Source organism: Paenibacillus sp. OK060, assembly GCF_900101205.1.
Classification (GTDB): Bacteria; Bacillota; Bacilli; order Paenibacillales; family Paenibacillaceae; genus Paenibacillus; species Paenibacillus marchantiae.
The window spans coordinates 115,343-171,608 of sequence record NZ_FNFR01000011.1 but is presented as its reverse complement, the minus strand read 5'-3'; the positions used below and the strand labels follow the sequence as shown (position 1 = coordinate 171,608).

At 44.9% G+C, this 56,266-nt stretch carries 48 protein-coding genes, 1 rRNA gene and 2 pseudogenes (1 of these 51 only partly in view); 17 read left to right on the top strand and 34 right to left on the bottom strand.

Going from position 1 to position 56,266, the window contains the following annotated elements; all coding sequences use genetic code 11:
* Nucleotides 1-188 (bottom strand): 16S ribosomal RNA (locus tag BLS14_RS29250); the annotation flags it as partial.
* 1,137 nt (nt 189-1,325) lie between these two features.
* Here BLS14_RS29250 and BLS14_RS29245 point away from each other — a divergent pair.
* The gene (locus BLS14_RS29245) at nt 1,326-3,017 is read left to right on the top strand and encodes a methyl-accepting chemotaxis protein (RefSeq protein ID WP_256336741.1); all 1,692 of its coding nucleotides are present in this window, start codon (nt 1,326-1,328) and stop codon (nt 3,015-3,017) included.
* Between the two features lie 310 nt (nt 3,018-3,327).
* On the opposite strand, the gene BLS14_RS29240 is transcribed toward BLS14_RS29245, so the two are convergent.
* Nucleotides 3,328-4,410, bottom strand: coding sequence for a hypothetical protein (locus tag BLS14_RS29240; RefSeq protein ID WP_090811863.1), 1,083 nt, complete (start codon nt 4,408-4,410; stop codon nt 3,328-3,330).
* A gap of 186 nt (nt 4,411-4,596) precedes the next feature.
* Nucleotides 4,597-4,764, bottom strand: a complete 168-nt coding sequence (locus BLS14_RS29235; protein WP_064506465.1) for a DUF3934 family protein — start codon at nt 4,762-4,764, stop codon at nt 4,597-4,599.
* A gap of 311 nt (nt 4,765-5,075) precedes the next feature.
* Here BLS14_RS29235 and licT point away from each other — a divergent pair, with 311 nt between their 5' ends.
* The 3 genes from licT (at nt 5,076) to BLS14_RS29220 (ending at nt 9,482) form a co-directional block, all read left to right on the top strand.
* Entirely contained in the window at nt 5,076-5,936 is an 861-nt protein-coding gene (licT, locus tag BLS14_RS29230; RefSeq protein ID WP_063568380.1) for a BglG family transcription antiterminator LicT, read from the top strand.
* Nucleotides 5,937-6,120: 184 nt separating this feature from the next.
* Nucleotides 6,121-8,019: a beta-glucoside-specific PTS transporter subunit IIABC gene (locus BLS14_RS29225; protein ID WP_090955297.1), complete on the top strand. Its 1,899-nt coding sequence runs from the start codon at nt 6,121-6,123 to the stop codon at nt 8,017-8,019.
* A 53-nt stretch (nt 8,020-8,072) separates the two neighbouring features.
* The gene (locus BLS14_RS29220) at nt 8,073-9,482 is read left to right on the top strand and encodes a glycoside hydrolase family 1 protein (RefSeq protein ID WP_072735891.1); all 1,410 of its coding nucleotides are present in this window, start codon (nt 8,073-8,075) and stop codon (nt 9,480-9,482) included.
* 97 nt (nt 9,483-9,579) lie between these two features.
* On the opposite strand, the gene BLS14_RS29215 is transcribed toward BLS14_RS29220, so the two are convergent.
* The 5 genes from BLS14_RS29215 to BLS14_RS29195 all read right to left on the bottom strand — a co-directional run bounded on the left by BLS14_RS29215 (nt 9,580) and on the right by BLS14_RS29195 (nt 14,544).
* Nucleotides 9,580-10,800 carry an MFS transporter gene (locus BLS14_RS29215; RefSeq protein ID WP_063567173.1) on the bottom strand — a complete coding sequence of 407 codons (1,221 nt, stop codon included), beginning with the start codon at nt 10,798-10,800 and terminating at the stop codon, nt 9,580-9,582.
* A 33-nt stretch (nt 10,801-10,833) separates the two neighbouring features.
* The gene (locus tag BLS14_RS29210) at nt 10,834-11,433 is read right to left on the bottom strand and encodes a TetR/AcrR family transcriptional regulator (RefSeq protein ID WP_063567182.1); all 600 of its coding nucleotides are present in this window, start codon (nt 11,431-11,433) and stop codon (nt 10,834-10,836) included.
* Nucleotides 11,434-11,554: 121 nt separating this feature from the next.
* Nucleotides 11,555-12,706, bottom strand: a complete 1,152-nt coding sequence (locus BLS14_RS29205) for a S1C family serine protease (protein WP_090955295.1) — start codon at nt 12,704-12,706, stop codon at nt 11,555-11,557.
* A 14-nt stretch (nt 12,707-12,720) separates the two neighbouring features.
* Entirely contained in the window at nt 12,721-13,965 is a 1,245-nt protein-coding gene (locus BLS14_RS29200) for an FxLYD domain-containing protein (protein WP_090955293.1), read from the bottom strand.
* Between the two features lie 159 nt (nt 13,966-14,124).
* Nucleotides 14,125-14,544, bottom strand: a complete 420-nt coding sequence (locus BLS14_RS29195; protein WP_063567181.1) for a VOC family protein — start codon at nt 14,542-14,544, stop codon at nt 14,125-14,127.
* Between the two features lie 274 nt (nt 14,545-14,818).
* Here BLS14_RS29195 and BLS14_RS29190 point away from each other — a divergent pair, with 274 nt between their 5' ends.
* A complete protein-coding gene (locus BLS14_RS29190) occupies nt 14,819-15,574 on the top strand; it encodes a class I SAM-dependent methyltransferase (RefSeq protein WP_079697245.1) in 756 nt (251 codons plus the stop codon).
* Nucleotides 15,575-15,679: 105 nt separating this feature from the next.
* On the opposite strand, the gene BLS14_RS29185 is transcribed toward BLS14_RS29190, so the two are convergent.
* A complete protein-coding gene (locus BLS14_RS29185) occupies nt 15,680-17,824 on the bottom strand; it encodes a penicillin-binding transpeptidase domain-containing protein (protein ID WP_090955291.1) in 2,145 nt (714 codons plus the stop codon).
* 147 nt (nt 17,825-17,971) lie between these two features.
* Between BLS14_RS29185 and BLS14_RS29180 the strand changes: the two genes are divergently transcribed.
* The 5 genes from BLS14_RS29180 (at nt 17,972) to BLS14_RS29160 (ending at nt 24,979) form a co-directional block, all read left to right on the top strand.
* Entirely contained in the window at nt 17,972-18,376 is a 405-nt protein-coding gene (locus BLS14_RS29180) for a CBS domain-containing protein (RefSeq protein WP_063567168.1), read from the top strand.
* Between the two features lie 388 nt (nt 18,377-18,764).
* A complete protein-coding gene (locus BLS14_RS29175; protein WP_090955289.1) occupies nt 18,765-21,044 on the top strand; it encodes a glycosyltransferase in 2,280 nt (759 codons plus the stop codon).
* Between the two features lie 17 nt (nt 21,045-21,061).
* Complete coding sequence (locus BLS14_RS29170; RefSeq protein WP_079697243.1) at nt 21,062-22,213, top strand: hypothetical protein; 1,152 nt, start codon at nt 21,062-21,064, stop codon at nt 22,211-22,213.
* A gap of 118 nt (nt 22,214-22,331) precedes the next feature.
* A complete protein-coding gene (locus tag BLS14_RS29165) occupies nt 22,332-23,753 on the top strand; it encodes an MBOAT family O-acyltransferase (protein ID WP_079697242.1) in 1,422 nt (473 codons plus the stop codon).
* Between the two features lie 14 nt (nt 23,754-23,767).
* Nucleotides 23,768-24,979 (top strand): alginate O-acetyltransferase AlgX-related protein, encoded by a 1,212-nt coding sequence (locus BLS14_RS29160; RefSeq protein WP_090955287.1) that lies wholly within the window; start codon nt 23,768-23,770, stop codon nt 24,977-24,979.
* Nucleotides 24,980-25,231: 252 nt separating this feature from the next.
* Here BLS14_RS29160 and BLS14_RS29155 read toward each other — a convergent pair whose 3' ends face one another.
* The 3 genes from BLS14_RS29155 to BLS14_RS29145 all read right to left on the bottom strand — a co-directional run bounded on the left by BLS14_RS29155 (nt 25,232) and on the right by BLS14_RS29145 (nt 27,380).
* Nucleotides 25,232-25,678: a hypothetical protein gene (locus BLS14_RS29155; RefSeq protein WP_090955285.1), complete on the bottom strand. Its 447-nt coding sequence runs from the start codon at nt 25,676-25,678 to the stop codon at nt 25,232-25,234.
* Nucleotides 25,675-26,124: an SMI1/KNR4 family protein gene (locus tag BLS14_RS29150; protein WP_063567163.1), complete on the bottom strand. Its 450-nt coding sequence runs from the start codon at nt 26,122-26,124 to the stop codon at nt 25,675-25,677. Before BLS14_RS29150 ends, BLS14_RS29155 begins: the two co-directional genes overlap by 4 nt.
* Before the next feature lie 107 nt (nt 26,125-26,231).
* Nucleotides 26,232-27,380 carry an effector binding domain-containing protein gene (locus BLS14_RS29145; RefSeq protein ID WP_090955283.1) on the bottom strand — a complete coding sequence of 383 codons (1,149 nt, stop codon included), beginning with the start codon at nt 27,378-27,380 and terminating at the stop codon, nt 26,232-26,234.
* 195 nt (nt 27,381-27,575) lie between these two features.
* On the opposite strand from BLS14_RS29145, the gene BLS14_RS29140 reads away from it, so the two are divergent.
* Nucleotides 27,576-28,139, top strand: coding sequence for a hypothetical protein (locus BLS14_RS29140; RefSeq protein WP_143806609.1), 564 nt, complete (start codon nt 27,576-27,578; stop codon nt 28,137-28,139).
* Between the two features lie 127 nt (nt 28,140-28,266).
* A pseudogene (locus BLS14_RS33385) lies at nt 28,267-28,486 on the top strand (DUF6366 family protein).
* 105 nt (nt 28,487-28,591) lie between these two features.
* Here BLS14_RS33385 and BLS14_RS29130 read toward each other — a convergent pair.
* The 16 genes and pseudogenes from BLS14_RS29130 to BLS14_RS29055 form a co-directional block, all read right to left on the bottom strand.
* Nucleotides 28,592-29,095, bottom strand: coding sequence for an MgtC/SapB family protein (locus BLS14_RS29130; protein ID WP_090955280.1), 504 nt, complete (start codon nt 29,093-29,095; stop codon nt 28,592-28,594).
* Nucleotides 29,096-29,128: 33 nt separating this feature from the next.
* Nucleotides 29,129-30,160, bottom strand: a complete 1,032-nt coding sequence (locus BLS14_RS29125; RefSeq protein ID WP_090955278.1) for a LacI family DNA-binding transcriptional regulator — start codon at nt 30,158-30,160, stop codon at nt 29,129-29,131.
* Nucleotides 30,161-30,247: 87 nt separating this feature from the next.
* Nucleotides 30,248-31,294 (bottom strand): ABC transporter ATP-binding protein, encoded by a 1,047-nt coding sequence (locus tag BLS14_RS29120; protein WP_090955276.1) that lies wholly within the window; start codon nt 31,292-31,294, stop codon nt 30,248-30,250.
* On the bottom strand, nt 31,294-32,334 hold the full coding sequence (locus tag BLS14_RS29115) for an ABC transporter ATP-binding protein (RefSeq protein WP_090955274.1): 1,041 nt from the start codon (nt 32,332-32,334) through the stop codon (nt 31,294-31,296). Before BLS14_RS29115 ends, BLS14_RS29120 begins: the two co-directional genes overlap by 1 nt.
* 32 nt (nt 32,335-32,366) lie before the next feature.
* Complete coding sequence (locus BLS14_RS29110; protein ID WP_240343068.1) at nt 32,367-33,515, bottom strand: ABC transporter permease; 1,149 nt, start codon at nt 33,513-33,515, stop codon at nt 32,367-32,369.
* The gene (locus tag BLS14_RS29105) at nt 33,515-34,513 is read right to left on the bottom strand and encodes an ABC transporter permease (protein WP_063567156.1); all 999 of its coding nucleotides are present in this window, start codon (nt 34,511-34,513) and stop codon (nt 33,515-33,517) included. Before BLS14_RS29105 ends, BLS14_RS29110 begins: the two co-directional genes overlap by 1 nt.
* 96 nt (nt 34,514-34,609) lie before the next feature.
* The gene (locus BLS14_RS29100; protein ID WP_244552241.1) at nt 34,610-36,556 is read right to left on the bottom strand and encodes an ABC transporter substrate-binding protein; all 1,947 of its coding nucleotides are present in this window, start codon (nt 36,554-36,556) and stop codon (nt 34,610-34,612) included.
* Between the two features lie 416 nt (nt 36,557-36,972).
* On the bottom strand, nt 36,973-39,087 hold the full coding sequence (locus BLS14_RS29095) for a DUF5054 domain-containing protein (protein WP_090955272.1): 2,115 nt from the start codon (nt 39,085-39,087) through the stop codon (nt 36,973-36,975).
* 107 nt (nt 39,088-39,194) lie between these two features.
* On the bottom strand, nt 39,195-40,682 hold the full coding sequence (locus tag BLS14_RS29090) for a Vps62-related protein (protein WP_090955271.1): 1,488 nt from the start codon (nt 40,680-40,682) through the stop codon (nt 39,195-39,197).
* A gap of 398 nt (nt 40,683-41,080) precedes the next feature.
* A complete protein-coding gene (locus BLS14_RS29085) occupies nt 41,081-42,256 on the bottom strand; it encodes a GntR family transcriptional regulator (RefSeq protein ID WP_256336739.1) in 1,176 nt (391 codons plus the stop codon).
* A gap of 99 nt (nt 42,257-42,355) precedes the next feature.
* Nucleotides 42,356-42,886: an HAD family hydrolase gene (locus tag BLS14_RS29080; protein ID WP_063567152.1), complete on the bottom strand. Its 531-nt coding sequence runs from the start codon at nt 42,884-42,886 to the stop codon at nt 42,356-42,358.
* 202 nt (nt 42,887-43,088) lie between these two features.
* Complete coding sequence (locus BLS14_RS29075) at nt 43,089-44,093, bottom strand: phosphotransferase enzyme family protein (protein ID WP_063567151.1); 1,005 nt, start codon at nt 44,091-44,093, stop codon at nt 43,089-43,091.
* 388 nt (nt 44,094-44,481) lie between these two features.
* Nucleotides 44,482-45,069, bottom strand: coding sequence for a hypothetical protein (locus BLS14_RS29070; RefSeq protein WP_090955269.1), 588 nt, complete (start codon nt 45,067-45,069; stop codon nt 44,482-44,484).
* A 5-nt stretch (nt 45,070-45,074) separates the two neighbouring features.
* On the bottom strand, nt 45,075-46,658 hold the full coding sequence (locus tag BLS14_RS29065) for a glycosyltransferase family 39 protein (protein ID WP_090955267.1): 1,584 nt from the start codon (nt 46,656-46,658) through the stop codon (nt 45,075-45,077).
* Nucleotides 46,659-46,858: 200 nt separating this feature from the next.
* A pseudogene (locus BLS14_RS29060) lies at nt 46,859-47,078 on the bottom strand (helix-turn-helix domain-containing protein).
* A 78-nt stretch (nt 47,079-47,156) separates the two neighbouring features.
* Nucleotides 47,157-47,372, bottom strand: a complete 216-nt coding sequence (locus tag BLS14_RS29055) for a helix-turn-helix domain-containing protein (protein WP_072735663.1) — start codon at nt 47,370-47,372, stop codon at nt 47,157-47,159.
* 119 nt (nt 47,373-47,491) lie between these two features.
* Between BLS14_RS29055 and BLS14_RS29050 the strand changes: the two genes are divergently transcribed.
* Complete coding sequence (locus BLS14_RS29050; protein WP_072735664.1) at nt 47,492-47,779, top strand: DUF6809 family protein; 288 nt, start codon at nt 47,492-47,494, stop codon at nt 47,777-47,779.
* Nucleotides 47,780-47,876: 97 nt separating this feature from the next.
* A complete protein-coding gene (locus BLS14_RS33635) occupies nt 47,877-47,957 on the top strand; it encodes a putative holin-like toxin (protein WP_371121679.1) in 81 nt (26 codons plus the stop codon).
* A gap of 184 nt (nt 47,958-48,141) precedes the next feature.
* Here BLS14_RS33635 and BLS14_RS29045 read toward each other — a convergent pair whose 3' ends face one another.
* Genes BLS14_RS29045 through BLS14_RS29035 form a run of 3 tightly spaced genes read right to left on the bottom strand, consistent with a single transcriptional unit; the run spans nt 48,142 to nt 49,816 of the window.
* Nucleotides 48,142-48,675, bottom strand: a complete 534-nt coding sequence (locus tag BLS14_RS29045) for an isochorismatase family protein (RefSeq protein WP_090955265.1) — start codon at nt 48,673-48,675, stop codon at nt 48,142-48,144.
* A gap of 45 nt (nt 48,676-48,720) precedes the next feature.
* A complete protein-coding gene (locus BLS14_RS29040; protein ID WP_090955263.1) occupies nt 48,721-49,110 on the bottom strand; it encodes an iron chaperone in 390 nt (129 codons plus the stop codon).
* A 43-nt stretch (nt 49,111-49,153) separates the two neighbouring features.
* On the bottom strand, nt 49,154-49,816 hold the full coding sequence (locus BLS14_RS29035; RefSeq protein ID WP_090955261.1) for a M48 family metallopeptidase: 663 nt from the start codon (nt 49,814-49,816) through the stop codon (nt 49,154-49,156).
* A gap of 170 nt (nt 49,817-49,986) precedes the next feature.
* Between BLS14_RS29035 and BLS14_RS29030 the strand changes: the two genes are divergently transcribed.
* Nucleotides 49,987-50,745 carry a GNAT family N-acetyltransferase gene (locus BLS14_RS29030; RefSeq protein ID WP_090955259.1) on the top strand — a complete coding sequence of 253 codons (759 nt, stop codon included), beginning with the start codon at nt 49,987-49,989 and terminating at the stop codon, nt 50,743-50,745.
* Nucleotides 50,746-50,871: 126 nt separating this feature from the next.
* On the opposite strand, the gene BLS14_RS32835 is transcribed toward BLS14_RS29030, so the two are convergent.
* Together BLS14_RS32835 and BLS14_RS29020 are read right to left on the bottom strand one after the other, a co-directional pair.
* Nucleotides 50,872-51,207 (bottom strand): hypothetical protein, encoded by a 336-nt coding sequence (locus tag BLS14_RS32835; RefSeq protein ID WP_090955257.1) that lies wholly within the window; start codon nt 51,205-51,207, stop codon nt 50,872-50,874.
* 89 nt (nt 51,208-51,296) lie between these two features.
* Nucleotides 51,297-51,716, bottom strand: coding sequence for an ester cyclase (locus tag BLS14_RS29020; RefSeq protein ID WP_090955311.1), 420 nt, complete (start codon nt 51,714-51,716; stop codon nt 51,297-51,299).
* Between the two features lie 317 nt (nt 51,717-52,033).
* On the opposite strand from BLS14_RS29020, the gene BLS14_RS29015 reads away from it, so the two are divergent.
* Complete coding sequence (locus BLS14_RS29015) at nt 52,034-54,556, top strand: transglutaminase domain-containing protein (protein ID WP_090955255.1); 2,523 nt, start codon at nt 52,034-52,036, stop codon at nt 54,554-54,556.
* A gap of 124 nt (nt 54,557-54,680) precedes the next feature.
* Here the strand turns inward: BLS14_RS29015 and BLS14_RS29010 are convergent, their stop codons facing one another.
* Complete coding sequence (locus tag BLS14_RS29010; protein WP_090811827.1) at nt 54,681-55,583, bottom strand: SDR family oxidoreductase; 903 nt, start codon at nt 55,581-55,583, stop codon at nt 54,681-54,683.
* A gap of 390 nt (nt 55,584-55,973) precedes the next feature.
* Between BLS14_RS29010 and BLS14_RS29005 the strand changes: the two genes are divergently transcribed.
* Nucleotides 55,974-56,266, top strand: the beginning of a protein-coding gene (locus BLS14_RS29005) for a MerR family transcriptional regulator (protein ID WP_090955253.1). Its footprint extends 691 nt past the window's final position; 293 of the gene's 984 nt are visible here — the first part of the coding sequence; it begins with the start codon at nt 55,974-55,976; its stop codon lies beyond the right edge, outside the window.

Sequence of the window (56,266 nt, the reverse complement as noted above, 5' to 3'; positions counted from 1 at the left end):
AACAACTATTCGGTATTAGCTACCGTTTCCGGTAGTTGTCCCAAACTTGAGGGCAGGTTGCCTACGTGTTACTCACCCGTCCGCCGCTAACCATCCGAGAAGCAAGCTTCTCTTCAAGTCCGCTCGACTTGCATGTATTAGGCATGCCGCCAGCGTTCGTCCTGAGCCAGGATCAAACTCTCCAATAAAGATGAATTTCAGTAGCGTGGTTAAACGCTATGAAAATCATCTCAAGTATTTGAAAAGAGCGATAAGCTCATTTTGAAACTGACGAGATTAAAAATCTCATTGTTTTGCTTTGAAATCATACAGTCCGAAGACTCGTACCGATTTCTCAGCGTCGATCTTGCAAGCAAGATCGTTACTCACTCGTTGTTCAGTTTTCAAAGATCAAACTTGTTTTCGTTGCCGTCGTTGTTCTCTTCAGCAACTCTTATATATTATCACGTCCGAACCAACTTTGCAAGCTCTTTTTTTAAGTTTCTTTCGAAGCTTATTTCATTCCCTTGCCACACCGTGTTTCTCGTGTTTTCTTGGCCGGATTAATAATATATCATGTTCTAATACTAATTACAACCCATATTATAAATTAATTTTATCTCAATATATTTAGTTGATCTACTTTCCTATTATAAATGTCTCCAGCGGTTGTTAAGTTAACGGAATCTACGGAACCGCTCTATGCGTTCTATGGGATAGCCTATACTGGCTGTAATTCCAACGTTAATACTCTAATGAACAGTTTGTCTTGTAGGGCCATGAAAACTTTTCTTCATTAATGTTACTACTTATTAAGTTAGCTTCATCTATATACTGTTGTCTTTCATTACAGTAATAGGATATCATTCATTGATCTTTTCGTATTCGCCGAGTCTCGTTTAGAGTCATTTTTGCGTATTAATGTATTTCATATATGCGCATATCTTTACTTCAACATAAATCCCTCTCCCCTTTATGTATATACATGTTAGGCACAATTCACTTTTTAAAATGAAGGGACCTTATTCCTTTTGGCATTTAATTTCCCCAATCTTCAAAGAAATTACCGTTATAGATTTGCGCATTTTTTAATAATGAACACAATAATGAAAGAAATGAGGAAAATTCTGAAAACCTTGGTACTAAAGCATCATTTTCATTCAAAAACTAACATTAGTCTAACCCTATTACGATATATCACATGGATACGAAGCACCATACGTAGGGCGAACACGCATCCAGATGGTCATAATTAGAAAAAGGAGTGAACTATGTTGTTAAATAAGATAAGGTGGAGTACTCTTCCCTTCTTTGCTAAAAATCTCGTTATTTCATTCGGCAGCATTATGTTGATTGGGGTTATCCTCATTACTGCGGGATATCAACTGCAAAAGAATATTCTGAGTCAACAATTGTACGAGCAGGCTGAAGTTACAACACAGAAATGGTTTGATGATCTGGATACAGACAAAGTACTTGAAGCAGTAAAAGAGAAAAGTTATTCTGGACCTGTTCAGAAAGAATTAAGAGATTACCTGGATTCCATCCACGAGCTATATCCCAATATTGCACAAGCCTATATCTTCGGCACTGAACTGAAGGAAGGAAATCAAACGTCCATCATTGCGATTCCTACTAATTTGTTGGGGCCTTTTGAAGAAAGCAATATGGCAGCAGGTTCAATGTATCCATTACCACAGAAAAATGTTATAGCTCTTGAAGGTATGAAAAACGACGAGGAACCTGCATTAAGCAGCTTTTATACGGACGAATACGGTACTTGGACTACGATTATGTACCCTATTAAAAATGCCGAAGGAAAAATGTACGCCGCACTTTACTTCGACGTTGATGCAAACGCAGTTCCAAAAGGACTTCATAAGCTGATTACATACAGTAGTATTTTCCTTATCGGTTTCCTGGTCCTGTTTATGGTACTGCAGTTTATTCTATTAAAGAAAACACTTAAGCCAATCCGTGACCTTATGAAGGGTATTGAGACTGCAAGCGCAGGCAATCTGGATGTAACCATCCAAACCGGACGGGATGATCTGGGAATTATCAATGAGAAATTCAATACGATGATTCAGCGATTCAATGACACGATGTTCAAAGTCCAAACGACATCCTATCACCTCTCTGACTCATCCAAGAAATTACTAGATATTTCTGAGAAAAATAATGATAATATCCAGATGATCAGCAGCAATATTCGGGACATCTCTCACGGCCTTCGCTCCCAGGATCAGGCGAGCGTGGAAAGTGCCCGAGCAATGACAGAAATGTCTACCGTTGTGCAGACGATTGCCAGCAGTTCTGCAGATGTAGCGGATGAGGCATTAAGCATGGAACAACGTTCCAATACAGGTCATGAGATTATGCAACAAGTGGTTGAGCAGATGAGACTGATCTCTGGTGCGGTGAAGCACACGTCGGAATCGATACAGTCTCTGGAAAGCCGCTCCAACGAAATTAGCAGCATCGTAAATATGATTACGCAAATTGCAGATCAGACTAATTTGCTCGCCCTGAATGCTTCCATTGAGGCGGCTCGTGTAGGTGAGGAAGGAAAAGGGTTTGCGGTTGTCGCAGGAGAAGTCCGCAAGCTCGCTGAACAGTCCCAGGATTCTGCCAAACAAATCCGTACCTTAATTGACGGCATTCAGCGCGATATCCTTCAATCTGCCGAAGCTATGCAGCTTGGCTCCCAAGAAGTGGTGAAGGGATCTCAGGTCACTATGGAGACGGGGCAATTTTTTGAAGATATTTTGACAGCTACGAACAAAGTCGCTAACCAAATTCAGGATATCTCCAGTTCTACCGAAGAAATATCCGCCAGCACACAGGAAATGTCCGCTACTGCGGATGAGTTGTCTGCGAGCGTCAGCAAAGCAGCACATAGCAGCAAACAGATTGAGCAATCCATTGCCGAACAGGAATCATCCATGGCCTCCATTGTTGCTGCCTCTGATGAACTTTCGGCTGTATCGGGCCAATTGCAAGAACTGATCTCCTTCTTCAAAGTAAGAGCTAAATAGAGCTGAATACCAAGTAAACAATAAGAACGTTAATAACAAAAAAACCGAGATGCTTGAGGGTAATTCCTGCGTCTTGGTTTTTTGTTATTCGTTTAATATGATGCGCTTGCGATGAAATAAAAAAGAGACCATCCCTGTATTCAGGTCAGTTCCCTTCTCTACTCTATCTCGTGCCCATTTAAACGGACTTGTCACTTGAAGTTTCGGAGCCATCTTCTTTCATTCAAGCTGCTATATAATAGACTGTATTACAGATTTAAGAGATCTTATCCAGATATCGGGTGGGCAGATCTCTTATACCTTTATAACTTCACCTTTTATTTTCCTTGTAGGTACTTGTATATCTCTGATACTCTTTCTTTACCCGATCATATCGACCCTCACCCGTATAGAACACGATCTCTACAAAATGATCCTGTGCTTCTAAAATGGTGTGTAGCTGGACAATCTTACGTTTATTTACTACTTGGTACCCTTCCATCTGAATCCCCTTCAAACCATTGATTTCAACAGACGTGCGTTCTGGAACGAGAATGGAGTTCTCTGGATCAGCATACATTTCAGCGACATAACGTCCATACTCCTCTAACGTTAGATCGGAATCAGATTCTTCCTTTGGTTCGAGATATATCGACATGTAATCATTGTTTGCCTGCAGAGAGATATCCAGATCTGAACCCCGTAATTCAAAATCTTGAACTTCCCAATTAGATGGAGTACGGATCTGGAATTGAGAATATTTTCCCTGATGCGATGTAAGATCGGTCGATGAAAGGACAAGGTCTGATGGTTCATCATTCAATATCCGAAATTGTTGAGACATTTTTTCGAAAAATTCCCGGTCTGCTAACGTAAATTCATACATCGATGTATATGTAATGATATAAAAATGGTAGTTACTTTCTAGGTATGCTGTAATGTACCCGAATTGATTCCTCTCATAACTGGTTCTTCCTTCTTTTACGTAAGCCTCCTTTTTATCAATAGTTAGATTGCTGGTTCTGATGATCTCATCTTTCTTTCTCTTTGGGCCTTGTTTGGATTCAATATTTTTCTTGTGGATTGCCATGTAATCGGTCAATGACGTATCCGATAAGTAGTCTGCCCGGTTCACTCGGTCGATTCGGATGGACTTTGTTCGATCCACTGGCGATAACTTCAATAGTGATGGATTAATAAGTTCTGTTGAAACCTTCCAATCCGAAGAGAGGGTTATTTCCACTTCCTTGTTCTTAGAGAATATTGTTACAGGTATTTCATTAACCGTTTTTTTCGAAGAAATAAATTTGGAGACCGCAGGAGTATTGGGAACACCTGACGAAGAGCTGCACGCAGTAAGCGTAACACCAACCATAAACAAATTAATTGTGTGTATCATTCTTTTATTGGACAATGACAAATCTCCTTTGTTCTAGGTAGTATATCGACACCACACAGGGGTAATTTACCATTTATATCGGCAATTTGGATATCACTTATTAGGCTCTGTTAAGCATAATTTTTTTAACGCATCAAGCCAAAAAAAAGAGATCTGCCCTGTTTCAGGTCAGATCTCTTCTCCAACTTATCTCGTGCCCACTTACTGGGACTTGTCACTTGGCGTTTCGGCATCGGTTTTATTCTTTGTGCCTTTACTTTTATAAGGCTTCGGGGCACTTTTCGCCCGGTTAGCGGCGGCTTGCCAACGGTTCCAGCCTTTTTTGCCAGTACCACGGCCGGTACCGCCTTTTCCTTTTGCTTTGCTCATGTTATCACTCCAATAATCCTGTATATGCTTAAAAATGACCGTCCTCGGTAACTTATTATGCAACCCAGCCCATCTTCTTCACTTCCAGCTTTCTTATTATAACAAAAATTGACGTCTTTACGTTCATTTCCATAAATCATTGTATTGTTATTCTGTTATGAAAGCGGTATAGTGGACATAATTGAAAGAGGAAGCTGTGTCTTCTTCGGGATTGTTACTGGTAAGCAGGCGATACCCAAACAAAAGGCTGTCTAATAAGCCTTTGTTTGGGTTTTTTGTTATTATTACGAGCTATTGAGGTGAACACATACATGATCATCCGACAGATTTTCAACAACAACGTCATTCGCGCCGAGAATCAGGTAGGCCAAGAGTTTGTTGTCATCGGCAACGGTCTGGGCTTCAAGAAGAAGAATGGGCAGCCCGTGGATGAGGATAAAATCGAGAAAACCTTTGTGCTGAAATCGGATAAAATACCACAAAAATTGATTGACCTGATCGGTGAAACATCGGTTGAATATTTAAAATTAGCTGACGAAATTGTAGGCTACGCCAAAAAGGAAATGGGCGATATTTTTAGTGATAATATCTATATATCGTTAATTGATCATATTCAATTCGCCATTACAAGGTACCGCAAATCCGTCGGACTGAAGAATTCCCTTTTGTGGCAAATCAAGAAGTTTTACAAAAAGGAATTTGGGATTGGCATGAATGCAGTAGATCTGATTCAGGAACAATTCGGCATCCAAATGGATGAGCATGAGGCCAGCTTTATTGCCATGCATTTTGTCAACGCTCGCCAAGATGGTCAGGGTATGAAACAAACGGTTGAAATTACCGAGGTTATTGATGATATTTTCAACATTGTTACCAATCATTACCACATCGCCCTGGATGAAAATTCATTTAATTATTCCCGGTTTATTACCCATCTGCAATACTTTGTGCAGAGAATGCTGAGTAATGAACAGGAGCAATTTGCATCGGGTGATAACTTCCTGTATGAGCAGGTTAAAGACAAATATGCCAAGGCTTTTCAGTGTACACAACTGATTAATCAATACCTTGAAGAGAAGTTTGAAAGCGCCATGTCCATTGATGAAAAAGTGTATTTGACGATCCATATTCACCGTGTCACTTCCCGTAACGAAATGCTGGACGCTGAATAAAAAAAGCTTGCAAACGATTTCGGCGTCATTTATAGTAGGTCTCACAACTTAACGACAAGGATTGTTACTGGTAAAGCAGGCGATACCTAAATGATTGGCAACGGGTCATCTTTCCGATGATCATAGCCATTCGTTTAGGTATTTTTTTGTTTTCAGGCAATCTTAACAACAAAGGAGAATGAACATGGATCATAAAAAAATGGGGGATGACATCGTTCGTCTCGTCGGCGGAGAAGCCAATATCAATGGTCTTGTCCACTGTGCAACCCGGCTGAGATTCGATCTGAAGGATTCGAAAAAGGCTGAACGCGAAACGCTCGAGAAACACGATGGTATCATTACCGTTGTCGAAAGCGGCGGACAGTTCCAGGTCGTCATTGGCAGCAATGTGGCTCATGTATATGCAGAGATCATGAAGAACAGAGATTTTGGAGGGGATTCTTCCTCATCTGCTGAGTCCACAGGAGAAAAAACATCGGTTTTATCCAAAGTTTTTGAAATTATATCCGGAATTTTCTCACCTTTAATCCCGGCCATGGCAGGATCAGGTATGTTAAAAGCTTTGTTGACTGTCCTGACTATGCTTGGATGGATGTCTGATACAAGTGACACGTACCTGATTCTATCTGCTGCCGGGAACGCAGTCTTTTATTTCTTGCCTATCTTCCTCGGTATCACACTTGGTATGAAACTGAAAGCCAATCCTTATGTAGCCGGTGTAATTGGTGCCGCTCTGATGGAGCCGAACTTTACCGGACTGATGGATAAAGGCTCGGATGTATCGTTCCTCGGCATACCCGTTGTCATGATGAATTATTCAGCCAGCGTGTTCCCGATCTTCATATCGATCAGCATCTACGCTGTACTCGACAAACTACTGAAGAAAATCATTTTGAAAGATCTGCAATTGTTCCTGGTACCGATGATTGCTCTGATGATTATGGTTCCTTTGTCCGCAATGGCCTTCGGACCATTCGGCACCACGGTAGGTGACTGGATCTCCTCCGGCGTAACTTGGCTTATTGGTGTCAGCGGCATTTTGTCAGGAGTTGTACTGGGTGGATTCATGACCTTCATGGTTGTCTTCGGACTCCACTGGGGTTTCACACCAATCACGATTCAGAATATCGGGGTTGGCGGCGATCCGATTGAAGCCATGGCAGCTGCAGCTGTGTTTGCACAAATCGGTGTAGCATTTGGTATTTTCCTGAAAGCCAAAAAGAACAAAACCCTGCGAACCCTTGCAGGTTCCACCAGCCTTACCGGTTTACTTGCAGGTGTCACTGAACCGATCGTATACGGTCTGATCTTGCGTTATAAACGAGTGATTCCTATCGTTGTCATTGCAGGTGCGATCGGCGGTGCCATTAATGGTCACTTTGGCGTTAAAATGACTGCTTATGTGTTCCACAATATATTTGCCATTCCTGTCTATACACCAACGGTTGTCTACGTGATTGCGATTGCCTTCTCCTTTGCTGTAGCAGCGATATTGACCGTGATGTTCGGATATGAAAGCAAAACCAAAGACACAGCTTCCGAAAAAAATGAATCTGTCTCCAATACATCGACTGAAAGTACACCGGAAGAACTTCCTGTCGTACCTGAGACAAAAACAACTGAAATCAAAAAGGAACAAATTTATAGTCCTCTTACAGGTAAAGCTGTAGCCTTGAGCACCATTAACGACCCTGCTTTCTCAACAGGTGCCATGGGCAAAGGATTGGCGATTGTTCCTGAGATTGGTGAAGTCGTCGCTCCCGTGGATGGCGTTGTAACTTCACTCTTCCCAACTGGACATGCCATTGGATTAACGACCAACGCAGGTACCGAGATTTTGATTCACATTGGTATTAACACGGTGGCGCTGAAGGGAAAACATTTCAATCCTGTCGTTCAGGAAGGCGATATCGTTAGACAAGGCGATCTGTTGATCCAATTTGAAATCGATAAAATTAAAGAGGCCGGATACGAAACCGTGACTCCTGTCATTGTTACTCTCACGCAGCAGGAAGTGGATGTATTCGAAACGACTCAAGAGCATGTACAGAAAAACGATGTCCTGCTGACTTTGGTTGTCTAACTCTTGTCTAACTCAACTTATATCATATGTATTCAATTTAGGAGGAACTAACAATGAAGCATACTCAACTTAAACCATTTCCTAAAGATTTCTTCTGGGGAGGATCAACCTCCGCCTATCAAATTGAGGGAGCCTGGGATGAAGATGGCAAAGGCCCTTCTGTCATCGACATGGGCAATCATGTGGAAGGCGTAACCGACTTCAAGGTAACCAGTGATCACTATCATATGTACAAAGAAGATGTGGCCCTGATGGCCGAAATGGGCTTCAAAGCCTACCGTTTCTCCATCGCCTGGACTCGCATCTATCCGCAAGGAGCAGGTGAAGTAAATCCAAAGGGACTGGCATTTTATGATTCCTTGATTGATGAGTTGATTAAATACGGTATTGAGCCCATTGTGACCATGTATCACTTTGATCTTCCTTATGCGCTTGAAGAAAAAGGGGGCTGGTCCAACCGTGCAACGATAGATGCCTTTGAACAATATGCCAAAACACTTTATGAAAACTACGGTGACCGGGTCAAATATTGGCTGACCATCAATGAACAAAATATGCTAATCCTTCACCCCGGCTCTCTGGGTACCCTGGATACAACACTTGTTGATCCACAAAAAACTCTGTATCAGCAAAATCACCACATGCTGGTCGCTCAAGCCAAAGCCATGGTTCTGTGTCATGAGATGCTGCCTGAAGCCAAAATCGGCCCAGCTCCCAATATCGGTGTTATCTATCCCGCGAGCTCCAAACCGGAAGATACGCTCGCTGCTGATAACTATGCTGCCATTCGCAACTGGCTCTATCTCGATATGGCGGTATATGGACGCTACAATCATATTGCCTGGAGTTATCTCGAAGAAAAAGGATATACCCCTGTTATTGAAGATGGAGACATGGACATCCTGGCTCAAGGAAACCCTGATTTTATCGCTTTTAACTACTATACATCACAGACCGTTGGTGAAAGCTTGAATGATGGCAATGACTTCTCCCATACAGGAGACCAGCATGAAATCGTCGGGGAGCCAGGAGCTTACAGAGGATCTGTAAATCCAAATCTGCAAAAGACTGAATTTGGTTGGGAAATTGATCCCGTTGGTTTCCGCTCAACGCTGCGCCAGATCTATTCCCGTTATCATCTGCCATTGATCGTTACCGAGAATGGTCTGGGTGCATTTGATAAACTGGAGGAAGGCGACGTGATCAACGACCCTTACCGCATCGAGTTTTTCAATAAACATATCGAGCAGATTCAATTGGCTATTACAGACGGTGTAGATGTATTCGGCTTCTGCCCTTGGTCTGCGATTGATCTGGTCAGCACACATCAGGGATCAAGCAAACGTTATGGATTCATCTACGTGGATCGGGAAGAATTCGATATCAAGGAATTAAGACGTATCCGCAAACAGAGCTTCCACTGGTATCAAAAACTGATTGAAACCAATGGAGAAGTGCGTTAATACTGTAAAATAAAAAGCCAGTCGTTTACACATTGTTCATGTGTAGCCGACTGGCTTTTTGTGTTGGTTCACTCACTCATTCATATTCAAATCAGGATTACATTTCTGCTTTGGCGTTGCCTGTGGAGTTAACTCCTCTTAACACCCGCAGAGATAACAGGAAACAGATTGCCAGAACAACAGCTGCTGAAACGTAAGGATAGTTGATATTCACATCAAACAGTGCTCCCGCTACAATTGGACCTGCGATATTCCCCAAACTTGTGTAGGCTGAGTTCAATCCGGCCACAAAGCCTTGCTGTTCTTCCGCCAGTTTGGACATCTGCGTACTGATTGCCGGACGCAATATATCCATACCAAGGAAGACGATAAACGTTACGACAAGAATCATCCAGTAGGTGTTCACAAACAAGGTCAACAGTACAAATACGGCTACAAAAAGCAAGCAGACCGAAATGACTTTTTTCTCACCAAACCGGTTTAACAGCCAGCCAATCATGGAGACCTGCACCACAGCTCCCGCAATGGAACCAAACGTAATAATGAATGCAATATCCTTGGTGGTGAAGCCAAATTTGTGATCCACAAACAGTGAAAATACCGTCTCATAGTTAGCCAGACCAAACGCCATGACAAATACGATAATCAAACTGAAAAAGTAAGGCTCCCGGTACGAATGCAGCAACTGGGAAACCATGCCCGGGCTTTTGACCTTGGCTGCACCCGCAACAGGTTTGGTTTGCTCTCCGGTAATTCTGGTCGATTCCGGCAAAATAATCAATGTAATGATGGATGCCAGCAAACCTGCAATACCTGCGGCATAGAAAGGAATCCGAATGCCAAAGTCCGCGATATATCCGCCGATCCCCGGACCAATAATAAATCCTGTAGTAATTGCCGCATTGATTAATCCCATGCCTCTACCGCGTTCTTCATCTGTCGTAATATCTGCGGTATACGCCATAACTGCCGGGAAGATCATTGCTGCACCGATTCCGCCAAGCATCCGGGCCGCGAAGAGCAGCGATGGTGCATTCACAGCACCAAACATAAACTCCGATACAGCAAAGATTAACATGCCGCCAACAATAATTTTTTTACGTCCCAAGATGTCAGACCAACGGCCCGCAACTGGAGAAAACAGAAACTGCGTGAAGGAGAATGCTGCTACCAGCAAACCAACCGTGAACCCGGTGATATGCAGTAGATCCATGTACGCAGGCATAATAGGTACAACAAGACCTATACCTGTAAAAACGAGAAAAATATTAAACATTAACAGCAGCAATGCGCCCCTGTTCCGTGTAAGTAATGCCATGATTCCATCCTCCGTAGTTGTCAAAATGTTGCCTTAAGCTTTATCTTTTGCTATTCCATATAAGAATACGCTAGCCGCCTGGCGGTATAAGGCAAGAGCCTGTTCTGGCTCCATTCCGCGCGACAGCTGACTAAGTCCAATAATGGTGCTTTCCAGAATGAGCGCAAGATTGTCTGCGTTGTCTGCCTTGAACTCTCCGCTCTCTATCCCCTGTTCCACCAATTGTTTGTTAAATTGAATATGCCGCTCAAACATCAAAGATATTCGTTCTTCAATATCATTTTCTTTCTTTTCCCCGGTAAAAAACTCATCTGCCGCCTTGGTTAGCGGGTGATTCATATCGTCGAGGATTAATTGTTCTGCCAAGCCGTAGATCTTCTCCGTAGAAGTATGATACAGATGCTCCTTGGCCGCCCAATTCTCTTCCCATTCCCGATCCCACTCATCAATCAGATACAGAAAGAGGCCTTCCTTACTTTTAAAATGGTAATAGATATTGCCTTTGCTGCTGCCTGTCGCAGCCACAATATCTTCAATGGAAGTTGCTTTATACCCTTTTTGCACAAAAAGAGCTCTTGAGGCATCCGCAAGTTTCTTCTTGGTCTGCTCGGTTTGAATTTGCTTTTTATTCATACTCATCCATTTCACTCCGCCTCTTGCATACTGAACGTTCGTTCTGTATTTTAACAGAACCATCACACTTAAGCAATCAAAAAGGAGAATCGGCTTGGTGCCCATTCTCCCTACATAACTTTTATTTCACTTTTTTTCCTTGACCATGAAGTATTTTCAGTTGTCCATTTTCATAACCGACTTGATACGTAACTTTATATTTCGTGGTGACCAATTCACTGTCTTTTCGTTCATCCGCTGTAATAACCGCAGTGACCTCTATTTCATCATTTGACTTGTCTGAGGACGAAACTTCGGCAATGGTAACATAACTGGTGTTGATGTAACCTTCACGGAACTTGGCATAACTTATACCGCTCTGCCACTCACTGCCAAGCAAGGCATAGGCGGTAACATAGTCATTCAGATTCAGGTTCATATAAAATTCGGTCACCAGACCCTCCGCTTCCAAAGAAGCTGAGTCTGCTCCCGATCCCTGACTGCCACTCGTCTGAACCGCCGTTTTAGACGATGATGGTTTCTCAGACCATGCCTGGACCTGCTTCAATACACTGGTGATAGGAATGCTGAACCCAATTCCACCTTCCTGCTCCACAACGGCTGAATTAATGCCCAATACTTCACCGGTTTCTGTACTGATCAGTGGGCCACCGCTGTTGCCGTGTGTAATAGGCGCCGAGATTTGATACAGATTACTATAGATATACGGGGCAATTTCGAAGCTGCGTCCAACTCCGCTGATAATGCCTGTAGTTACGGTGTTCTCCAGACCCAGCGGACTACCCAGAGCGAGAATCTCATCACCCGTCTCCGCTTTGGATTTGGCGATAGGTAGCGGTTTAACTTTTTTCAGATCAGGCACCCTGACGACAGCAACATCCGTCTCTTCTCCAATCCCGATAACGGTTCCCTTATACTCCTCATGATTCAGGGTTCGAATCGTTACTTCTTTCGACCCCTCCACCACGTGAGCATTAGTTACCACATCCCCCTGATCATTGTAGAGAAAACCGGAACCCAGTCCGCTGCTGCTCTCAATCGTAACCACTTTCTTCTGACTCTCTTCAATAATCTGTTTACGTGTTTTCTTCACGGCTGTCTGGGAGGACGGTTTAGACGCTGTGGTTGCCGTTTCTTTCGTAGTGACAACAGCCAGTCTTGGTCCATCCTGCAGTTGATCTGCTGAATACTGATGAATCCAGAACACCCCTCCTGCTCCCGCTCCAATAATAATTGCACTGGATATAATCGTACTCCATGTTCGTTTGGCCATTCCAACCTGTCCTCCTATTCCAGATACCACGTTGCGTTCACTACAGAAACTTCAGCTTCCTCGTACACACCGTAATAATACGTTTCAAAAAATCCCTGATCCCCTACATCAAGCCAGCTTGGATACACATCCGCATAGGTTTGACCGAGATATGCCCCGTCTGAGCTGTAGATGTCCAGCATAACCGTCACGGAAGAGATAGGACGAGTGGCATTATTCACGATTGAGCCGCTTATATACAGATCGCCATACATATCAAGCGTCGCTTCTACGTCTACAATACTCACCGCTGCTGTGCGGTTTTTCAGGTCTTCTTCTGCCGCTTGTTGCTCAGCAAGTTGAATTCGTTCGGCTTCTGCTTTTTCAAAAGCCTTCTTCTCACTCAGCACCCGTTCGCGATATGCTGTCAATTTGTCATCCTCGGGCGCGTAGGACAGTCCCAGATCAACGGTTTGCAATGCAGCCGTAAAATCCTTTTTCTTCACTTGCTGTTCAGCTTGCTTATAGCTAAGGCCAGCCAGCTTGTCGATGATTTGTTTCTGAACCGCCTCTGCTTCCTTGCCTTTCAATTTCGATACCGTGTCCAATTTCTCAGCAAGTGCCTGTACGGTTGTCAAACTATCGATTTCTTTCTTTACCTTCAGGACAGCCAGTGTCACCTTGTTGTTGTTTAGAGTCGTACGTACCTTGGCAAATACCGGTTCTTCTCGCTCTTTCAACACTTTTGCTACAGCCTGAAGTGTCTTGTCACCTGCAGCAAGTTTTCCCGTTTTCAAACTTGTCGCAGCTTCGTTCAGCTGATTCATTAGATTGAAGGCTTTGGCTGTAATTTGGCGATCCTGCACAAGTCCATCAACATTTGGCCGTTTCGCAAGAGCCGAGTCCAGAAGTTGAAGCGCCTCTTGATATTTTCCGTCCAAGCCCGCCTGCTCCGCCTGTTGATGCAGTGCTTTTACCTCCGCATTGATGCCCATCTCCTGCTTGTAATAATAAGTCAACAAGGCCCCCATCACCGCTGCCAGAAGCAGTGGAATAATCCAGCTAAATGCTCGGCCTTGTGCCGTGTTGCTCTGCTTCGGTGCAGACTGATGCTGTCTGGATAACTGATCTAATGCTTTGCCCGTTCCACTTTCCAGACCAACTGCTGTTTCTGCCCAAATCTGTTCATCTGTAGAGCTTGAATCTTTTAATTTCGTTCTACACTTTCTACATGTGCTGTCCCCTGGATTGCTTTTGGTCCCACATACGTGACAATACACCCTGATCCCTCCATCAAAAAGAACGTATGTATACTATGCTATTTATACATGAATCGACACTTATCATATAGTAAAAAGGTAAATTACACCATATGTTATTGGGATATATGAACGCAAAAAGTGCCTCCCTGTTAATAGGAAGGCACTGACAAATGTATTCTATTCTTGCGTAGGAAAGCTACTTAGATCCATATAGGAAACTTCCCATAGATGATCATCCGGGTCCTGAAAACTCCACCCATACATAAACCCATGATCTTGAGGATCATTATACGGCTTGCCGCCAGCATCCAGGGCAGCTTGTACAATCAGATCGACTTGTTCACGACTCTCCACCGACAAGGCTACGATGACTTCCGCCGTGTCCGCCGCGTTGGATATTTTTTTGGAAATAAAAGATTGAAAACGATCCTCCACCAGCAGCATCGCATAGATGTTGTCTCCAATGATCATGCAAGTCGCAGACTCGTCTGTAAAATTCACATTGAACTCAAACCCTACTTTGGTAAAAAAATCAACGGACCTCTTCAAATCCTTAACGGGCAAATTAACAAAAATCTGCTTAGCGCGAACAGCCACCATCGATCACCTCAATCTAATAGAATGGATTTCACTTCAAATTAACATCTCGCGTATACGCTGTCAATTCATTATAATAACGATATTCCAAACTGTGAGGTGACACGGATGTTATTCCGAATCGTTCGAAGTAATTAGTCGTCGGGCTGGGTCAAAACGCGTACCAGCTAACATGGGGTACGTTTGCCCTTTTGAGCCTGTTCGGCATCTAATCGTAACGATTTGGTACAACATCTGTCTAGAATCAAGAACTCACATTGGAGGAATCATATAAATGAAGAAAAAGATGGACTATACTACTTTTTACGAACGTATTGGGCAATTGAATGGCTGGGACTTCAGCTCCCTGAAAGTGACTTCAGAAGGCATCGAATGGAATTTCTACGAGGAAGTTATACGCTGCACCGAACCGTCTGATCTATTGCTTGATATTGGTACAGGTGGTGGAGAAGCTGTTCTTTCTATCTCGAATGCCGCACTGTTATTGGTTGGAATCGACCTTTCCCGGGGAATGATTGAGACTGCCCAGCGTAATCTTAAGGCATCTGGTTCCAGGTCGAATGTCCGTTTTGTGCATATGAATGCAGAGCAACTGACATTTCCAGATCAATTCTTTAATGTGGTTTCCTCCAGACACTGCGACTTCTGCGCTACAGAAGTATTCAGGGTATTGGCTGATGGCGGTGTATTCCTTACCCAACAAGTCAGTGAACATGATAAATGTAATATCTGCAAGGCTTTTGACCGTGGACAATCGCTGGGCGTTCAGCCTGGCACATTAATGGAACGATACAAACGTGAACTTCGCGAAGCGGGTTTTCGTGACATTGAGGCACACGAATATAATGCAACAGAATATTACGCCACGCCTGATGATCTGCTTTTCCTACTGACCCATGCACCGATCATTTCCGGTTTTGGAGAGAAGGAATCCGACTTAGAGCATTTCCAACAGTTTGTTGAGCAAAATCGCTGCGATAAAGGGATTCGAACGAACTCGGCACGTTTTATGCTGACAGCTCGGAAATAAATCTTATAACATAAAGGCAAAATAAAGCCCATCCACCATTTTAGTAACATGAATGGTGGATGGGCTCTTCAAATACTAAAGATACATCGTAAATCGCAAATCAATTTACTGCGTTACTCCCTTTTTCTCCAGGAAAGGCTTTAATTTATCCAAAACATAATGACTGCCGCCTCGTCCGTTCACTTGTTCAATGACTGCGGCTATAAGGAAGGATGGTGATTCGGTATCAAACACCACAACAAAACCGTTCTCCTGTCCTTTTTCCCCCTTCTTGGCCTTAAGCTCGGCAGTCCCTGTCTTAGCCGCCAGTCCTTCAGGGAGTGAGTTCAAGGAATGAGCCGTTCCTCCCGATCGGGTCACGACCTCGCCCAAGGCATCCTTAACCGTATTTGCGACTTCAGGTGTAATCACAACTTCCGGTTCGGCGGTTTCCTTTTCCTCTATCAGTACAGGCTTCACCATTTTTCCTTCATTAATAAAAGGGGTGAAGGAGGATGCCAGATGGATCGGCGACATCAACATTTCTCCCTGTCCATAGGATGTGTCAGCGAGCAGCACCTCGGATGACAAATCGAGATGTGCCTCGTTTGCATACTGACTTGGTTTCAAATACAGTTCATCCAGTCCAAAGTTGTCTCCAAAACCGAACTTCTGAATGCCATCTATGAACTTGGCGCTGCCCATCTCAACAGCTTCCTTCGCAAAATAAATATTGTCTGAGTAGACCAGCGCATCAACCATGTTCACCGGGGATACACTTTTCACACGTTTCACATAGTAACCGCCCCAGCTCTCGTCCTTGCGCCATTGCAGACCAGAGATATCATGCGATTTGTCCGCTGTGGTAACCTTCTCCATCAAACCTGCCGCTGCCGTAATGGCTTTGAAGGTTGAACCTGGTGCATAACGGTTCGTAAACCGATTGATAAAAGGAAGCTTTTCATCTGCTGAATAGGCATCCCACTCTGCCTGTGTCAGTCCCGTAACCATCTTGTTCGGATTATAGGCAGGCGCACTTGCCAGTGCCAGCAGATTACCATCCGTTGGGTTCATCAGCACCATTGCTCCGGCGTCACCACCACTCGATAATGTCTTATACAACTTGCGCTGTTGCTCAGAGCTTATCGTCAGTTGAATATTCTCTCCATCCACTGCATCCTTGCGAATAAGCTCAGAGCGAGTGTTTCCAGATTCATCAGTGATCTCGATCAGGCCACCTCGTTCGCCGCGAAGCTGTTTCTCCAGGGATTGCTCCAGTCCGGCTTTGCCAATCCAATCTTCCGCACGATAGTATCCTTCCGTATCTTTCTCCAAATCTTCCTTGGTGGCCTTGCGTACATAACCGATTAAATGAGCAGCAGCCTCACCAAGAGGATAATATCGTATTTCCTTGGATTGAACTTGCACACCAGCCAGTGCTGTAGGCACCCGGGAGTCCTCTGTTGAAGCAATCGGGACAAAATATTCCGGCTTCACCCATTTCTGTGCAAGTGCGGTGTTAATCATAGCTTCTGTTACTTTGTAATGCTCCGCGATCCGGGCGATCATCGGCTCCGGATTTTCTCCCAGCTTCTCAGGTATGATGCCCCATTCATATATATTTCCCTTTGTTGCGAGGGGCAGCCCTTCACGATCAACAATGTCTCCTCGTTCCGGGAAAAGGGTTTTCACCCGAACTTTGCTTCCCTTGACCATGTCAGTCAGAATCATGGATGGCTTCCAGTTGATCCGCCAGACTTTGCCACCCTCCTCAAGCTCTTCACGCACCAGTTTCAGTGTATGCGTCTCGTCCACTTCCCCGAGGAAGGTCGTTAACTGCAGACTGTAGTCCACTTCGTAGGCATCCGGATTTTGGTTTTGGTTTTGGTTTTGGTTTTGGTTTTGGTTTTGGTTTTGGTTTTGGTTTTGGTTTTGGTTTTTATTTTCATTACCAGTGCCGTCCGATGCCTCTTCGATTACTTTCGGTTTCAATTCTGCTTTAATCGCAGAAACCTCCATACCCGAATAGATTGCATTGTATTTTTCCACAAATTGTTCACGGTTCATGCCGGACTCTGTCAATGAAGCAGGCGTCATCAGGGTATACAGTTGATCAAATTCTTTCTTTTGCAGATGCTCTATGTACTGATTAACGGTTACCTCAGGCTTTACTTCCTCTGTTTTGCTATTCTGCATGTATAAGTACATTCCGATTCCACCGGCAAATAAGATGGGAAGCAGTCCATAAATAATTTTACGTTTCGATTTCATGATCACATCACCTCTAATATACACTATAGATTTCCAGCCTCAATTAAACAATGGAACAAATCTGACGAATTTATCATTAAAAATAGCCGAAAGCTCACATAATATGTTTAAATAAGGAGAGTGAGATTACAGTAAAGGAGCCCGATGATGGAAATCAGCTATTTTTTACTCCCCAAAGCCGACGTGGCCTATATCAAGTCTTCCGCTTCGATGAAAGATGCGATCGAGCAGCTTGAATTGCAGCATTATACCGCCATTCCCGTGATTGACCAGGATGGAAAATATGTTGCCACCCTGTCCGAAGGCGATTTGTTATGGAAAATGCGGAGCACTCCCGGACTGACATTTGAGACGATGGATCAGGTCCAAGTGCATGAGATCGACAACCGTGTATATAATGAATGTGTCTTTATTAAGGCAGAAATGGAGGATATGCTGACGCTGGCAGCAGATCAAAACTTTGTGCCTGTGGTGGATGTGGACCGTGTGTTCCTCGGTATTATCCGTCGCAAGGATATTATTGAGTATTATACGCGCAACATCTCCGACTAAATTTGAAATGAATATATGCCTTTTGCTGATCACATTGGCAGAAGACTGAAGCAGAGATGACGAGTCCTTGGGGCAATATCACTAAGTTACTTAACTTAATGACATTGCACATTGAGCTCGTCATTTTTGTGTTTTCAGATAACATCCAAGCCCCACTTTCATCTTTGCGAAAAAAACAAATAAACATATTGCGCAAATTTCGACAAATAACTACAATAATTATTGTGATACGACAAAATTAACCATCAAAAATTGAACCAATGGCTCTATATTTAACGAGGTCCTATCTCTTTTTTCAGAATTTGTTCAGAATCGTTTAGTACAATGATCACATTCTTTTTATTCCGATAGGCGGCACTACTCAGAAAAATCAGGAAGAGGTATTCACTTGAACTACTTAAGTACACGCAACAAGATACTTGTCACAGCTACTGTGATTATGTCTTGTATTTACGTCATTTGGCGTACATTTTTCACCATTCCTTTTGGACATGGCCCTCTCGCCGTAACCGCAGGTCTTGCCCTCCTCATTGTCGAACTTATAGGTATGTTCGAACTGGCCGTCCATTTTTACAATATGACCCGGCTCGAATATCCCGAACTTCCCGTTGTTGACGAAGCCTTATATCCGGATGTGGATGTATTTATCGCAACTTATAATGAACCCACATCGCTTCTGTTCAAGACGATTAATGGCTGTCTGAACATGGATTATCCTGATCGCTCCAAAGTACATATCCATCTGTGTGATGACTCCAACCGCCCCGAGATGCGGGAACTGGCTGCTCATCTGGGCATTAACTACCTTACGCGAACAGAGCATGTACATGCCAAGGCGGGTAACCTGAACAATGCCATGAAGCATACGTCTTCCCCACTAATCGTCACCTTTGATGCAGACATGATTCCAAAACATGATTTTCTGACGTCGTGCGTTCCCTATTTTCTGACCGGAGAAAAAATTGGTTTTGTGCAAACACCACAGAGTTTCTATAATCCCGATCAGTTCCAGTACAATCTGTACTCCGAGAACCGGATACCGAATGAACAGGACTATTTCTATCGGGACGTACAAGTGGGACGCAACAAATCCAATTCCGTCATCTATGGCGGAACAAATACTGTACTCTCCAGACAGGCACTGGAAGACGTCGGCGGATTCTATACCGGTTCCATTACAGAGGATTTTGCCACTGGTATTGAAATGCAGAGCAAAGGGTATCGCTGCTTTGCTACCAATAAAGTACTGGCCTCCGGACTTGCTCCCGGTGATCTGAAAAGTCTGATCAAACAGCGTCAGCGCTGGGCGCGCGGTTGTATCCAGACAGGTAAAAAAATGAACCTTCTCTTCAAAAAAGGACTTAGTTTTGCGCAAAAACTGAACTACATTTCTTCCATTACCTACTGGTACTCCGGGTTAAAACGACTGCTGTACATCATGTCACCCATACTGTTTGCCGTGTTCGGCGTTCTGGTTGTGAAATGTACCATTCTGGAGATTCTCGTGTTCTGGTTGCCGATGTATCTGTTGACCAACACCTGTCTGCGAATGTTATCCGGCAATATTCGAACCACCAAATGGACCAATGTATATGAGACCATTCTGTTCCCTTCCCTTCTGCCCGCCGTCATTCTGGAAACTCTGGGCATCACGATGAACAAATTCGTCGTTACCCGCAAAGACGGTGCGCAAAATGATGATCGGAACTATCAGATTAAACAGATGATTCCTCATCTGATTCTGGCGGTACTATCCATTATCGGAATCGTGAATTGTATCCACTGGACATTTAGCCAGGGAACAATTGGTTTCCTCGTTGTACTGTATTGGTTATTGATTAATTTCTACAACATCATGATGTCGATCTTCTTTCTGGCTGGACGCAAAGTGTTCCGCAATCACGAGCGCTCAATGGCTGCTGTGGATTGCACGCTCACAACGGAAGGGGAGATCATCTCCTGCATCACTCACGATCTCTCGGAAGGCGGCATTTCCGTCATGCTGGATACACCGAAGTACATTCCAAGTGATCTGGAGATTGGCATTAAACTGGTAAATGACCGGTATTCAAGCGAGTTTACAGGCAAGGTGGCACATGTCGCTTCGATCGGAAACCGTTGGAAATATGCTTTTACCGTTAAGGATATCACGGAACAAGAGCAGCGCCAGCTGCTGCACATCATCTATGATCGCGAACCTACACTGCCTCAGAAGCTGGACAAGGATATCAGTACATTTGAAGATATTCGTCTGAATTTTGTACGTCGGGGTCAGAGTGAGTTCATGTCCAACCGGAAGCTGGCACGAATTGCGCTAAATCGCGAATTGCCAACGGCAGATCATGGAACCGTGACATTGATGGATTTCAACTATGAATTCGTCTTGGTGGAGATGGAGCCTCATGATTTGGTCAATGAGATCCAACTTCCGCTTAGCGAAGACATCTCACTGGAATGCGTGTGGGTGCAGTCCCTGCGTAACAAACGAGGCAATTTGTACCGCGTGACCAATATTCGAGATATTGCTCGCAACCATCAGATGCCAACCTTGGAAGCTCTGCTGAAACAGTGGAATAAGGAACATATCCAGTTGGATAAAACAGGCCCTGCATCCCAGGGCAAGAACAACATCTCTCCAGACGAACTGAACGAGATGGCTTATCTATAGAGGGGAGGCAAGAAAGCATGATCAAGAAGTGGAAACAACTTACACTTGTCGCTAGTCTTGTTGTGTTATGGAACATGTATCCCATCCAGGCTGTTCAGGCAGAGCAGCTTAAGGTGAGTAGGAGTACACTCCATGAATGGAGCAATGGAGCCAAGGTAGACGCCAGCGTTGATAACCAAGGCAGTATTCAGATTAAGACCTCCACGCAGGGGCTCAAAAAAGGATACTATTCGGCCTACGTTTATGAGCTGCAGAATCGAGACTGGTCAGGCTATGGGGCTTTGACCTTCTCCATCCGCAATGAATCGGACCGAAGGTTGCCTCTTAATATCGTACTGACCCGAGGGGATAAAACCTCCCTTACTGTGTCTGATGATCGAAACGTCATCGTAGTCGAGAAATCAACCGGACACGCTGAACTGGTTCGTCCGTTATCTGGCCTGATTGCATTGGAACCGGGATTTGTCGGACAAATCCGCATCCCCTTTTCCAGCCTAATGGTCCAGGACAAGGCCAGCACGGCAGGTCAGGTGAACTTGGGTAAAGTCATTGGCTGGGGCATTACAACCACAACTCCCGAAAACGCCAAGCTGAGCTTCCGCATCGGCAACATCAAGCCATTGTCCAAGAAGCAAGCTGTTGTGGAGAATGGGCTCACCACCTTGCAAATAACTGGTGACGAACGTGTGGTGAAGCCCGTAGCTGGTGAATCCATTGTCCAATACGGTGTTCAATCTTCCTCAGAAGAAACGCCCGATGTAAAATTCCAGCTCAACACCCCCGTTCAGGGAGCATCCATTACACCGGATGGACTGCTGACGCTGCATACCGATGTCGATGCTGAGCAGGCCACCATACGTGCACTTGTAAATGGCAAATGGAATCTGACAAAGACCGTCATGCTGGATCGCTCTTCAGCGATGAATGTTCAGGAGAAAGACGGGACGCCACGTTCTATTCCTGACCCATCTGAAGTTACCAAGGTGCTCAGCCCTGCCGACCCACTGATGAAAACATCGGTGGGATGGTTTATTCGTCTCTTGTTAACAGCTGCCGGAATCCATGGACTCGTCCTCTACTGGATGTGGAGAAGACAACGGAATGCCCAGGGTGCCAGAAAGCGACGTTCCCGCAATGATCGACAAGCACGGCGACCTTTTCGCATGTAAACGAACCTTGCAGACCAACTCGCATCCTAAGATGCGGGTGTCTGTCTATTTTTAATTGAGCATGTTGCATCAATTGATACAACGTGCTCCCTTATATGATCCTCAAGGAGGAAAGGCAGTGCTCTTTTCCAGTGTAATCTTTCTATTTTATTTCCTGCCGCTTGTTCTGGGGCTGTATTACATACTGAGATTCTCGGTTACGGCCAAAAACATGCTGCTGCTGGTTGCCAGCCTGTTCTTCTATGCATGGGGTGAACCGTGGTTTGTCCTCATCATGCTGGCCTCCATCTGTTTCAACTATATCTTCGCCCTGCTTGTGGACAAGTTCAGGGAACGAAGGAATGCCGCGTACACCATCATTACGTTGATGCTTATCGTCAATCTAGGTATGCTGTTCGTCTTTAAATACATGGCTTTTGCACTGCGTATTGTGAATGAGAATACAAGTTTTGGCCTAAACATTCCGAATATTGCTCTACCGCTAGGGATCTCGTTCTTCACCTTCCACGGAATTTCCTACGTCATCGACGTGTATCGCGGACATGGTGCCGTACAAAAGAATCTCTTTTACGTGGCGCTGTATATCTCCTTCTTCCCTCAGCTCGTTGCCGGACCGATTCTGCGCTATAACACGATTGCAGATCAGATGGTTAACCGAAAGGAAAGTTGGGACAAGTTCGCACTGGGCTGCTGCCGTTTCATTGTGGGTCTGGGTAAAAAGGTGCTGTTATCCAACAGCATGGCGATTGTCGCGGATCACATCTTTAGCATGGGGGGCACCTCGGATATTCCGGCAAGTCTGGCATGGCTGGGAGCCATCGCCTATACGTTGCAGATTTATTTTGATTTCTCAGGATACTCCGATATGGCCATTGGTCTCGCCCTCATGTTCGGATTCAAGTTCGAAGAGAACTTCAGATATCCGTATATCTCCCGGTCCATCACTGAATTCTGGCGCCGCTGGCATATCTCGCTGGGCACCTGGTTCAAGGAATATGTCTATTTCCCACTCGGGGGATCACGTGTCACTAACAAGGATAAAATGATTCGCAATCTGCTCATCGTCTGGGGATTGACTGGCGTGTGGCACGGTGCGGAGTGGACATTTGTAGTCTGGGGATTGATTAACTTCGCATTCATTGCATTGGAGAAAATCTCTAACTTTGATAAAGGTACCCGCTTCAACCCGCTGCGGCATCTCTATGCCATGTTTATTGTGGTCATCGGGTGGGTGATCTTCCGTTCACCGGATCTGCTGCAAGCTGGCAACTATCTGGGCAACATGTTCGGACTGTACGGCAATGGATTCTGGAGTGATACAACCTGGATGTTCCTGAAAGAGTACGCACTCTTCTTCATCCTCGGTATTCTGTTCTGCATGCCGATTGCCCCGCGAATGAACAAACTGATGGTCGACGGCGCCCGTTTCAGCAAACCATTGGAACTGGTGTACCCGGTCACGATCATCGTTTTATTCCTGGTCTGTGTATCGTATCTGGTCAAAGGTACATACAATCCGTTTATTTATTTCAATTTCTGAGAGAAGGCACAACCATGCACAACTTTTTTGCCAAAAAGAGAATCACGGCTTTCCTCTTCATTCTCGTGCTCGTGACATTCTCTGTTCTGAACATTATTCAATCCTTCGGGCCGATCCAAAAGACGCTGGCTTCAGCGGACTTCCATTTTTCTGAAGCCAAAGAACTGATTCACGAACTGGATAACGACATTAATGAACATGTCTTCGATAAGTTCGGCTTCGTGGAAGCGTACGGATATATGCAGTCACTCATGTGGAAGAACGAGGAGAACAACTTCGAAGTCGTAAAAGACATGGAAGGCAAGCTGCACTATACCTACTTCGCTACAGGGCCAACGGATACGAAAGATCTGTCGGATCGAGTTGCAGCGCTGGGAGCACATTTGGACCCCAAAACTAAACTGACCTATGTGATGACACCAGACAAATACGTACGTGGGTATACCCAGTTCCCGGAAGGCATTCCTTACAATTATAACAACGAAACAGCCGATGGCTTTCTGACCAATCTTAAGCAGGATGGCATTGATACGGTGGATCTGCGCGAAGGGCTGTTGGAAAGTGGTATTCCGGCAAAGGATCTCTTTTTCACCACGGATCACCACTGGAAAATCAAGACCGCGTTCTGGGCCTTTGGCCAGCTGGTGAATCATCTGGACGGCATGTACGACAAGCCGCTGGACCCGGATCATTATTTCACGGACTTAAATAACTATAATGTGGTGCCGTATCAGGATATTTTCATTGGATCACAGGGTCGAAAAGCCGGGAAATACTTTGCTGGTGACGATGACTTTGACCTGATTTATCCGAAGTTCAAAACGGACTATTCCTTCTACTTCAAGACCGGCGAGACGGAAGCCACACTGAACGGCCGCTTTGAGGATGCTCTGCTTACAACCTATCCGCTGAATGTACAAGGAGCTACCTATGATCTAACCGCTGACAAGTACTTTACGTACCTTTACGGAAATCAGGGAATCGTTCATGTGGTGAACAAAGACAAACCGAACGGACTCAAGGTACTGTTCATCAAGGACTCTCTCGCAGTGCCGATGATCTCCTTCCTGTCGACTGTCGTGTCTGAGATTTACCTGATTGATCCACGGTATTATACGGGAGACATCGTAGATTTCGCCAGCAAAACCGAATTGGATCACGTCTTTGTGTCCATATCGCCGCAGGATCTCGTAGATGAATTTTTCCCTTACGGATTGAAAGATTAACTCGGTGAAGGATCATACTTTACCACTACAGTGGCAGAACAATCTTCCGATCACTGTTATCCCCAGATTTCTTTTATCCCTTTTTATTAGGGAGAAATCCGGTGATAAAGGTGAACGCTTCGCTTCTCCAGATTCTTTCTGCCCCCTCCGTTCCGGTATGATCTTGTAGTCAAACACAAGAAAGGGTACCCCACAGCCAATGATCTGGCAGACAGGGTACCCTTTTCTTTTTGTAATCCAAAAGAGATAGAATCAGTTTCGTTCACGCTGCGCCTTTTGTTCCTTATAATATTGCAAAACGTCACGAGGGCTGCCTTGAAACGCTCTTTCCTTGCCATATGCATACGCCAGATCCAAATTTGCAAAAGCCTCATCATGCTGCTCTAGCCTCATGCAGACTACACCCAGCTCAATCCACGGCCCGGTATTAATATCCGAACCTCGGGTTTGCAGTGCTAATTCAGCCCACGGCTTCGCCAGTGCGTACTGCTCCAAGTCCATATGTGCATTCACGTGACAGGAAGCGATCCAGCTTGCTATTTCCCAGTCGGTCTTCGGCTCGGGCAACATCCCCCAAGCCTGGTCATAATAGATCAGGGCTTGCTCATGCTGCTGGGTTTCATCCAGAACATTGCCTGCTTCTACCGTTTCAATAATTTGTCTCTCCAGTTCGGGATGTTCCGGTGTCAGATCCTTCACTCCGTAACCTCCTCCTCCAGTTCGAAATACCATTCCAGAAAGCTATTGAAGCTCGCCCACTGCGGTGTACTTTCACCGCTCAGGAAACGTTCGATCGACTCACCAAGCTCCACCAGAGCCACATCTCCCGTTTGACGGTTATAAAAGAACCCACCCTCTCCCTCAAAGCTGTCCAGTGGGATGTAGGCTTCTGGCAAACCCAATGTGAGTTGAGCCACCGTCATGTCCTCCACATAAACGGTGTTTTCCATAACCCAGCAGATCTGATAGATTTCCTGATGTCTGCTGTAAAAGGTCGGACCATCATCAGCATGCAAATAAAAATGTGCAAACTCAGATTCAAGATCTATACCCAGTTTACGTAAAGCTTCTTCATACTCTGCTGGCACATCTTCATGCCACCAGCCCTGATTTTGACAATAATCAATCACTTTATTGGATAACATATTAAGCCTCCTAATGAATCGAACATGCTGCAGCCATGATGAGTAAACCCTCTGGTACTAGTATATTTATCTATATAACGATATAACCAGGCCTGTTATTCGTTAAATCACGACAAAGGTTTAACAGGTATCCATACTTGAGGAGGAAGACCCTGACCTCGGTATACCTCAAGTTCCGGAATTCCCGCGTGCTTGTAAGGGGTCGCTCCATACCATTCGCTCATAATATACTTCCACAACCGCTGTATCGCTTCTGGCGCCAATTCATCGGCTTCGAACACCATCCAGTGGGACGCGGGAATCTCTATTGAAAACAAACCCTCAGGCACTTCCCCGGAGTGTGAGGTTGCGATCCAATATTCCATTTGATCGCTGTGTAATTCCCTCTGATCTATACAAATGCCGACCAAACCGGAGACGGCCCCGTTATTAAACTCGTTTAAACGATCTTCTATTCCGTCCGCCAAAGCTTCCTGCCACATCTTTGGAATCTCTCTCAAATTCTCGCCATCCACACAAGAGAACGTTCTTTTGATGCCTACGAAAGTTAGGGACTGCTGTTCAATCAAGTTATCTTTCACATTCATGGAATGGGCTCCTTTCAGATCAAGTGCAGAACGATATGGAGTGTGGTTACCCATCACCCATTCATGAAATAATTGGTGAGCGCTGCTGGCATCCGGAGCCATGAAGAGATACGTTCCCTCCACCTCTCGTCTGCTCAGCTTGGAATCAAAAAGCTCCCGATCCTCTTCTTCATTCAAAACAATTCGGTACGTCCCATCTTCCTCTCGAAAACCGATCGCGTGCACATTCGTATTTTGTTTATAATATCCCAGCTGCAAAACGGCTGGTTGCTCTTCTGCCATTTCCCCTGTGGAGGCCGGATTTGGAAACTCCTCGTCAAATCTCTCTTCTTCCAGCACGATGCCCTTAAAGAAACCATCAACCACTCTGCCCAGACAATCCACCATGAGATTTGCATATTCATAGGGAAACTGTTGGATCTCGTACACATCCCGATCCGAATGATGCCATTGCAGATGCTCCATGATTTTGGAATACGTGAAGCTAACGGCGCTCGCCATTTCCCGATCCAACGGCTGGTCCGCGGTAAGACGGGTCAATTCCACAATACTGTTCACATACTTCCAGAATAACAACTGGTCGATGCGCGCTTCCTCGTGCAACATGTACAAAAAGGTATTCTCCTCCGCACGCGCATTGCGCAGCAGTTCCTGAAGCGATTGTTCCATATACAATATATCCTCCCGGGTTTTACTATAAATACTGTATCAAAAGAGCAAGACGATTGGAAATGGGTTCATGCATAACCAGCCTTAGTTTCCTTATTCTGGTGCAACTTTACCTTCATTCTTTCGTCTAATGATTAACTAACAACGAAGGAGATGACTATGCGAATAAGTTGCAGTCCCGGTTTCTCAGGGAACATGATTGGGTCAATTGATCTTCAACCTACCAAGTTTAATATGGGTGTTTCAAGCAACAGCGAGATTACTCATCACGTTAACGCTGAACTCATTGCCATTCCCTATATGGAAGATCCCGAATTCGGATCATACTTTGATGCGATGAAGATGATGAAGGGAACGTACCAGGAAGAGTTTCACGTAAGTTATGATGTGGAATTTACGATTGATGTGGATAAAAAGGGGTACATCACTCAGTTCGAGCATACCTTTGCACTGAATCGTTACCTTGATCTTGTACGGACACAGTCCTATAAAGTGATTAAGACGAATTGGAAAGCACGTTCCTTCCATGTCATGACCTACAGTTATATGGAGGAAGTGTGTAACCCGAACAACGTAATCTTCAAATGTAACCATGCAGATGATGTTTTCGTTGTAGCCGATCTTGTCCCCTATTCTATCGGTGGTGTTGTGGAACAGCCCCATCATCGCTACCTTCAGCTCCGTGCATTAATCTCGGCGAGAGACGATCTCTACCCGATCGACTATATGTGTGAGCCCAATTTTGATCTTAGCATCTAACCATAAGTCCTACATCATTTGAATACAGCAAAGAGCACAAAGCGTTCCTGACTTATCCGGATCACCTGTGCTCTTTTTGAATATAGGTTCTGTTTACCAAAAAAAATTAAATCTCAGGGGTGGTTACATGGATTTCCGAGAAGATACACGCGAAGAAAAAAGAGAACGTTTGAGACAAGAAGAATTAAGAATTAAAGGGAAACCCCATGGGTACGTTTGGTGATGGCATAAATCGTGCTCAATTTGGAAGCTTCTCAGATTTAGTTGGCGGGTTGGGATGGAAAGGCACTGGAATCCTCATTATATTATTGATGATAGGTTATGTAATTTATAAATTAGTGTTCTAGATAAGGATTGGGATAACTATGCATTCTTCGTTATTTGAATAAAATAAGCGTATTCAAAACTTTCTATCGAATACGCTTATTCATTTGCAGAAAATACTCAACCATTTAAGCACTCAAGTCTTTCTTTTCTTCCTTTGCCACCAGCCTCTTGTGCTCCCACTTCTCAATCCAACCCCCAACCCGGATGAAAAAGAAAGCTACCGCCATCGAAAAGGTCACAATTCCGTAGAAACCGGCGCCCGTACCAATACCGACCCCACCTGCAAATAGGATCATTGCTGCAGATGTCAGACCTTTCACTTCAAATCCGGCCTTCATAATGAGCCCTGCTCCGAGAAAGCCAAGGCCCGAGACGATTTGAGCCGCCAGACGCATTGGGTCCATCATCGTTCGGTTATGCAGCTGTCCGTACACTTCAACACTCTCAATGGATACGATTGTAATGAGCGCAGAAGCGACCGTGACAAATGTATACGTCTTTACGCCTGCCGGTTTGTTCTTATGGGTCCGATCGAATCCGATTAACAGCCCAAGCACAGCACTGATCAGAATTCGAACATAATATTCTAAAGGTACAGAATTGCCCATCCAGGATGTAAACGTTATCATATTTAACCTCACGACATCCGAAACTCATTCTTGCTAATTCTTGATCGAGGAACAAGAGTTTCTTTCTATGATTTTGCTAGGCACAATCTTGTTATTCTCGTACGATCCCTCTAGAATACCCAGCTTATGCATAAGCAACCTTACCGACTGAACACCCAGCTCAGATGGTTGCAAATCCATTCCCGTCAAAGAAGGTCTTACTTGGTGCATCATGGACTGATCACCGCAGATGACAAACAATGAGATATCTTCTGGCACACGCAGACCCGCGTCGTTGATGGCATTAAGGGCGCTAAATGCAGTACGATCGTCGTCTGCAATAATGGCCGTAACCCTGCCCATGGGGTTCTTCACATTATGAAGTGTCTCATCATAGCCGTATTTAATATACTTGTCTGAATGAATACCTGGTTTGTAATGGATCATTCCGGGCTGGATCGTCACACCATGCTCCTGCAGTACCCGGACGAACTCTTCCGACCGCTCAATGGAAACCGTCATTGGCTCCCCGGCGTTCAGAAACATGATGTTCCGATGCCCCAGTCCAAGCAAATAATCACAAATATCGCGCATAACCTGTTTATTATCGTTATTGACGGTAGAAACACCCTGAAGTCCCTTGTTAATGATTTTGCCGATCGTAACAAACGGAATGTCATGCTGATACAACAGATTGATCCGGTCATCCTCTTCTGTAGGCCCCAACACAATAGCCCCGTCAATAGGATAGCTCGCAAGTGAGGGTGTCTTCACCTCTTCGGCAGCAATCATATCCAGAAGCACCCGATATCCGTAATTGGAAGCTTCCAGAATGACACCATTGATAAACTGATTATGGAACACGCTGAAAAAGAATTTGCCGTGCGGAATCGTAAGCCCGATCGCCATTGTTTTCTTGGTGACCAAGCTTCTTGCAATATGATTCGGCACGTAATTCAATTCCTTCGAAATTTGCAGTACTTTCTCGGTTACCTTTTTGCTCGTTGGCCTTTTCTGGCTGAATACGTTGGATACCGTTCCCTTGGATACACCCGCCAGACGGGCTACATCATCAATCTTTGCCATTAGGAACAACCTCTCCTCAACACTAGTTCGATTTCGTGCTCGCGAGTTCAAAGATGACTGATGGTATCGTCAGGTTCATGTCGTTGGTTAGGATGTCCTGGATTGCATCTCATCCTCAGTCTCGATTGGAACGCCGCGAAGCTGAAGCTGCTCTGCATAATGACAGGCAGCAAAATGATTATATCCTACTTCACGGAGTTCAGGAACGTGCTGGATGCATTTATCCGTCTTATACGAGCATCGGGGATGAAAATGACAGCCGCTTGGCGGATTGGCCGGATTCGGTACTTCCCCCTCCAGTATAATTCGTTCTTTTTTAAAATCCGGATTCGGTTGGGGCACGGCTGACATTAGCGCCTCCGTATAGGGATGCTGAGGATTCGAGAACAATGATTCCGTTGTCGCCAGTTCCACAATTCTGCCCAGATGCATAACTGCTACCCGGTCGGAAATGTTCTGTACGATGGAAAGATCATGCGAGATGAAGATATATGTGATCTTGAATTGCTCCTGCAAATCTTTGAGCAGGTTGATAATCTGAGCCTGAATCGAAACATCCAGCGCAGAGACCGCTTCATCACAGACAATCAGTCTGGGTTGTGTAATCAGCGCACGCGCAATGGCTATCCGCTGCCGCTGTCCTCCCGAAAATGCATGTGGGTAACGTTTCAGATAACTCACATTCAGACCTGTTTTCTCGGCAATTTCCGTCACCTTCGTCTCCACTTCAGCCCTGCTCAGCTTAAAGTTTGCAATCAGCGGTTCGGCGATAATATCGAATACGCTCATCCGGGGGCTGAGTGAGGAATACGGGTCTTGAAAAATCATCTGGATATCCTTGCGATATGCTTTGATCTCTTTGCCCTTCAAGTTTAGGTAATTCACTTCTTTTCCATCTTCCGCATGATAGACTACACTGCCTGAAGAAGCATCCACACCTCTAACGATACAGCGTCCGAGCGTCGTTTTTCCACATCCAGATTCCCCGACAATACTGAGCGTCTCCCCTTCAAGGAGTTCAAATGAAATTTCATTCAAAATATGAATGGGTTTAGGCTTTTTGAACAGGGCTTTTTTGGATTTGACCTGAAAGCTTTTGTTCAGGTTGAGGACTTCAAGAATGGGTTTGGTCATTATGCTTCTCCTTCTCTCTGGTCCGCGTACAAGAAACATCTGACCATATGCTGGTCGGAAATCGCGGTTTTCGGTACAACTTGTTGATTACATACGCCTTCAATTCTGTCCTTGCAGCGATCATAGAATCCGCACATTGGAGGCATGTTTATCGGCATCGGAACGGAACCTTCGATGGAATCCAGCCGTTTGCTTTTATTCCCTCCCAGTCTAGGCATCGATTTAAGTAACCCTTTCGTGTAGGGATGCTTCGGATTGTTGAAGATTTCCCTCATTGAAGCCTGCTCAACAATTCTTCCGAGGTACATCACCGCAACCTCATCACACATCTCGGCGATAATACCCAGATCATGGGTCACCAGCAGAATGGCCATGCCAAACTCCGCCTGCAGGCTTTTCATAAGTTCGAGTACCTGAGCCTGAATAGTCACATCAAGCGCTGTCGTAGGCTCATCCGCAATCAGAATTTCGGGGTTACAGGACAATGCCATGGAGATCATCGCCCGCTGACGCATCCCTCCCGAGAATTCATGTGGATATTGATCGAAACGCTTGGCCTGATCGGAAATCCCGACTTTGCTAAGCATCTCTAACGCGATTCTTTTGGCCTCTTTCTTATTCCTCGTCTGATGAATTCGGATCGCTTCCATGATTTGATTCCCGATGGTATACATCGGTGAGAAGGCCGTCATCGGCTCCTGAAAGATCATCGAGATTTTGCGGCCACGGATGGAGCGGATCTGCTTGCCCGTCGGCTTAAGAGACAAAAGATTCAGACCATGGAGAGTCGATTCTGAGTCGGAATTGTAAGTGATTGTTCCACTCGTTTCACATTCCTTGGGATTGATGCTGATGATCGATCGACTTGTCAGGCTTTTGCCGCAGCCCGATTCCCCCACAAGCCCAAGGGTTTTGCCTTTGTATATATTGAAGTCGACTCCATCCACGGCATTCATGACGCCATTTTCCATCTGAATCCGAATCTTCAGGTCTTGAACGGACAGTAAAGGTTGCTCCTTCTCAACAGCTTGAGTTGCCATGCTATCCCCTCGCTTGCCTAGTATTTGGACAATTATTTTTTGTACGGATCAGCCGCGTCGCGCAAACCATCGCCGATGAAGTTATAGGTCAATACAGTCAGAATGACAAAAGCGAGTGGAATGAGCTTCCATGGATACAGGGCCACATTTTCAATTTTTTGCGCCTCCTGAAGCAGCACACCCCAACTGGTTGCCGGCGAACGAACGCCCAGACCGAGAAAGCTCATAGCCGTCTCACCCAGAATCATGCTCGGAATCGCCAGGGTTGTCGCCACGACTAAATAACTCATGAAGCCTGGCAGCAGATGTTTGACAATAATCTTTGCGTCTCCTACACCAGCGATCTTTGCAGCGATTACATAATCTTCATTCTTCAACGAAATGAACTTGCCTCTGACCACCCGTGCCAGATCCGTCCAGCCAATAAATGCGAAGATGATCACGATGTATAAATACATGGTCACGACCGGAATACGTGGCGGAATTGCAGCGGATAGTGCCATCCACAACGGCAGCGTCGGAAAGGAACGTATGATTTCGATGATGCGCTGTATCATGGAATCAATCCAGCCGCCAAAATAACCGGAGATGCCTCCAATAATCAAACCCAGAATAAAGCTAATGCCTACGCCGACCAGCGGGATGCTTAGTGAGATTTGACTGCCCAGCACGATCCGGGAGAACAGGTCACGCCCCATACCGTCCGTACCCAGCAGGAATATCCGCCCTGGCTCATCTACAGCGAACAAATGCGTCGACATGGGGATCAGACCAAGAAACTTATATTCTTCTCCCTTTACAAAGAACTTGAAGAAATGCTTTTTTTCGGTATCCGGGACAAACATTTTACGCAATGTTTCGGGGTCACGCTCGCTCTTCAATTCATATACAAACGGCTTGATGTGAAACTTGCCGTCCGCATCGACAAATCGAAGTCCCATTGGCGGGGCATTCACATATTTGCTGTCATAGCTTTGCAGCCCATACGGCGCGATAAACTGTGCGAACAGTGCGATGATGTAAAATGCGCCCAGAATGTACATGCTGATCCGGGCCAACTTGTGTTTCTTGAATTTCTGATATATCAGCCGCCACTGCGAGCTGTATACAGTATCTTTGGGTGCTGCTGTAACTGGGACTGCCGGCCTTTGACCTTTAAATAACGGTAGTGGTCTCATCATTAGGATCCTCTGAACTCTGTACGTATTTTGGGATCAAGCCAAGCCAGCAAAATATCGGAAATCAATGTTCCGAGAACCGTCAGCAAAGCCATGATCAATAAAAAGGTTCCAGCAAGATACATGTCCTGACCGAGCAATGCATTATGCATAACTGGCCCTTGAATCGGCAGGTTCAATACGATTGCTGTAATGGTAGCGCCGGTAAAGATGGAGGACAGTGACCAGCCAAAGGTACTCACAATAGGATTCAAGGCTGCACGTGTCGGATACTTGAACAGGATTTGCATCTCTGATAAGCCCTTGGCACGGGCAGTAATGACATTCGGTTTGTTCAACTCATCGAGCATTTGTCCGCGCATGATACGAATCAGATCCGCAGTACCCGAAAGTCCGATAACAATAACCGGAATCACCATATGCTGCATTAAGTCTTTTACCTTGTCCAGGGACCACGGCGCATTCACGTATTCGTTGGAGAATAAACCGAGCAATGGATTACCGAACCACTTATAGGAAAAGAACATGAGAATAATGGCTAACAAAAAGTTGGGCGTTGCCATTCCGATAAAGCTCAGGCCGGAGAAGAAATAATCGCCCGCAGAATACTGCTTTACCGCCGTGTAGATCCCAACCGGAATCGCGATTATATAATGGAAAGCCATTGTCACCAGCGAGACGACCAGAGTCAGTCCCATATACTGCTGGATCACCGCCATCACCGGTTTGTTGTAGTTGAATGAGAAACCAAAGTCTCCATGCAGAATGATTTTCTTTACCCAAACGAAGTATTGTTCATAGATTGGCCGATCGAGTCCCAGATTCGCCCGCATGTCATCCATCTCAGCCTGGGTCATGATATCGCCGGAAGCGGACATCTTGGCCGAGTAGGAGGATACGTAATCGCCAGGTGGCAATTGAATAATGTAGAAGACGATAAAGGAGATCACAACAACAACAGGAATGGCCAACAGGATTCGTTTTAAAATGTATTCAAACATCTATTCCTCTCCTCTGCACCGCGTGAATGATACAAAAGGAAACAATAGCAAGGATAAATCCCTTCCTCACTATTGTTTACCTGAATGCTTCACCAGCTATTGCTTGATGAAAAATTGTGCCGGATGGCCTTGACCCAGCGAGCGATACTCATCGGACCAGATAAGATCCGTAGGGATGTTATGAATTTTATTCGAGGCTGTAATCAGCACCGGAGTTGGTCCCGCATATCCGATTACCCACTGATTCTTCTGGTGCAGTTTCACGATCTCATTGCTATACTGATTGATTTCATCCAGTGTCTTGCTTGCTTTCACTTTTTCCCAATACTCAAGGATTTTAGCGACATCCCCTTCAGGTTTGACACCTTCCTTGCCGCCAGATTGACTGTATAAGCCGTAATGGCCGAACCATGGTGTGATCACACGAAGCGGAACCATGGTATCCGGTCGGAAGGCTACGTTGACGACAGAAATATTCTCGGTAGTCATCGGAATCTTGTTGGCATATTTCATATCAAAATGAGTGCCTCCGTCAACCACTTTCAGGTTCGTTCGCAGACCCATATCCTCGTAATATTTCTTAAGCAATTCAAGGAATGGTGCTGTATCGGTTGTGCTCTCAATCACCGTGAGTGTCAACTCGGAACCATCAGGGTTCAGACGGAAGTTGTCTTTATCCCGCTTGTTCAAACCTAACTCGTCAAGAATTTGGTTAGCGCGTTCAGGATCGTATTCCGCCCACTGCTGGGCCCACCCTTCCTGATAGCCCATAACGCCTTCCGGTACGGAAGCTTGAATCGGTTCTCCCAGCCCACTGGTCACAATCTCAGACACCTGGTTACGATCCACCCCAATGGAGAGTGCTTCCCTGAACTTGATGTCCTGGAAGAGTTTGCGGAGATTCGGATCTTCGGTAGTCTGGTTTAACTGTACTCCCGCGCTGGACCAAGCTGGTTGTGTCCAAGGGATGATACGGTAGTCACCTTTTTTCTCATTCTCTTTGAGTACCGTGAAGTCTTTGGAATCAAAGATCACCAGGTTGTAATCACCGGCAAGCGTTCCAAGGACCTTTTGGCTCGGATCTTGAATCTTAGTCGCTACAATCCGGTCAATATATGGAAGCTGTTTGCCTTCTTTATCTGTTTTCCAGTAGTACGGGTTGCGCTCCATAACAAACTGATCGCCGTTAGGATCATTGGTTGGCACCCATGCCCGAAGTGTAGGAATCTGGTAGTGCAGCCAATCCGTATAACCGGTTTCCATCAAGAATACTTTGGGATCTTCATAACCCCATTGCTTCGTAATCTCCAATGTTTTGGCATCCCCTACGAACTCGGGAAGGATGGTTTTGTGAAAGTGTGCAGGAGCGAAGAACCACTTGTTATCGATGGCCACACGTTCCAGAAAGAGCACACTTGGATATTTGTGAGTTACGGTAAACGTGTAGTCATCTACCTTCTTCACTTCAGCCAACGCTCTATCCCCGGTAACAGGGTCAACGGAATAATAAGCGTCATAGATCTTTTTACCAAAGGTCTCTTTGGTCAACATATGCTCCCAATAAAAGAGAACATCATCCGCTGTGAAAGGAACACCATCGGACCATTTCATGCCTTCCCGCAAATGGATGGTGAACACGGTGGAATCATCATTCACTTCATAGCTCTTGGCTACGTTTGGCTCAACCTTGTTTCCTTCCTTGTTGAAACGAAACAGTGCTTCCTCTGTCGGTTGGCCTATCCCCCACTTATCAGGAACACCAGTCCAAGGCATGTTCCAATCCCCACCATATTGCCCGATTTCCTCGACGACCTCTTCAACCATAATGTCTTTGGAAGCTGGCAGGCGCTCAGCCAGGGCAGGCAATTTACCTTCATCGACAAGCTTTGCCAGCATCGGGGCTTCTTTGGCACTGTTGTCCGTAACAACAGGTTCTTTCACTGTTGATTCCTCATTTTCGTTGTTAGACGAAGATGCAGAGCATCCCCCTAGTAATGTCGTGATTAGGACAAGAACAATTAACAAGTTGCTTTTCCTTTTCAAGCTAAACCCCTCCACGTTTGGATTTGCCATTAACTTGCCTGAATATGCTCTGGTTGGCACTCACCTCCCTAACGAAATAAACCCTTTATGTACAGATGTAGATACAATTAAACCGGTTTAATTTTTATGCAATAGAGGTTCTCAATCGGGAAAACATCTCATAGAATTAAACCGGTTTAATTGACATATAAGAAAATGTAAACGCTTTATTTGTATATAATACATGGATGACTACGTTCAAGCAATAGGGATTTTACAAAAAAATTCTGTTTTTTCAAATTCATTTCAGAAACTGTTCCGAACAGTTCAGATCTGCTCAAACAGCATCCTCACTCACAAATCCAAGTATAGATTCCAATTGTACTAGGATTATTATCCGATCATCAATTTTTGGTAAAATTCTACATCAACTTCTCTTATTTGCGGTTTGCAGCTGTATTTAGTCGAAAGCGGAATTTGGCATCCTCGCCGTACCACATTGGGAAATTGGTGCCCCAGATATTGTTATGCAGATTAAATTGCCATCCGGATTCAAGCGAAACAAACGAGTTGTCGAATTGCAGCAATCTTCTCTGTCCAGGTGCGACCAAAGCGGAATCCAGTGCTTCAATAGAGGCCTGACCATCTGTGCCCTCATAGAATACTCCCTTGTCTACTGCATGCAGATTGCGGTTGCCATCTTTTACAACATTCAACGGAGAGATTCGTCCTCCAAGCTTGTCCATCATCCACAGATTGGGGTTATCCACCTTCAGTCCGCATCCAAACCAACTGGCCTCTGGAAGACGATTCGCTTCTTTTCCAAACCATTGCAAGCTAACCTCTACCACTCCTGCCTGTGAAAACGTATATACCAGTTCCAGTTCCTTGGGTGCTCCGTACAATTCATGACTTTCTGTTGGCATGGACAACTGGAACCCATACGTATCGCCATGAGCATTGCCTGACTTGTGCATATCGGTCACGATTGGCAAGTACACCTGATGGCTTGGCAGCGGGCGCACAAATTCAAAGCCAGGTTTACTGAAATCGGCATCCGCCCAAGGATGTGTCACAGGCAAGTTCTGCATATAGGTACGGAAATACCTGTCGTAATCCTCCGTCCCGAAAGTTTCATAGGCATAGGCTCCGAACGGATGCTTCGCGTCCACCCAATTCTTTTCCTTCTCGTCCGTCAGCTGAATCAGTGCACCATTGTTATTGAAGGCCAGCTGGTATCCGCCACTGCTATAAACTTGATGACTTGCCGGAGATACGATGTCGGAAAACGTACTTTTAACCGGGTTTAGTTGTTCAAAAGCTTGCTGCGCTTCCTTCTGCTTGTCTTCACTCAGGCACGCCACAGCCGTGTCCAAATATTCCCGCTGTTCCGCCCAAGAACTCTCTATCATGGAATAGGTACGACGGCTCGACTCCGAAGAGAATAGTCCGCTGGAATGACTGTCGAACTCATCCATGGCGAAGGCACCGATATATTGAAATTTTGCAGGGATATCCTCCACATCGACTTCGTTCATTTCCCGTGCGCGGTTGAAGTCAGGCTTGGCATAATTCCGGAAATCCGGAAGCCATTTCTTCACATCAAGCCCCCACGTATGCTCCACAACCAGCAGCATGGCATCACTCATGCCTTTATATTCTGCGCTTGCCGGATCGATCCGGCCTTCGGTCAGCCACTTGTCTCTTAACCGCTGCAACTGGCGGAATCGGGCTATTTTAAGCGGGTCGGTACCGCCTCCGTGAATCCAAGTATCCCCGAGCTCTTCACGTACAACAGGAAATTGGTCCCGAACCTGATCAAGGTGCACCGCAAATGCATCAAGAGACGACGCCATAATCTCTGCATCGGGGTATCTTTCCTGGATATGCTGGAATTGTTCACGAATCTCTTCTGCGCTTGGCGGTCCGCAATTGTCGCCCGTATGGGCAAACAACAAGATATCATCGATACCTTCTATTTCGACTGCCTCACCATAGGTGTCCGCATAATTGACAATGATCTCACTGCCATCCGCTGCCTGCCATCTGAACAGTTTAGGCACATCCGGGCGCATGGAAGCTGGATTAACCCCAAGATGCATATACCGGATACCCACTTCATTCATCAAAGGCACCATAGACAGGGTATGACCGGGTACATCCGTCATTTTTGCTGCAATGGTCGTTTTACCAAATTGTTTATCCAGCTCCAGTCCGATGGACAATCCGTAGCGAAATAATGAGGGGTCCATCAGCTCGGTATGCGTTGTGAACGGTAATCCATGCCATACGATATGACCCTTGTGGATCGCTTGTTCCATGGCCTGTTTACCCTCTTCGGACGCATGATTCAGATAATGACGGATCATCCAGGAACCCGTGGTCCATATGAACTGCTCTCGTCCTCCCTCTGCTTCCAACTGCGCGGACAAAGCGATAGCTTTGGGTACATACTCTTCCATGTACTGCTTTACGACGTTTTCCGCCAAGTGCGTAAATCCGATATCCAGGTGAGTTTTAAAAACAACATGTACTTTTTTACGGTTAGTCATGGTTGTCTGAGCCTCCGTTGTTAGATTCACAGTTAATACTGTTTATTTGAACAATAAGCATGGAAGACCCGCTTCATGTGAAAGCGAGTCCCCTCGTTAATCATCGCCTAATCTAAAATAACATCATTCGTTAATGCGCCTTTTTCCTGCGGTCCTGTTGGTCCTCCTGCAAGTAGAGGCTGACCAAAGAAGGAGCCTTGGGACGGATTTCCGAATTTATAGACAGACAAGCTGTTCGGATTACTGTAATCCCTGTCCAGCCATGATGGCCAAGCATTTCCCAGACCATTACCTGTTCGAGTATTCGGATAATACTGAAAAGCCTGGATATTGTTCCAGGTATCCCATGCCGTTCCCTGATTCGTCACATCAATCAACTGGGTTACGACGAGTTCCTGATAGACATGATTACCAGGATCTTTCCACATCCCATGGGAACCAAACGCGGAATACGCAACAGGATGTGTATTGTTTACTTTGTCCACTTCACCCCAAGAGTAGGTTGTACCGAAAGAATGCGCGCCATAGTAAACTTGAACCGGCTTCACATAGTTACTGTTCTGATCGGTGAACTTGGCCAATCTGACCGTGACCCGCTCCCAGTCTCCGACATGATCTCCCACTTCCGTGCCAAACACCGTTTTCCCAAGATCATAGGGACTGAACTGGAAATATACCAGATCGACGTTGTTATACTCCTTCTCCACCCAAAACGCATAGATCGGCGCATTAGCCAGATCGCCCGTAAAATAAGGTAGTTTCAGGGTATATGGATTCAATTCCGTTTTGGTCTTAAATTCATACAAACCTGAACCTGGATTCACATAGCGATCCACATGCGGCAGGGTATGTTCTACCGAGGACGGGAAATAAACTTCGCCTTGGGCAAACCAGATCTTGGGAGCAAAGGTTTGCAATATTTCACGCTTGGCTGTGTCACTGTAATCGTTACCCGGAACGGCAACCGAGGTGGCATCGAGCGGCGAGATGGCTTCAACTTTCAGACTCGATACCGAATCATTGATATCTCCGCCAACATAGATCGCATCTGCGGTCAGAACCTTGGAATATCCAGCGAAATTGTAGTCTTTGTACAATGTGACCTTATACCCTGGGGCTACCCGGAGTGCAGAGATGGCATCATTGCCTACTCCAGCCTTCAGTTCATCCACATTATAGCTGCCGATATCAAACTGCTGCTCAAAACCTCCATAAGGCGAATTGGAATATGCGATAACTGGTTTATTGGGGCCTCCGATCTTCTCTACTTTCAGACTGGAGGTCGCGTCGTTAAAATCATCAAGCCATCCCGCATCGCCGGTCAGCGTTTTGGTGTCACCGGAGAAATCCTTGTCACGATACAGGGTCAATCGATATCCCGGAGCTACCTTTACCGAAGATATTTTGTCGTTGCCAACCACGTTAAGCTGATTCACATTGAACTGGCCAATCCCAAACGGTTGGGAGCTGCCTCCAAAATCTCCATCCTGGTAAACCGTTACGGCGTTGTCCTCTTCCGCCTGCGCGGGTTGCGCCAGTGGAAAGAAAAGAGATACTGCCAAGAACGAAGCTGCAAGCAAGGATTTGATTGTCATATTCGGGCTCCTCTTCGAATAATGATTTCGATTATTGCCAACGTTCGTACGTTACATTTCTTTTGGCTCTGCAGGTCATTTCCCAGGATGTATGGTAGCGCTTTCCGGAATATCCTCCCTTCATCCTTGAAAGATAAGTGGCATATCTTCACACTAATATATGTCATTGACATATACAATGATATAAATGTAAATTTTTCTCTAAATAAACTTCATATAATTACTATTATTTACATTATATTTGCATAAAACGGTAACAAGCATAACAAATTTTGCATTGTTGAGTTTGAATATGATAGCGAACCACATATGTCACTGACATACAAAAAACCTCCCTTATCATCAAAACGAGATAAGGAAGGTTTAAATTGGCTTGAATAACGGAACCGCATCAACACTCATTGATTAAGATTACGTACGGAGCTTCGTTCGATGATGGTTGTGTTTACCTTGATGGATAAAGCCCCTTCTCGGGAATTCTCCATACGTTTGCACAGCAAATTCACTGCTGCCTGTCCAAGCTTCTCTGTCGTTTGTCTTGCCGTAGTCAGTGGCACGGGCAGCAGACTCGCCAACTGGATGTCGGAAAAACCAATGATGGACAGTTCCTCAGGTACCTGCTTGTGGATGGATAAGGCCGTGTACAGACAAGAAGTCGCGATATAATCATCCGCACAGACAACGGCTGTCATTGCCGGATTACTTTGAATGAAATCCTTGAGTTGCAGATTCGGCCCATTCAGGTTGAGCATGTAATCCTCTGCACAATCCAGGCAAATATTGCGACCGTTAACAGGCAGTGCGTAGTCCAGCATGGCCTGCACATAACCTTTATAGCGATCCTCCCGGCTCGTCACTCCATCAAACGACATAGAGATATACCCAATTTCCCGATGTCCTCTATCAATCAAATATTCCGTCAAGTTGTAGGCTCCCTGATAATGGTCATGGTACACACAATCAATATTGACCTCACGAAAGATCCGATCGATGATTACCAAAGGATAATTCAGCAGATTAAGCTCCAGCACCTTTTCACTGCATCGTGTTCGCCCCCTTGGAAACAGAATAATTCCATCGATTCCTTCCTCGTACAACTCTTGTAGGCAGAAGCTCTCATCCTCTTTATCCGTAGTAATCCGAATGAGCAGCTGGCACCCGGATTTACGTGCTTCCTGCTCAACGGATGCTATAATTCTGGCTACGTAATCATCCATATTGGGGAACAGCAGGGCAATTTTTCGCTTCATAAGCTTCTTGTCTGTAGTTACATTCCCCGATAATGACTCCTTACCCGGCCCGCCCAAATAATCACCCGACACAAATGTCCCCCGCCGCGCCAACCGATAGACAATACCTTGTTTCTCCAAAATTTGCAGCGCAAGCTTGGCTGTCATACGGCTGACAGAATACAGTTTGGCGAGCTCGCCTTCCGATGGCACGGGATCATGTGGCTGCAATTTCCGGTTACGAATTTCTTCCATCACCAAATCGGCAGTTTGCAAGTACAACAACGGCTTCCGATGTGGTTCCTCCATGTGAACACCTACCCCAGTTCCGGATTTTACGATCATTCTATCATTTTCTCATGTAAAAAAGTAAAAATAGCCCTTGAGCAGAAGGTAGAATGACATTCGATCCTTCTGCTCAAGGGCATGCAAGCAAACATTTATTTATTTGACTTCGGCATTTAGCCGTTCAATAAGTTCAAGCAGCTCCAACGGTTCACCAACTGTGTGAGTTGGACGTTCTGTTTCATCCAATGGCTCATGGGGATAACGTGGCGTCCAGCTCTGAAAGATGCTGGTGATGCCAAGTGCGTTGGCTCCCTTCATATCACGACTCAGGTTATTGCCAATCATTACTGTTCTGGAAAAATCCCCTTCGGACAAATCAAGGGCACCAATTGCTGCCTTAAACATCCGCGGGCTTGGCTTGCTGGCTTTAATATTCTCCGAAATAATCATTGCACTAAAATAATCATGAAGTCCATGCTGCTTAAATACGTTCTTGAAGGATTGTGCATCGCCGTCAGCAACCAGGGCCAGCGTGTACCCTTTTTCATGAAGCTTTTGAATCGTAATATCCGCACCCGGAATCAGATCCGCACTCAGAACAATTCCCTCTTCGTCCCGAATCTCGGTCGATTCATCAACAATGGTATCGCCGCTGTCAAAAAAGATAATTAACTTTTTGTCGTCCATGTTCGTTATGACCGTCCTCTTCATTCAATTGGTGAAACGAATTGCCGGTTTCCACTTGACCATGTAATCCAACATTGATGTTTTAATAAAAGGTATAGCGCTTAATCTAATGTTACAATGGAGGCGAATAAAAAATCAATCATTATTTCGTTGCACTTATGCAGAGGCCAGATAATCATCTTGACCGAAAAAGTACTGAGGATCAATTTGCCGGTAGTTGGAGGGGCTGCTGCTGACCAAACTGTTTTGCTTTTACTGCCATCGATTTATCCAGCCTTGCTCTTAATCCACTCATCCATTCCGGCTCATGCGCCCATTGTTCTGCCCCAGATCGAAGCACACGTACATAACCGTACAGATTGGCAAAGCGACGAAATGCTGGGAACATCGACTCCATATCATAGGCGTCTCCTGCTTCTTTCCAATACCCTTGCAAGAATATTTGCTTCTTCTGTTCCCATTCATCCGGCTGAATTTCATCCCGTAAACTATCCAGACTCTGCTCCACATCCATTGCGTACCAGTGGTACATGGCGTCATCGAAGTCAATGGCGTAACAGGAATGACTCTCCTCGTCATAGAAGACATTATCCAGTTCAAAATCATAATGAATTAACCCGAAGTTCTGCTGTGTAACGGGCCAATTTGCAAAATAATTTCGGAGAACTTCTACCTCATTGAGCGCCGCATTCTCGCCAGGGAACTCCCCCAGAACGTCCTTCATCCAATCCAGTACATCGATATATGTCCAGCGTTTTGCCTGTTTGGGTGTGTATTCACAAGATAAACGATGTAGCTTACCCAATGCCTCACCCAAGCTGTGCACGATCTGGTCATTTATATCGATACTGCCCATCTGGTTACCAGGAACTCGTTTGAATACAGAGGCATAATACATTCCCCAAGGCGTATGAGCCACTACCAGCTCTTTTCCTGCATGGGAAGGTACTGCTTCCATGGCGCCATATTGATTTAGTTTAAGATAGGACAGGAACTCCAACTCCGCTGCAAGATTGGTTTGATTTTTCTCATCTACAGGGGCAAAACGAAGCAAGTAAACCTCTCCCTGATCCCTGAACGGATACACGGCATTGGAGGATATACGATAATACTGGAACATGTCCAGTGACTCCGGATCATAACTCCAGTTTTTCAAAATCATCTCGGCGAGATCGTTATTATGGAATAAATATTTAAGTTTTAACATGGGCATATCTCCTTAGTGGTCGGTTAATATAGAACGCTTTAAGCGTTCCGAATCCTATTTTTGCGCGCAAAAAGCCGCAGGCTATGCCTGCGGCTTTAAAAATTCTGGATACACGGGTTTACTTGCATAAGCAAATAAACCTCGTGCATACCAGGAAAAATGAGCAGTTATATCCCTATATGTCGGCAGACTTCAGATCGTCCCATTAGCAGACTCCAAATGCTTCGCCATGTGTTCGTTGCTCTGCCGGATCTATTCAGTTCGTTATCACCTTAATTGTTGTTGTAACACTTTGCATCATCTTAGCCCGTCGTTTCATGACGCTCACTCCTTCCGAGAAACAAGTTATTTCCATAATACTCCATCAAGTGATGATAGGCAATGAATATCAAGACTGTGTAACAACCATTCGTTCTACGGTCTCGGTATTCTCCTTATACCAAACCATAACTACATCTCCCTTCTTCAGGTCAGACACCTGAATGGATGAATTAGCATTTTGGTTGTTGCCTGGGGCACCCATGCCCATGCCTTCCGTGATATCCACATCCTCACTGATGTCCAACTTCATTTCAATGCCCGTATCTTTCATTTCCATGCTTCCGCCTCTGGAGGCGCCTGGTTGTCTTCCATTTCCATTAGTCGAGCCTGTGGATGAGTTATCCTGCACCTCAAGCAACGAGATCGTGACGGTACTCCCTGTGGCAGAGATCACTTTGCCTGTAAGATCGGCATTCATCATCCCCCGCATATCGTCCTGACCGCCTGTTCTGCCATTCATCCCTTGCCCTCCGCCCCTCTGTGCTCCTCCATTCATGCCCGGGCCAACGCCATTCATCATTCCGCCACCGTTCATGCCTTGTACAGAACCGGTATTCGTAATGTTCTGGGCAGTAATAACATCACAAGCAGAGAGCAAAACTGAGCAGGTCAGCAGCAAGAGCATAGCCGATGTGAGATAACCATTTTTTCGCATACGGATCACCCTTTTCTCAGGGAAGAACGTTCCCAGCCAAGTTTTCTATGAAACATGAAGTTATACGCATCTTTAAATCCCATGTACGACAATACAACCAGCAGCGGATATACGGGATAGATATACCTCGATTTAATCTCCCACAGAATATAGAACCCGATAAATCCGAGAATAACCAGAATCAAAGAGACTTCGTCATACCGCTTTCCACGAATTCCACCGACCAAGCGAATGAAAATAAAACAGTACATCATGAAATTCATCACATAAACGATCCAAAGCACCCCCGTCCGGTAGACGGAATCTCCCTTGAATACGTCTGTTACCGCATTGGTATAACTGTAGGAGCCGGCAATTCCGCCACCTCTTCCTCCTCCCATACCCGAGGAGCTTTCATTACCGATGCCATATCGATCCATTTGGTAGGTACCTTCAGTCCAGGTCCAAATGATCTTTTTGTAATACATCTGGGCCAAGTCACTTAAGCCGGCTTCCGAAAGCTTGCGTTCAATCTCCTGCTTGTACAGTTCTGTACTTTCAGCTTTATTATAGTTGGCTTCTCTTTGATAGATCTGGTAGCTCTCCATGTTGTCCCAGAAGCCGAATCGTTCCAGATTAATACCCATGTTCAACCACATATAGACCGGTGCCGAATTTTCCCCATCAGATTCACTTACAGCACCCGAAGATTTTAATACCGCATTCTGAGTCCACCCTGGGACGTTAAACAACGTAGCCAGCACGAAGACGGAGACAATCACTTTCTTGAATCCAATACTTCGCATATTCAGCAGGATGGTTAACATAGCAGCAATCAGCACAATTACGCCAATGCTTCGGAAGTAGTTGCCAATCGCGAGCAGAATGGCGGCAATGACGATTGTCCGCCAAGACTTTGCACGTATAAACCGAATCAAAAAGTATAAACAAGACGTCAGAAATGCCGTAGCAATAACATCGTTATAGATCAGGTTGTTCAGGAACAGGGATGGCAGATACGTGGCTGCAAAGATCAGAACCCCGTAATCACGTTCCGCGGACTTATGATTTAACTGTTTATAAATGAGATAAATCATTAATGTCGTTACCGTTGCAAACAAAATATTGAACAGCTTGATTACCAGATAATTATCCGGGAACAGGTACAGCAATGTCTTTAGATACAAAACGGTAGAAAAGTTGAACGGGAACATGTGCAGATATCCGCCCGATTCAAACGAAGAATAATCGTGATCGTAAAGCATGTTCATCGCGAGTGAAAGCACGGTCTGTGAATCATCCGTAGGCACTCGTGGAAACACGAAGATAATGATGATTTGAATGGCCAGCGAACATAGCAGCACCACCGGAATGACAACCTTTGGGCTGTATTTGTTAAGCTTCAGGCAAAGGCGGTATAACCCCACACCCGATACCAGAAGCAAAGCAATTACCGGGATAAAAATACTCCACTGCTGCGTACCCAGAATCGGATTATCCCCATACAAGGTGTAGTTGTACTGCGCCCGGACAAACAGGGACGATACGATAAACACGCCGACAAAAACAAGCAGAATGAGATAAAGCGACTTATGGATCACCTTAGACATGCCAAAACTCCTTTTCCAGTACAGGATTCGGGAATAGTATAATGCCTCTACCTGAAAAAAGGCTGAATTCAGATTTGTGCTTAAGAATGCTCATTGAAGGATGATTTACAGCACAAAAAAGACCGTCCCTTGGATAAGGTAACGGTCCGTATTTCTATTTTTTTTAAAGAGTGTGTGGGCTTTAAGCTAATCGTTGAAGATCACTTCTCATCCTTAATAAACTCAATAATATCCTGGATCTCACAATCCAAAGCCTCGCATATTCGATTCAGCGTATCGAACTTCACGCCATCTGTTTCCTCATTATATAATTTGGCAATCCCATTTCTATGTAGTCCGGTTAGTCGGGATAAATCGGGATAAACCGGCAATGTTAATTCTTTTCTCTCCCATAATGCGAGATAAATGAATCTTAATCATACATGTTCTCCTCCAAACAAACAGGTATAACCCCATGATTGTAAAAGTGCACCTCAGCCTAATATTGCCTGTTAAACATCACTTCTCGTCAATATACTTGATTAAGTCGCCTGGCTGACATTCCAGTGCTATACAAATTTTCTCAAGGGTTTCGATTGTGATCGATTTGACTTCAAAACCGCTATCCGTTACCCATTGTCCAATGGTATTCGGACGAACTCCTGTTTTTTTAGCCAAAGCATACATAGACATACCCTTATCCTTCAGAACTTGTTCGAGAGTGAATTTGATCATCTGAAAACATCCCTTAACATAAAATATAGTAACTCTTGACGTTAATAACTAATTAAGTTATCATAACTCTATGAGTTATTAAATCTCTATAGTTCAATTCATAGAAAGTAGGAGAATGCATGATAGAATCTCTGGAATCTTTGGCAGAACCGTTAATCCGAACGCGCTTAGAGTTATTATACAACAATTTGTCTCACACGCAGCCTGATTATACCCAACTATCTGAAGAATCTGATCATTATTTTCATACCATCCGTCAAGCTTTACCTGAACATCTGAATCAGACCATTTTTTTATATGAAGATACTCAACTTTCTATGCAAACACTTCTGGAAAGAGAGATTTATTTACAAGGGTTTCGGGATGCCCTGCAACTAATGAGCGAGTTACATATACAAAGATTCTGACGCCATAGCTTCTTACAAAATATTCTATAATCAACAAAGCAATAGAATAGGCTTAAAGGGTCGGTCGGCTACCTCGCCATGAAGGGAGGGATGCCCTGTGACAGTGTTTGAAGCAATCATGTTGATGCTTACCTTCGGTACGCTCATCATTGCCATTCTGTCCGATAAACGCAAATAGACCGCCCTCATAGCAAAGGATCGCGGTCTATTTCATCGTGCCCTTATGTTACCGAAGCCCACCGCCCTTAAAAGCGGCTATTGCTCAGAGAAGTCGTGTTACCAGCACGGCTCTCTTTGCATTTTACGTCTAATCTGCTCTAATTATACCATACTCAAATCTTTGAAGTCACATATAAACCGTGTTAATCATCGTACATTCTCTTATATTCATGCCAGTATAGAACCTCAATACAATTGGACCAGTTTAGAATCGAACCAACAAAGTCCTGAATATCCAACCCTGGCATTTCATACGTCTCTTCTGTGTTTACCGAACCCGTTGCATCCTCGATCAGAGTGACTTTGAATCCTTCATATTCCGCAGTAATTGCCGTAAACAGGCAACAATATTCTGTGTTAAATCCAATAATAAACACATGTTCCACCTGATGTTCATGAAGCCAATTCTTCAACTCCGGATTGCTAAAGGCGTTAGGTTTACTTTTTTCCAGAACCGTATGCCGCCCAGTGTCGACTACAATCTCCAGACCCGCAGCATTCTTGTAAAAAAGTGAAGACCCCTCGTGATCATAGTCTACATGTTTCAAGTAAATGATCGGTTCATTCCGCTGGTCAAATTCAGCGATAACCGCTTCAATTTTGCCTAGCTGTGCTGTGAAATCTCTCAATGACGTAATCCCGTATTGCACATCCAATACAATCAGGGCTTTGTTCATGCGCTCTCCCCTTGCTTTAGTAGATCGATAGGCGTTTCCCCAAATCTACTCCTTCTTTAGCTTCTTTTCCCGAGCCTTTTCCACATTCGCTTGCACCCGAAATTCCACGATCCGGCGGATTAATTCTTCTGGTAATGGTTGATCCAAGGGAAATTGCACCGATCCTTTGGCTCCTTTATACCGTGAGAGTTCTTCCTTAAACGCTTCGATCCCACTGGCACCTGGGTAAAATCCGATATGCTTGGAGTAGGCTGCAAAATGAACCAAGTTCCCGTGCTCTGCATACGTTGGCATCTTGTAACTGATCTTCTCCACGGCATTGGGAGCGGAATCGCGAATAACCTGTCTTAATGATTGTAATTTGACCTGTACATCCGAAGGAAATTGGGAGATATATTCATCTACCAACACATCAAAAGAGGTACTCTCTGACATCTTGAACTCCTTCCACCACGTCCATTCGTGGTATGGGCATTTTTCACAACGTCATGGCTCGGCCATTTCGCATCAGATAATCCTCCTTGGCTTTGTAGTCGGGCATAATACTGCCCACACGGCGCCAGAACGAACGATCATGATTCATATGATGGATGTGGCATAACTCATGAATGATCACGTAATCAATCACCTCTAGTGGAGCCATCGCCAAACGGTAGTTAAACGTCAGCTTTTTATCCCAACTGCAGCTTCCCCACTTGGTCGCCGATTCGACGATGTCCACAGACTTCGGCTTCACCTTTAACTCCTGCTGGTAACGGCCGATGCGCTCACCGATCATTCTTTTACACTCGGCAAAATAAAACTTCTTCAGATTCGTACGCAATTCCTCTTCCGAACATCCCTCTACGTCAATTAACTCATGCAGTGCATGTTCTTTGCCAAAGAGTAGAAACTTCCCTTTGCCTTCCTCTTCATATTCTTTCTCTTGAGGACCGTCCAACGCCTGCTGCATCAGAGCAGATTTCGTCAAAATCACTTCCCCATGTTGCGCAACAAGCTGCCGGATCATGTCTTCGCCGGTACCATTGGGAGCCTTGATTGTGACCATATAGGGTAAATCCATCGTAATGGAAGCTTTCTTCCGTTTCCCATATTCGATGTGACAGTTAATGATGTGATTGTTTATTTCAATAGTTAGCATAACCTGCTCCACTTCTTTCGATATTTCAATTTCAAAATTCTAATTTATTCATTCAAATTGTAACCCATTCTGTGACTCTATGCATAATGTTCAGCGTTATTACATATTTTATATTGAATTTTTATTCATTAATATGTATTATTATAAAATTATAAGATAGGAGGATAGATATGATCCCTACATCGAATTCGGATTACAAAACAATTGAAGAACTATCACTCAACCATTGGCAGCCCTTATCCACCTTACTTTTTGACGGATGGGTACTGCGTTTTGCACAGGGATATACGAAGCGCGCCAACTCCATTCAACCCCTTCACTACTCTACCCAAGATGTGCATGAAAAGATCGAGCAATGCGAGCGAATCTACGCTTCCAATCAATTAAGTACCATATTCAAGATTACGCCGTTTATCCAGCCGGATCATCTCGACCAGCTTTTACATGAAAAGGGGTATGATGTTGTAGATCTGAGCCGGGTCCAGACTCGGAGCCTGGAAACCATTAAGGAGCCTAAGCACTCTGCTGTAAAAATGGACGAACAGTTAACCGGAGAGTGGTTGGATCACTTTTGCCGACTGAATCAGGTAAGTGAAATGCATCGGGGAACGATGGAACAAATGTTGACCAACATCCGTACACGTACAGGTTTCATCTCGCTGTTCATCGACGGACAAGTCGTTGCTTGTGGATTCGGTGTGGTGGAACGAAGCTATATTGGACTGTATGACATTATTACGGACGCTAACTTTCGGAATCGGGGATTAGCCGAGCAGATGATCCTTCATCTATTGCACTGGGGAAAAGAGAATGGCGCTACCTCCAGTTACCTGCAAGTAGTTGCTAATAATGCTCCCGCAATAAAACTGTATGCCAAACTTGGATTCTCGGAAATCTATACATACTGGTATAGGGTCAAGAAAGCTTAGGCTATCCTACCATCACTTCACCACCATGAGCCGAGGGGGCTAGAATTTACAAACTTTTCAGTTTATTGAGGTCGGTACCCAGACACACACTCAATCTGCCGGACATCCCTTGTGCAGAAGACACGCTCACATAAAACAAACCCTTGACCAAGCTTGGTCACTCCAATAAGTATGCTCTTTTCCATCTGCTGGGACAGTATAATTCATTTTTGCGGTTCCAGCAGTAGATCCTTGGTTGATCGTGAACGTAAACACTTTCGAACCTGTGTTTTTAAAGCTCACCTTCACATATTCAAATCCCACCGGGATATTAAACTGTTTCGTAGTCGCAGTACCTGCGAGCTCCTCGTTATTAATTACTGATAATGCCGTGGATGTAGTGACAACTGTTTCATTATTCATTGATGCTGTTGTTATTACTGTAGTAATGATCGCGGTGGCGGCTAGAACAGCCATTGCCATTTTTGTGATGTGTTTTATGATGTCACCTCCACCTGCTATATCTCTGTATTATACAGTTTAATAAATCTCTCCTGTGAAAGAGCTGGTTATCAGCTCTGATTGCGCTCCAATTGTTTTTCGATCCCCAGCCTGTCGATCTGAATCCAGTATTCTGCAATTCTCTCATTCTCCACTCGATATACCGCACTCGCCATTTCAATCACGGGCAGGTTGGTCGGTGCATATCCATCCACTTCTCCAACATGAGTACCCACTTGTCTCCAGCGTACATATACTTTATCCCCCTGTGCAAGCAACTCCTGAATCTGCAGCGAAAAATCTCCGTACGCCTCAATCATTCCCCTCACATGATCCGCATAGACGGAGGGCGTTCTTGTGACTGTCACTTCCTCTTCTGAGATCACCTGGTGAGCCAGTACCTGCTCGGCCATTAGTGTATTGGCATAATCAAGATTGCGACCCGAGCGCACTTCTTCAAAAAAGGTTCTGACAATCTGTTCTGGCGTCATCCGATCCACTCCATTTTTCGTTTTATCATGCATTGTACCAGAAGTCTCTACAATTCTCACTCTCTCGCTAAGATCAATTTAACTAGCTTTTATACAGGATTCTCACTCGATTGTATATAGTCATAATATACCATTACATATCTTGACAATAAGTCTATATGACCATAGACTAGCAAAAGACATTAGGGAATTAATAGGAGGTTTTGCTGATAAGAGGTTCGAAAATGATTTTTAACCAGAAATGATAATGTTCGATGTTTAGATTTTTTAGAAATTAGCTTTTGCAACAACTTAGAAAAACGAGAAAGTGGTGTACCATGAAACGTTTATTTTTGATTATGTTTACGCTCACCCTGTTATTGGCTGGATGCCAGAGCAATGACAAGGAGAGTAGTCCGTCCGAGAATAACCCCACAGAAATAATAGAAGGTTCTAGCGTATTAAGTTTGAAGCAGAAGTACGGCTCTGAATCGAATAAAGCGATTATGCCGATGTATAACGTAGCTCAAGATGAAGAATTCAAGTTTAAATTCAAAGCAGATCTGAAAAATAGCCGTATACAAGCAAGTGACATGATTAGTGTACATACCGATATTAAGGCCCTTGAGGCCAGCAAAGTTTACGCCATACCAGAAATCAATGATAATAGTGTCTCCATTAAGCCTCTTGGATGGGGTGTTTTAACCTCAGATAAGTTACGGACACAGGAGCAAAGCACTTGGGGTGGTGCCCCCATTTATTACATTCGTATTAATTATGATCTGGATGCCGAGAAGCTCACGCTACTGGATCAACCAATGATCATTCCTTTCACAGTAAAATCCGAGCTGGCTGTTCCCAATCTCAAATATGAAATCGACAAGGATAAGCGATTTAAACTGACTTGGGATAAGGTCGAAGGTGCAACCGAATATAAAATTTATAATCGTGCAGATCGAACGGTTATTTTTGAAACAAACAACGTACCCTTGCAAGGAGCGGAGAAAGCCTTCAATGGAAGCAATCCATTGGTTTTAACCACAACAACGGAAACATCCTTTAATGACTTTATGGAAGACGGAAAAGGCGGTCTTGGCACTATTAATGAACAGATGACTTCCTATCAGAACCATGGTATGAAGGGTGAATATTACGTCACAGCGGTCAGCGGAGATAAGGAATCCAATTTCAGCAACGGTGTTGCCACTGCCCCCCTCTCTAATCAGCTACCGATGGCTTTAAAAGAACAACTGTATATGAAGAAATTGAAGAACATGAATGAATTGCCTAAAACAACAAGTATTGAGTATATTGATGGTTCGTTTTCCCAAGAAACGATTGTCTATGACACCACTGGTGTAGAAATTTCAGAGTTCAATGAAACAAATATTCCTTTTCACATTAAAGGAACAGCTCTGAAAAGTTACGTACGCGTAGAGAATATCACTCAAGAAGATCTGGACAAATTGAATAATCAAACGGTTGCCGAGTCCAGTAACGGACTGGTAGAACCGAAAAATGACACACCATACGTCCCTGCACCTGATGTGCCAACCATTATCAACAATCATGATACGCCTGCATCGGAAGCAGAAACAGAACCAGCAGTGGAAGCTCCATCTACGGAGTCCACAACCAATACTGGAACGTCAGAAGATAAAACTGATTCTGCATCCAACGAGGCTTCCGATGATACTTCCGATAAGTCTTCCGATAAAGCTTCTGATGAAATTACGAGTGAATCACCTGATCCAGCTTCCGAAACTGAAGAAGACAACTTGGTTGATGAGCAGAAATCCAATACACAGCAGAATGTAGAACAAGGCAATCAGGAAACGGTTCCTGAGCCGGCTACAGGCGATGCCATGATCAATGCAGATTCTGCATTGGAAGAAGTTTTGGCTAAAAACATGGTTGCTGTCCAAGACAAGATCTCATTAAAAGCTTTTCCAGAGGCCCAAAATTTCACAACACTCTCCGATGTTGTCCTGAAAGTGATGTACCAGAATCCATTGATTCTGGGTGTGGAAGGTTTTGAATACAACTACGGTACACTTAGCCTTTCGATCCATTACAATGAATCGGCAGATGTCATCCAGAAGAAGCAGAGCGAGATTATTGCCAAAGCAAACGAAGTTGTTGCTTCCATCATCAAGGATGGCATGAAGGATGATGAGAAACGGAAAGCCATCTACGATTATCTGAACGATAACGCGAAGTATGATGATGCAGCATTGGAAAATGCGGAACAGAACAACTTTAAAAATGTCGATGCACAGTTCAATGATTCGTTTACCACTTACGGTATCCTTGTCAAAGGTGTTGGCGTATGTGCCAGCTATGCTTCCGTCTACAAACTGCTCTCCGATCTGTCTGGACTGGAAAGCATCGTCGTAACGGGAGCATCTAGCGGTGTTCCTCATGCATGGAATAAGGTCAAGATCGGGAATGAATGGTTCCATGTGGATGCCACCAACAATCTGACCAATTCCGGTATTCCTTACTTCCTGTACAATGCAAATGATGAGACGGCTGCAAGTCAGAAAACGATAGCCGATAAGGATTACTGGCTTGATTCCGAACTCGCCCTGTTTAATGGCGAAAGTGATGCGAACGATTATTATATACAGAACGATCTCGAAGTCGCTTCGATTAGTGAATACAAAACGAAGGCTGAGAGTGAACTGAAAAATGGAGAAAATCGGGTGATTCTCCGTTTTGCCTCACCTGTGGACTCTGATGAGCTGATGACAGCTGCCGGTGAAGCCCTCGCTGCGGTAGATGAAGCCCTGCTGAATACGGCTCAATTGGCCACGCTCGGCAGCTACGCCATTCTGGAGCCTAACCCGGATCAGAAGTGATGCAATAATTAAGAAAAATTCCATAACAACAAAGAACTCCATTCACCTTCATCGGGAATGGAGTTCTTTGCTTCACTTGCCTATGATCACTGACCTATCACTCATAGGCCTTTTATATCCAAATTTACGGACTAACTGTACCGCCATTGGCGTTCAGCGTTTCACCGCTCACATAGCTCGATTCCTGACTCGCCAGGAACACAAACGCTGGCGCCATTTCCGCAGGCTGCCCTGCACGACCAAGCGGAGTATTAGATCCAAAATCAGCAAGCTTCTCTACGGGCTGTCCACCGACCACCTGAAGCGGCGTCCATACCGGACCTGGCGCGACAACGTTCACACGGATGCCTTTGCTGCCGACTTGCTGGGCCAGCGCTTTGCTGAAGGTGTTGATTGCAGCCTTTGTTGTCGCATAATCCAACAGGATTGGAGATGGCTTATATGCCTGAATAGAAGACGTATTAATGATGGAGCTGCCTGGTTTCATGTGTTTCACAGCTGCTTTACAGAGCCAGAACATTGAATAGACATTGGTTTTGAATGTCGCATCAAATTGTTCTGTAGTCAGGTCGGCGATCTGCTCAACAAACTGCTGTTTACCTGCCACGTTGGCGAGAATATCGATCCCACCGAGCTCTTTTACAGCAGATTCAATGAGTTCTTCGCAGTATTTCTCATCCTTGAGGTCACCTGGAATCGCAACAGCCTTGCGGCCTGCTTCCTCAATCAGCTTGACCACTTCCTTCGCATCGGCTTCTTCCTCGGGAAGGTAAGCCAGAACGACATCCGCACCTTCACGAGCAAAAGCGATGGCGGCTGCCCGACCAATACCGCTGTCTGCTCCGGTTACAACAGCTTTACGTCCGGTCAGACGGCCGCTGCCTTTGTAGCTTTTTTCACCTGCATCAGGTACAGGAGTCATTTCACGTTGAAGCCCGGGCTCCTTCTGCTGCTGCTTCCAATCTGATGTTGCCTTCGGATATTGTGTCGTCGGATCTTGCATGGTGTGCTGGTCTTGATTAGCCATGTACAATTCCTCCTCGGATTAATTTACACTCTATAAATAGAACGAAATGATTCTACACTGGTCACTACGCGGTCAGAGCAACCTTCCGATCGCTGTTATCCCCAGATTTTTTCTATCCCTAATTAAGGGGAAATCCGGTGATAAAGGCGAACGTTTCACTTCTCCAGGCTTTCTCTGCCCTCTACGTTATTGTGTAGAAAATAAGTTCAATTTAAATAGACTGTGTAAATTTAAATTTATTTATTATGTTGTTTTCATAAAAGTTGCACTCTTTCCTTTGTAACCGAGATGGGTGGAATTTAAACTGGCTCTGAACATTTCCATGGCAAACCTTCCGACTTTGAATCTCCTGTAACTGGAGGTTGTATAATAGATCCTGAGGTGATTTTATTGAATCAAAGCAAAGATACATATTCGATCGGTGAAGCTGCCAAAATGATCGGCTCGACTGTCAAAACGATACGTTATTACGATGAAATCAAGTTGCTCCGGCCCTCTTTTCATACGGAAGGTGGTCACCGTCTTTATACACCGCAAGACGTGTGGCGGCTGGAACTGATCACAACGCTACGCTATTTGAATTTTGGCATATCGGATATTCGCAAGCTGATGTCCGGTGAACTTAGCGTGTCACAGGCCCTGGATCTACAGATTGAAGCCTTGGAAACTCAGATCGGGACCAT

What these genes read in the sequence shown, in the direction of transcription:
- BLS14_RS29245 (WP_256336741.1), top strand. Translation starts at nt 1,326, where the DNA reads ATGTTGATTGGGGTTATCCTCATTACTGCGGGATATCAACTGCAAAAG.
- BLS14_RS29235 (WP_064506465.1), bottom strand. Translation starts at nt 4,764, where the DNA reads ATGAGCAAAGCAAAAGGAAAAGGCGGTACCGGCCGTGGTACTGGCAAA.
- licT (WP_063568380.1), top strand. Translation starts at nt 5,076, where the DNA reads ATGATCATCCGACAGATTTTCAACAACAACGTCATTCGCGCCGAGAAT.
- BLS14_RS29225 (WP_090955297.1), top strand. Translation starts at nt 6,121, where the DNA reads ATGGATCATAAAAAAATGGGGGATGACATCGTTCGTCTCGTCGGCGGA.
- BLS14_RS29220 (WP_072735891.1), top strand. Translation starts at nt 8,073, where the DNA reads ATGAAGCATACTCAACTTAAACCATTTCCTAAAGATTTCTTCTGGGGA.
- BLS14_RS29215 (WP_063567173.1), bottom strand. Translation starts at nt 10,800, where the DNA reads ATGGCATTACTTACACGGAACAGGGGCGCATTGCTGCTGTTAATGTTT.
- BLS14_RS29210 (WP_063567182.1), bottom strand. Translation starts at nt 11,433, where the DNA reads ATGAATAAAAAGCAAATTCAAACCGAGCAGACCAAGAAGAAACTTGCG.
- BLS14_RS29205 (WP_090955295.1), bottom strand. Translation starts at nt 12,706, where the DNA reads ATGGCCAAACGAACATGGAGTACGATTATATCCAGTGCAATTATTATT.
- BLS14_RS29190 (WP_079697245.1), top strand. Translation starts at nt 14,819, where the DNA reads ATGAAGAAAAAGATGGACTATACTACTTTTTACGAACGTATTGGGCAA.
- BLS14_RS29185 (WP_090955291.1), bottom strand. Translation starts at nt 17,824, where the DNA reads ATGAAATCGAAACGTAAAATTATTTATGGACTGCTTCCCATCTTATTT.
- BLS14_RS29180 (WP_063567168.1), top strand. Translation starts at nt 17,972, where the DNA reads ATGGAAATCAGCTATTTTTTACTCCCCAAAGCCGACGTGGCCTATATC.
- BLS14_RS29170 (WP_079697243.1), top strand. Translation starts at nt 21,062, where the DNA reads ATGATCAAGAAGTGGAAACAACTTACACTTGTCGCTAGTCTTGTTGTG.
- BLS14_RS29160 (WP_090955287.1), top strand. Translation starts at nt 23,768, where the DNA reads ATGCACAACTTTTTTGCCAAAAAGAGAATCACGGCTTTCCTCTTCATT.
- BLS14_RS29150 (WP_063567163.1), bottom strand. Translation starts at nt 26,124, where the DNA reads ATGTTATCCAATAAAGTGATTGATTATTGTCAAAATCAGGGCTGGTGG.
- BLS14_RS29145 (WP_090955283.1), bottom strand. Translation starts at nt 27,380, where the DNA reads ATGGAACAATCGCTTCAGGAACTGCTGCGCAATGCGCGTGCGGAGGAG.
- BLS14_RS29140 (WP_143806609.1), top strand. Translation starts at nt 27,576, where the DNA reads ATGATTGGGTCAATTGATCTTCAACCTACCAAGTTTAATATGGGTGTT.
- BLS14_RS29130 (WP_090955280.1), bottom strand. Translation starts at nt 29,095, where the DNA reads ATGATAACGTTTACATCCTGGATGGGCAATTCTGTACCTTTAGAATAT.
- BLS14_RS29125 (WP_090955278.1), bottom strand. Translation starts at nt 30,160, where the DNA reads ATGGCAAAGATTGATGATGTAGCCCGTCTGGCGGGTGTATCCAAGGGA.
- BLS14_RS29120 (WP_090955276.1), bottom strand. Translation starts at nt 31,294, where the DNA reads ATGACCAAACCCATTCTTGAAGTCCTCAACCTGAACAAAAGCTTTCAG.
- BLS14_RS29115 (WP_090955274.1), bottom strand. Translation starts at nt 32,334, where the DNA reads ATGGCAACTCAAGCTGTTGAGAAGGAGCAACCTTTACTGTCCGTTCAA.
- BLS14_RS29110 (WP_240343068.1), bottom strand. Translation starts at nt 33,515, where the DNA reads ATGATGAGACCACTACCGTTATTTAAAGGTCAAAGGCCGGCAGTCCCA.
- BLS14_RS29105 (WP_063567156.1), bottom strand. Translation starts at nt 34,513, where the DNA reads ATGTTTGAATACATTTTAAAACGAATCCTGTTGGCCATTCCTGTTGTT.
- BLS14_RS29095 (WP_090955272.1), bottom strand. Translation starts at nt 39,087, where the DNA reads ATGACTAACCGTAAAAAAGTACATGTTGTTTTTAAAACTCACCTGGAT.
- BLS14_RS29090 (WP_090955271.1), bottom strand. Translation starts at nt 40,682, where the DNA reads ATGACAATCAAATCCTTGCTTGCAGCTTCGTTCTTGGCAGTATCTCTT.
- BLS14_RS29085 (WP_256336739.1), bottom strand. Translation starts at nt 42,256, where the DNA reads ATGATCGTAAAATCCGGAACTGGGGTAGGTGTTCACATGGAGGAACCA.
- BLS14_RS29080 (WP_063567152.1), bottom strand. Translation starts at nt 42,886, where the DNA reads ATGGACGACAAAAAGTTAATTATCTTTTTTGACAGCGGCGATACCATT.
- BLS14_RS29075 (WP_063567151.1), bottom strand. Translation starts at nt 44,093, where the DNA reads ATGTTAAAACTTAAATATTTATTCCATAATAACGATCTCGCCGAGATG.
- BLS14_RS29070 (WP_090955269.1), bottom strand. Translation starts at nt 45,069, where the DNA reads ATGCGAAAAAATGGTTATCTCACATCGGCTATGCTCTTGCTGCTGACC.
- BLS14_RS29065 (WP_090955267.1), bottom strand. Translation starts at nt 46,658, where the DNA reads ATGTCTAAGGTGATCCATAAGTCGCTTTATCTCATTCTGCTTGTTTTT.
- BLS14_RS29055 (WP_072735663.1), bottom strand. Translation starts at nt 47,372, where the DNA reads ATGATCAAATTCACTCTCGAACAAGTTCTGAAGGATAAGGGTATGTCT.
- BLS14_RS29050 (WP_072735664.1), top strand. Translation starts at nt 47,492, where the DNA reads ATGATAGAATCTCTGGAATCTTTGGCAGAACCGTTAATCCGAACGCGC.
- BLS14_RS29045 (WP_090955265.1), bottom strand. Translation starts at nt 48,675, where the DNA reads ATGAACAAAGCCCTGATTGTATTGGATGTGCAATACGGGATTACGTCA.
- BLS14_RS29040 (WP_090955263.1), bottom strand. Translation starts at nt 49,110, where the DNA reads ATGTCAGAGAGTACCTCTTTTGATGTGTTGGTAGATGAATATATCTCC.
- BLS14_RS29035 (WP_090955261.1), bottom strand. Translation starts at nt 49,816, where the DNA reads ATGCTAACTATTGAAATAAACAATCACATCATTAACTGTCACATCGAA.
- BLS14_RS29030 (WP_090955259.1), top strand. Translation starts at nt 49,987, where the DNA reads ATGATCCCTACATCGAATTCGGATTACAAAACAATTGAAGAACTATCA.
- BLS14_RS32835 (WP_090955257.1), bottom strand. Translation starts at nt 51,207, where the DNA reads ATGGCAATGGCTGTTCTAGCCGCCACCGCGATCATTACTACAGTAATA.
- BLS14_RS29020 (WP_090955311.1), bottom strand. Translation starts at nt 51,716, where the DNA reads ATGACGCCAGAACAGATTGTCAGAACCTTTTTTGAAGAAGTGCGCTCG.
- BLS14_RS29015 (WP_090955255.1), top strand. Translation starts at nt 52,034, where the DNA reads ATGAAACGTTTATTTTTGATTATGTTTACGCTCACCCTGTTATTGGCT.
- BLS14_RS29010 (WP_090811827.1), bottom strand. Translation starts at nt 55,583, where the DNA reads ATGGCTAATCAAGACCAGCACACCATGCAAGATCCGACGACACAATAT.